Genomic DNA, 55781 nt, shown 5'->3' with positions numbered 1-55781 from the left:
GTGGCTGAGCGGTCTCCGCTGATTGGCCCCGGTATCCGCGCCCGCGCCATTGGCCGCCCGCAGGAGGGCGCCGAGGCGGCCCCGCCTTCGACGCAAGAAGAGATGCTGGAGTTGACCGAAGAGCGCCGCGCCAGGCTGATCGCCTATGTGCAGGGCAACCAGCGAATGGCGGCTGATGCCAAGGAGCGGGTGCTGGCGATCCTTGCCCAGGCCCGCGTGCCCGCCGCCACGGTGGAGCGCCTCGAAAGCCGGATGGGGGGCTGATCCATGGCCAAGGCAGCGCGCGCGACGGGCATCCTTTCATACTTCACGCGACACCGCACGGCGGCCAACCTTGTGCTGGTGCTGATGATCGCCGCCGGGCTCGCCGCCTTTCCGCGGATGCGGGCGCAGTTTTTCCCCGATATCATCACAGATAGCGTGCGCGTTTCCGTCACCTGGGAAGGGGCGGGGGCCGAGGATGTGGACGGCGCCATAGTTGGCCTGCTGGAGCCTGCGCTGATGGCCGTAGACGGGGTGGAGGAGAGTAGCGCCACCTCGCGCGAGGGCGGGGCGACGATTTACCTGGAGTTTGAAGCCAATTACGACATGACCCGCGCTGCCGAAGATGTGCAGACGGCGGTGGATGGCATCACCAACCTGCCCGAAGATGCCGATGAGCCCACGGTGACACGCTCTGCCTGGCGAGACAGGGTGACGGATGTGATCATCACCGGCCCGGTCGGGGTGGAGCTTTTGGCGCGCTATGCCGATGAGTTCGTGGCCCGCCTGTTTGAGGTGGGGGTGACGCGCACCACGATCCGGGGGCTTGCCGCGCCGGAGGTGATTGTTGAAGTGCCCTCGGCCAAGCTCATCAACAACGATGTCACCATGGCCGAGATCTCCGCTGCCATAGGCGAAGAGGCGGAGGCGGATCCGGCGGGCGATGTAAGCGGGGCCAATGCCCGCGTGCGCACCGGCACCGCCAAGCGCAGCCCCGATGAGCTGGCTGGGATCGTGCTGAAGCCAGACCTGACGATTGGAGACATAGCGCAGATCCGGGTGGAGGGCGTGGACCGCGATCGCACCTATTTTGTAGGGCCAAACCCGGCGATTTCGGTGCGGGTGGACCGCTCGGCGCAGGGCGATGCGATTGATATTCAGCGCACCGTTGAGGAGGTGGCGAGCGAGATGATGCTATCGCTCCCCCAGGGCGTGAAGATTGATCTGATCCGCACGAGATCAGAGGCGATCGAGGGGCGGCTGAATGTTCTGCTGGAGAACGGGCTGACCGGCCTCGCGCTGGTGCTGCTGTTGCTGTTCTTGTTCCTGAACGCGCGCACGGCTTTCTGGGTGGCGATGGGGATTCCGGTGGCGATGCTTGCGGCCATTGCGATCATGTGGGTGGCGGGGCTGACGCTGAACATGATCTCGCTTTTTGCGCTGCTGATCACGCTGGGGATCGTGGTGGATGATGCCATTGTGGTGGGCGAACATGCCGATTTTCGGGCGCGCCACTTGGGCGAGGGGCCGTTTCAGGCGAGTGAAAACGCGGCCAGACGGATGGCCGGGCCGGTATTTTCATCGACCATCACCACCATCATCGCGTTTGCGGGCCGGATGGTGATTGGCGGGCGGTTTGGCGAGATGATCGCCGATATCCCGTTCACGGTGATCACCGTGCTGATCGCCTCGCTGATCGAGTGTTTCGTGATCCTGCCCAACCATATGGCGCATGCGCTGGCGGCCACCCAGAAAAAAGAGGCGTGGTATGACTGGCCGTCGCGGCAGGTGAACAAGGGCTTTGGCTTTGTGCGGGATCGGATGTTTCGCCCGCTCATGCGGCTTGTCATCATTGCCCGTTATCCGGTGATCGCCATGGTGGTGGTGCTGCTTGCGATGCAGGTGGGTGAGTTGGTGCGCGGCAACGTGGCCTGGCGGTTTTTCTCGGCGCCCGAGGAGGGCAGCATCTCGGGGAATTTCGCAATGGCACCGGGGGCGGAGCGGGCCGATACCGTGGCGCAGATGCAGGCGTTTCAGGCCGCTGTCGAGATGCTGGGCGAGGAATATGAGGCCGAGTTCGGGCGCAACCCTGTGGCCTATGCGCTGGCCGAGATTGGCGGCAACACCGGGCGCGGGCTTTCGGGGGTGGAAAGCAAGGATGAAGACCTGCTTGGCTCCATCGCCGTTGAGTTGATTGACCCCGATCTGCGGACCTACCCTTCATCGAAATTCGTGACCGACCTGCAAGAGCGGGTCGAGCGGCATCCACTGGTGGAGATCGTCGCCTTCAGGGGGTGGCGCAGTGGGCCGGGCGGCGATGCGTTGGATGTTGAGATTTCCGGCGCGAGCGTGGAAACGCTGAAAGCCGCCGCGCAGGAGTTGAAGGAGCAGGTGGCGCAGTTTGGCGAGGTTTCCGCAGTTGAAGACAGCCTGTCTTATGACAAGGAAGAGCTGATCCTTGATCTCACCCAGCAGGGCCGTGAGCTGGGCTTCACCATTGATGCGCTGGGGCGCACCCTGCGCAACCGGCTGGCCGGGATCGAGGCGGCAACCTACCCGGATGGCCCGCGCTCTGCCGCGATCCGGGTGGAGCTGCCCGAAACCGAGCTGACGGCTGATTTCCTTGACCGCACCATGATGCGCACCCCCGCCGGGGCTTATGTTCCGCTGGCCGATATCGTGAAGGTTGACAGGCGCACCGGCTTCTCGACCATCGCGCGGGAAAACGGCGTGCGGGTGGTGGAGGTGACCGGCGATATTGCCGATGATGACCCGACCCGCGCCGCCGAGATCACCACCCAGGTTTCCGAGGTGATCCTGCCGCGCATCGAGGAGGAGTTTGGCGTGGCAACCCGCATGTCGGGCCTTGCCGAGCAGGAAAACGAGTTTCTCTCCGATGCGCTGCTCGGCTTTGGCGCCTGCCTGATCGGGATTTTCCTTGTGCTGGCGTGGATCTTCTCCAGCTGGACGCGGCCTTTGCTGATCATGGCGGTTATTCCCTTTGGGCTGATCGGCGCGATCTGGGGCCACCAGCTATGGGGCATCCCGCTTTCGATGTTCTCGGTGGTGGGGCTGATCGGCATGTCGGGGATCATCATCAACGATTCGATCGTGCTGGTGACAACGGTAGACGAATACTCGCGCGAGCGCGGCCTGTTTCCCGCCATCGTTGACGGCGCGGCAGACCGGCTGCGCCCGGTGATGCTGACAACGCTGACCACGGTGATCGGCCTTGCGCCGCTGCTTTACGAGCCGTCCAGCCAGGCGCAATTTCTCAAGCCCACCGTGGTGACGCTGGTCTTTGGCCTTGGCTTTGGCATGGTTCTGGTGCTGCTGATCGTGCCGTCGCTACTGGCGATGCAGCAGGACATTTTGCGCCAATTTCAGGCGCTGCGGCGGCTCGGCTCGCAGCCCGCGCGCGCCCGTGGGGCGGCGGTGGTTGTGGGGCTGGCGGCGGTGGCGCTGCTGGTGTGGTTTGCCGCAACCCTTGGCGCGATGATCCTGACAGGCGCGCTTTGGGCCCCGCTCGCCGCCTTGTTGCCCGTAAGCGGCTTGGGCGCGGCGCTGGGGCTGTTCCTTTTGGGGGCGCTCTTGCTGGTGGTTCTGGCCTTTGCGCTGGGCGCGGCCACGCTGGCGAGAGGTGGGCGGCGCACGGCCTGAAGCGCCTTGCGTGCAATATGGATCAAATGGGGATCAAAAGACGCGGCCTTCACCCTTTGATCTTTGGGCCGACGACAGGCGCGCATTCACGGCGCGGCGGGCTGCGTTTGGGGCGAAATGCGGTGGATCCCCCATTGATGCCCCGCTCTCCCTGCAGATCAACGAAGCGCTGGCGGGCCAGCGGATTGCGCAAATACCAGCGCATGGTGCGGCGTATGTTCCCAGTTGGGAAAGATGGTGCTTGAACGGGGGTTTGCGCGGTATACCTGACTTCAAAGAGCAGAGCTTGGCCAGGCAGCGCGATCAATGCAAAGGTCCCTGTGTGGCCGAGAATATAACGCACTGGCGTCCTCTCGGGGCTTTTACGGTGCAGGTGGGAAACCAGAATGACTGATGCTGTCCAGAATGACGCCTTTGCAACCCCGGTTGACATGGTGGCGAAGGATCAAAATGTGGATCCGGGCCGGGGGCTGGACGAGCAAGAGGTTCTGAAACGCCGGGAGCAGCATGGCCTGAACCAATTGCTCGCCTCTGAAAAGCAAAACGCGTTTGCTATTCTTGCCCATCAATTCAAAGGCGTGATTGTCTGGCTTTTGGCTTTTGCCGCCGGGCTGTCGTTCTTTTATCAGGATTTTGCCGAAGGCATCGCGATTGTTGTCGTGCTTGCCATAAACACCGCGATCGGATTTTTCACTGAACTGCGGGCCGCCCGGTCTATGGAAGCCCTCGCGCGCATCTCCGAGTTTACCACGCAGGTGCGGCGGGGCGGTAAGGTGATCCGGGTTGACGCGCATGAACTGGTGCCCGGTGATATCGTCCTGTTGGAGGCGGGCGATGTTGTGACCGCCGATTTGCGGCTTGTTCAGGCGTCGAACCTGCACTGCGATGAATCCGTGCTGACCGGTGAATCCGTGCCTGTCGTCAAGCAGCTTGATCCTGTCGCGCCCAAGTCTGTCATCGGTGACCGCACGAGTATGGCGTATAACGGAACGGCGATTACACAGGGAACGGGCGAGGGCATTGTGACCGCCACGGGCATGGCCACCGAACTGGGCCGGATCAACCACCTTGTGCAAACGGCGGAATCGGTGGCATCGCCGCTTGAAAAACGTCTTGATCGGCTGGGGCACCGGCTGGTCTGGTTGACCTTGGCTTTGGCCGTGCTGGTTATTGGTGCGGGTATCCTGCGCGGTCACGAGATCGAGGCGATGATCCAGACGGGCGTGGCGCTGGCTGTTGCCGCCGTGCCCGAAGGCTTGCCGGTGGTTGCCACGCTATGCCTGGCCAGAGGCATGTGGCGCATGGCTGCGCGAAACGCGATTATCTCGAACCTGTCTTCGGTGGAAACTCTGGGCGCAACAACGGTGCTCCTGACAGACAAGACCGGCACGCTGACGGAAAACCGCATGACAGTGGTTCGCTATCTGACATCGGGCGCGGATATAGACCTCGACCGGAATGATGAGATGGTCCGGTTCAAAACCGGCGCGGGGGGAGTGGAGCCGCAAACCGATCCGCAGCTGGATGCGGTTCTGCGGGTTGGCGCGCTTTGCAACAACGCCGCGCTTGAGCAAGCAGACCAGGGCCCGCTGGGCGATCCAATGGAAGTGGCATTGTTGCAGGTTGCCCAAGATGCCGGGCAGGGCCGTGATACCTTGTTACAGACCCACGAGGAGGTGTGCGAACATGCCTTTGATCAGGACAAGAAGATGATGGCCACCGTCCACCGCGATGGAGATGGTTTTCTTTATGCCGCCAAAGGTGCGCCCGAAGCGGTTTTGGAGGTCTGCACCCGCGTTTTGGGGCCGGACGGTGAGCGCGATCTGGATGCTGCAACCCGCGCGCAGTGGCTAGAGCGCAGCCGGGCCGCAGCCAGTGATGGGCTGCGGCTTTTGGCCTTGGCGTCAAAACAGTCCGACCGCGAGGATATTGCCCCTTATGAGGGGCTCACGCTTGCCGGGATGGTTTGCTTGCGCGATCCGTTGCGCGCGGATGTTGCCGGAGCAATCGCAGCCACGCAGGCGGCGGGTGTGCGGGTTGTGATGATGACCGGCGATCATGCCGATACCGCCGCCGCCATCGCCCGCAAAGCCGGGCTGGGCAAGGCGGGGAACCTGACGGTTATGGAGGGGGCCGATCTGGATGCGCTGGAGTCCGCAGAGACGGACGTTTCCTTGCATGACCGGGTCCTGTCTGCCGATGTTTTTGCCCGTGTCGCCCCGGCGACCAAGCTGAAGCTGGCGGCGCTTTATCAACAAAACGGGCAGATCGTGGCAATGACCGGCGACGGCGTGAACGATGCACCCGCGTTGAAGCAGGCCGATATCGGCATCGCCATGGGGCAGCGCGGCACCGAAGTGGCGCGCGAGGCGGCGGATATGGTGCTGAAGGACGATTCCGTTGGGACGATCATAGCGGCGATGCGGGAGGGGCGGGTTATCTTTGACAATATCCGCAAGTTCGTTGTGTATCTGATGTCTTGCAATGTGAGTGAGGTTCTTATTGTCGGCCTCGCCGTTGGGGCAGGATTGCCGATGCCGTTGCTGCCCTTGCAGATTTTGTTTTTGAACCTCGTGACCGATGTTTTCCCGGCGTTTGCATTGGGCTTGGGGGCAGGTGATGAGCGTGTCATGCGCCAGCCTCCGCGCGACCCTGCCGAACAGATAATCGACCGCAGCCGCTGGATACTGATCGGCGTTCTGGGCGGCGCCATTACCGTGACCACGCTCGCCGCTTTCTGGCTGGCCCTGCACTGGCTGATGCTCCCGACCGAGGCGGCTGTCACCGTGGCGTTTTTGACGTTGGCGCTGGCGCAGTTGTGGAATGTGATCAACGTGCGAATGCCCGGCAGTGGCCTGTTCGTCAACGAGGTGACGCGGAATATCTGGGTCTGGGGCGCAATCGTTCTTTGCATCGGGTTGATTGCGGCGGCGTTCTGGGTGCCAGGGCTGTCGGAGATTCTGGAGTTGCCGGACCCCGGCCGAGCGGGCCTATTGCTGGCATTGGCAAGCAGTGCCGGACCGTTGGTTATCGGGCAGGCCTATCTTTATTTTGGGCCTAGGCGTTCGTCAGGTGGGTGAATGGCCACCGCGATATAAAGGGGCGCGCTAGCTGATGCTGTGCTTCATCAGGCAGTCTTTTGCTTCAGATACCCGACCAATGCGTCAAAGCTGCCCATCTGGGGGTAATCGGCTTCGGGCATCGCAAGCTCAAACCGCTCTCCCAAAGCGGTGACAAGGCGCAGAAAATCCATGGAGTCGATGTCAAATTCTTCGCGAAGGACGCCGCTGCGGTCTATGTCTTCCAACGCGATTTCCGGCGCGATGGCGTGCAGTTCCTCGGCGATGGCGGCTTCGGCTTCTTCATGGGTCATAGTGTTTCCGGTTCCTGTAGGTTGCTGTCAACGGCACGCAGAAAAAGCGCACCGCGATGTCCGTCGCTGACGCGATGATCGGCGGCCAGCGTGAGCGTCGTCGCAAGCTGTGATACGACTGCGCCATCCTTCACCATTGGTGTGGGGCGCGGCGTGCCGATCCCGACGATGGCCACCTGGGGCGGATAGATCACGCCGATCACCTCGTCGACGCCACGCTCGCCCAGGGAGGTCAGCGTGATGGTGGCGTCGGTCAATTCACGCGCCTTGAAGCGCCCGGCACGGACGCGCGCGACCAGATCGGTGAGGTCGGTCATCACCTCGGCGGCGGATTTGGTTTCGATGGCGAAAAGGGCCGGGGCGACAAGCCCGCCTGAACGGATATGAATGGCGACGCCCAGATTGACGGCTTTGGACGGATGAAACTGCTCCTCCGTGTAGTGACCATTGAATTCGGGGTATTTGCTCAACGCCAGTGCAATCGCCCGCGCGAACAGCGCGCCGGGCAGCATCCGCTCACGGGGGGGTCGTGTTGCGTTCAGGTCGGCCAGGAAGGCATCAACCGCCCCAAGATCAACACGATGCCTCAGGTAATAATGCGGGATCTCCCGCTTTGAGCGGGACATTGCCGCTGCGATGGCTGCGCGCATATCCGCAGCCGGGGCCGGTTTGCGCCGATCCTCTGGCGGGGTTTTCACCGCGCCGAGGTTTTCGATATCGTGCCGGGTCAGCACCTTGTCCGGCGGGGGTGAAAGCGCCCCAAGGTCGATCCCGCGTGATGATGCGAGCCGCCGGGCGGCTGGTGTAATCCGGGGGCGGGTGGCCGTGACCTTGCGTTCGGGGCGGTGGCTCGGCGTCAATTGGTCCGCGGGCGGCTGAATTTCGGGCGGCAGATCCGGGGGCTGCTCGGGTTCAGGCTCTGGCGGGACTTCCGGTGGAGGGGAAGGGTCAGGCGGGAGTGGTTCTGGCGGAATCTCAGGCGGCGTTTCGGGTGGAAGCTCAGGTGGGTTGCTTGGCGGCTCGGGTTTGCTGCCTTGCTGGTGCAACCGGGCAAGCGGCGTGCCGACCGGCACTTCAGTTCCCGGTTCGACCAGCCATTGATCAAGGATGCCGTCCTCGAAAACCTCCACCTCGATCACCCCTTTCTGGGTTTCAACTGCCGCAATGACATCCCCGCGTTGAAACGCCTCACCGGGGGCGATTGTTTGCTCGACAAGCGTTCCTGCGGCCATGTCGGACCCGAGGGAGGGCATAAGATACTGGCTCATGCCGATGCCTCCATCAGGTGCAGAACAGCGTCAAGGATCTTGCCGGTCTGCGGGATTGCCGCCTGTTCCAGATGCTTTGGGTAGGGGATCGGCACTTCTTCGCTGCAAACGCGCGCAAGCGGGGCGTCAAGCTCGAAGAACGCCTCCTCAGCCAACCGCATGCCGATTTCGGCGGCAAGGCTGCCGCTGCGCCAGCCTTCATCCACGATCAACGCGCGGCGGGTCTTGCGGACAGAGGCAAGGATCGTCTCCATATCTAGGGGGCGCAGCGAGCGCAGGTCGATGACATCGGTGCTGATATGGTGCTCGTCAAACAGCCTTTGCGCGGCGTGCAGCGTTTTGGGCAGCGAGCCGCCATACGTGATCAGCGTCGCATCATCACCAACGTGGCGCACTGCGGCGCGGTCGATGTTGACGGCGCTCGGTTTTTCCGGGAGTGGGCCTTCGGAATTATAGAGCATGACGTTCTCGAAAATCAGCACCGGGTCGGGGTCGCTTAGGGCGGTTTGCAGCATTCCGTATGCGTCTTCGATGGTGGCCGGGGCCAGCACTTTCAAGCCCGGAATATGTGCAAACCAGCCCTCAAGGCTGTGGGAATGCTGGGCGGCCAATTGCTTGCCCGCACCTGTCGCCATGCGGATCACAAGTGGCACTCCGAACTGGTTGTTCGACATATGCCGCATGGTGGCGGCGGTATTCAGGATCTGGTCCAGCGCCAGCAGCGAAAAATTGACCGTCATGATCTCGACAATCGGGCGCATCCCGGCCATCGCCGCCCCGATCCCCGCGCCGGTAAACCCGGCCTCCGACAGTGGCGTGTCGCGGATGCGATCCGGTCCGAAACGATCAAGAAGGCCCATGCTGACCGCATAGCAGCCGCCATAGTGCCCAACGTCCTCACCCATCAGGAACACGCGATCATCACGATCCATGGCATCTGTCAGCGCCTCTCGCATGGCATCGCGATAGGTGAAGACCCGCAAAGACCCCGGCTCGGCTGGCGTGTCGGGTGGGGTGGGGCGCTCTGGTGAAAGGACGAAATCTGTTAGCGTTTCAATGGGTTCGTCGGTGGCGGCTTCGGCAAAGGCCACGGCTTCCTTGATCTCGGCGTCCACCTCGGCTTCGATTTCGGCGACCTCGCCGGAATGCAGCAGCGCGTTTTCTTCCAGCCATCCCTGAAAGCGCACAATGGGGCCCTTGGCGCGCCATTCCTTCACTTCCTCTTTGCTGCGGTAAAGCTGGGCGTCAAACATCGAATGCGCGCGAAAGCGGTATGTCTTGCACTCCAGAAATTGCGGCTTGCCGGTTGTGCTGATCGACGTCAGCGCGCGTCGCGCGGCGGCTTCAACGGCGACCACATCCATGCCATCGACAGTTTCGGCCTCCATGCCGTAGGTGGCTGCGCGGGTGGTCAGCCCGGTTTCCGCCTCTGTCAGAGCCAGAGCCGAGCCCATGGCGTAGCCGTTGTTTTCACAGACAAAAAGGACAGGAAGGTGCCAGAGGGCGGCCAGGTTCATGGCTTCGTGAAATTCGCCTTCTGCCATGGCACCTTCGCCAAAAAAGCACACCGTCACCGCGCGCGTTCCGGTCATTCTATCGGCCAGCGCCAGCCCGGTTGCCATTGGCAATCCGCCCCCGACGATGGCATTGCCGCCGTAGAAATTATGCGCCCGGCTGAACAGGTGCATCGACCCGCCGCGCCCGCCAGAGCAGCCTTCGCGCTTGCCGAACATTTCGGCCAGGACAGACCCCATGGGAACGCCGCGCACCAGCGCGTGGCCGTGTTCGCGGTAGGTCGCGACGACCCGGTCCTGCTCACCCAAAAGCGGGATGATCCCCGCCGCGATCGCTTCCTGCCCATCGTAAAGATGCAGGAAACCCCGGATTTTCTCACGGGTGTAATACTCGGCGCAGGTATCCTCAAAACGGCGAATGCGGATCATTTTCTTTAGAAGATCGCGCACATGGGCATGGTTCAAACGGGGTTTGAGATCGGTGGTGGTCATCGTTCATCGCTTTCCAGGGTTGAGATGTCACCTTCCGGCAAGCCCAGTTCGCGTGCCTTCAAGAGGCGGCGCATGATCTTGCCACTGCGGGTTTTTGGCAGGTTCTGGCGAAAGACGATTTCCTTTGGAGCAACGGCCGGGCCGAGCCGTTTGCGCGCGTGTCCGGTCAGCTCCAGAAGCAAGCTTTCAGAGGCCTCAAAGCCGGGTTTCAACGCGACGAAAGCCTTGACGATTTCGCCCGCCGTCTCGTCCGGCACGCCGATGACACCGGCCTCGGCGACGGCTTCGTGCTCCAGCAAGGCGCTTTCAACCTCGAAAGGCCCGATGAGGTGACCCGCGCTTTTGATCAGGTCATCGCCGCGACCGACAAACCAGAAATACCCATCTGCATCGCGCATCGCCAGATCGCCGCTAAGATACCAGCCATCGCGAAAGCACTTTTCATAGCGGGCCTGCTCATGAAGGTAGCCGCGCATCATCGAAGGCCAGCCCGGGCGCAATGCCAATTCACCAATCGCCATGGGCGCGGTCAGCTCCCGCAAGGTGCCGCCTTCAACCGCGACAATGCCCGCCTCGATACCCGGCAGGGGTTTGCCCATTGAACCGGGGCGCACATCCATCGCGGCGTAATTTGCAATCATGATGCCGCCGGTTTCTGTTTGCCACCAGTTGTCGTGGAACGGCATTGTGAAGGTGTTGTTTGACCAAATGACTGCCTCGGGGTTCAGCGGCTCCCCCACGCTTGCCATGAAGCGAAGGGCGGTCAGATCATGTGGTTTTGCAGCACTGGCCCCGGCCTTCATCAACATGCGAATGGCGGTTGGCGCGGTGTACCAAACGGTGACGGCTTCGCGCGCCAGGGTTGCATACCAGCGGTCAACATCAAATTCCGCCTCGTCGATGATCATCGTGACCCGGTTGGTCAGGGGCGCGATGATGCCGTAGGATGTGCCGGTGACCCAGCCGGGATCGGCGGTGCACCAATAGGTATCGCCGGGCCTGAGATCGAGCGCCAGCCGCCCGGTTGCATGATGCGCCACGACCGCCTGATGAACGTGGACAACCCCCTTGGGTTTCCCGGTTGTTCCGGAGGTAAAGTGCAAAAGCGCCGTCTCTTCGGGCTGCATCCGCTCGGTAGTGAAGGTGTCATTGGCGGCGTTCATGGCCGCGTTCAAATCAATCGTTGCGTCCTCGTCGCCATCAATCAGGAAGACGGTGCGCAGGTCTGGCAGGTTGCCCCTGATGCCCTTGAGTTTGCGGCGATAGAGCCGTGATGAGGTGATGATCGCATTTGCCTGACCGATCTCCATACGCGACTGGATCGGCTCTGGGCCGAAGGCCGAAAACAGCGGGCAAAACACGCATCCGGCTTTCAGCGTTCCAAGGGCCGCGATGTAAAGATCAGGCAGGCGGCCAAGCAGGGAATAGACCCGATCCCCCTTTTCAAGTCCTTGATTGCGCAGCACGTTTGCAAAGCGATTGGTCAGGTCCTGAAGTTCAGAATAGGTGATGTCACGGCTGTCGCCAGCCTTTGCGATCCAGCGAATGGCCACCTGCGCGCCGTGGCCAGCCGCCACATGCCGGTCCACCGCTTCATGCGCGATGTTGAGGCTGCCATCCCCGAACCCGTCGATGTCGCGCTCGGCGTCAGCCCAAGAGAAAGCGGCGTAGGCCTTTGCATAGTCCGGCATGTTGGCGCGGGCGCGCGTGCCGTCTGGCTTTATGATCGGGTCTGATGTCATGCGGGCGGCCCTCAGTGTGTGCATGGTGTTGAAGGCTAGGCGGTTGGTGCATTCGGGAACTGACAAAGATCAATTGAACGGCATCCTGACCCTAGAGCGCCATCAAAGCTCTGCCCCAAACGGAATGATATCTTTTTGGGCTGTCTGTCGTCAGAGATTTTGGAACCAGTGGCTTCCTGAATGAAGAGAGCGTTTGGCTCATCTGGTTGCTTGCATGGTGCGGCGTGCCGCGCGGGTGCTCCATTGCTTTGTCTTTCAGCCATTTAGCGAGATCATCAGCGTTCTCGGCCTGCACTCTGTCCCCCGCAAGCCGCGTTGTTCCGGCGTCCGTGAAGCCCTTCAACCACTTGGCGTACCTGCCCTGGGATATGCTTCGCGATGGCACAGCTCTGCTGTCCGCGCCGCGCAGCATTTCTGCCTCGCACTGCGCTCCGCCATAAGCTGTGATTCAGGTTTTTGGCGGAGCGCTTTAAAGCGCGATTTCGCGGGTGAGGCCGAGGGCGGCGCAAAAGGCCTCGTCATGGCTGGCGACCAGCAGCGCCCCTGTGAAGCTTTGCAGAGCGGTTTCCAGCAGTTCGACCGTTTCGATATCAAGATGGTTGGTCGGCTCATCCAGAAGCAGCAGCGCCGGCGGCGTGCCGCCCAGCGTGGCCGCAAGCCCGGCGCGTAAGCGTTCACCCCCCGAAAGCTGGCCCACCGGCGCATTGGCCGCCGTGTTGCGAAAGCCATAGCGGGCGAGCAGCGCCTGCGCCTCTTGCGGGGTGAGGTGCGGGGCGAGGCGGTGCAGGTTTTCAAGGATTGAGGCGTTGGGATCAAGATCGCCAATCTGTTGATCCAGCGCGGCAAGCCGCGGCGTGGTGGCGAGCTGCCCTGAAGCGGGGCTGATCTGGTCGCGCAGGGCTGCCATCAGCGTGCTTTTGCCCGCGCCATTTGGCCCGGTCAGCGCAACGCGCTCCCCCGCACTCAGGCTGAACGTGAGCGGCCCGAGCAGGAAGCCCGCGCGGCGCAGCGTGACCGCCTCAAGCGATAGCACAACCGCCCCGCCGCGCCCGGCTTCGGCGTCGATCCGCAGGCTGCGGGTGGGCGACACATGCGCCGCCGCCACGGCGCGCGCCGCCTCTCCCGCCGCCTCAAGCCGTGCGGCGCGGCGCGCATCGCTGCCAGAGGTGCGCCCGGCGCGATCTGCCTTGGCATCCAGCAGCACCTTGGGCTGGCCGCCACTGGCCCGCGCGGCGCGGCCCCGTGCATCGCGCTGGGCCTTTTTCTCGCGTTGGGCCTGAATATCCCGCTGGATGCGGGCCTCGGCGCGGGTGGCACGCTCCAGCTCTGTGGCGGCGCGGCTGCGGCGGGCAGCGCGGGCCTTGGCATGGGCCTGCCAGCCGCCTTCGGTGAGGTGAATGCCGGTTGGCGTAAGCTCAACGATCCGGTCCATTTGCGCCAGCAGCGCCCGGTCATGGCTGGCCACCACCGCCCCGCCGGGCCACTCGGCCAGAAGGCGGGAGACCAGCGCCTTGCCCGCGCGATCAAGGTTGTTGGTCGGCTCATCCATCAACAGGATATCGGGCGCCTCAAGGAGCAGCCGTGCCAGCCCAACGCGGGTGCGCTGGCCGCCGGAGAGCTGTGAAAGCGGCGTGCCCTCCACCGCGCCCAGCCCCACCCGTGCGAGGGCCTCGGCAAGCCGCGCGGGGGCCTCCCAATCGGCAAGGTCAATGTCATCCTCCAGCGGTGCGCCGCGCTCGATCCGCGCCAGCCGGGCCAGCGCCGCGCCCATCCCGGCGGCTTCGCGCACGGTGAGGGAGAGGTCATCCCAAGCCTGTGCCAGCATGCCGGTGCTGGCCTGCCTGTCGATATGCCCCAAGGCTGGCGCGGCCCCCGAAAGCAGGCGCAGCAGGGTGGATTTGCCCGCACCGTTCTGGCCCACGAGGCCGGTGCGCGAGGCCCCGAAGGTGAGGGTGATTTCCGGGGTGAGCGGCGATCCGTCAGGCTTGGTGAGCGGGACCGATTGCAGCGAAAGAGAGGGAGCGGGCATGAGACACCTGTGGGCAAGTCGCGAAAAGGGCGTGTGCGGTTTGCAGGGTGGTGTTCATGGGGGTGTCTCCTGTGACTGCACAGAAGATAGGCGCCTTGGTGGGGGCAATCAAGGTGGGTGGCCGGGACGGGCCAGAAGAGATGAGAGCTTCCGGCGGGGATATTAAAAGCGTCACGCCTTTAATCTGAGCCATCAGATAAAGGCGAGGCGCGCGCAACAGTCCTGCCTCGCACTGTGCTCTGCCAAGAGCTGTGAGTCAGGTTTTTGGCGGAACGCTTTAGCGCAAGAAAATGTGGGCCGCGTTTGGAGGGGGCGGTTTATCCCGGTGCGTGGCAGCCGCGAATATCCACCGCTGTGCGACGGCCCAGCAGGGTAAAGCGCAGGTTTTCGCGGGACAGCGCCATGGGCTTGCCCGACGGGGGAACCATATCGACGGTGGTGACGAGGGTGCCGCCTTCACGGTGCGTTTCGGCCTCCGAGGTCCAGATCCGGGGATCGCCCGGCTCGATCACCGCCACCTCATTGCCCCCAAGCGGCGGGGCGGGGATGCGGGCGGTGATGCGGATGCCATCGGTGATTGGCTCAATCTCGCAGGTGACACGGCCAATGCCCGCCTCTCTGGCGGTTTGCGGGCGGGCGGCCAGCGCGGCGGAGATCACCGCATCGCGCCCACCCTGCCCGGTGAGGGCTTGCGAAAACGAGAGCGCGGCGGGCACGCAGATTTCTTCACAAACCCCCAGCTCAACCTCGGCGTTGAGAATCATCGCCTTACCGGGGCGCTCGGGGCGCACTTCGATTGGCAAAACAAGTTCGCGCTTGTAGCCGATGGTTTGCATTCCCGAGCTTTCAAACACCTCAGGGCGCGGCCAGTGGTAGGTGACAGAGGCGAGGTTCTTTGAGCCGCCCCAATCAAAGCGCGGCGGGATGCCGGCCTCGCCGGGGGCGCGCCAGTAGGTTTTCCACCCCGGTTTGAGGGTAAGACGCAGGGCGACCATGCGGGTGCCCTCGGCGGTGGTCCATCCGGGCAGCACCTCGGCGCGCACCACATCAGCGCCCGGCACGGCACCGTAGGTTCCGGCGGTGGCGGGCAGGGTGAGGGTGGTGAGCAGGGCAAGGGCGGCAAGGAGGCTTTTCATGAGCGCGGAGAATACGGGCAGAGGCGCGCAGGGGAAATCACGAATGAGCGAGAGCGCGCGAGGCGTGGCTTATGTGACGCAGCCCCTTGCGCGGCGCCCTGTGGACCCCCATCATCAGGGGATGGACCTGACCGGAAAGCTCCTTGTTGCCATGCCCGGCATGGGTGATCCGCGCTTTGAGCGCAGCGTGATCTATATTTGTGCCTATTCGGACGAGGCGGCGATGGGGCTGGTGATCAACCGCACCGCGCCTGACCTGACGTTCCGTGATCTGCTGAGCCAGCTTGATATCGGCGAGGGGATCGAGGTGGCGCCCGCCAGTGCCCGTGCGCCGATCTACTTTGGCGGCCCGGTGGAGCATGGCCGGGGCTTTGTGCTGCATTCAGCGGATTACACCGCCGAAGGTTCGACGCTGATGTTGAGCCCCGCCTTTGGCATGACCGCGACCACCGACATCCTTGAGGACATTGCCCGTGGCGAAGGCCCGCGCGATGTGATCCTTGCGCTGGGCTACGCGGGCTGGGGTCCGGGGCAGCTTGAGGGGGAGATCGGTGAGAACGGCTGGCTCACCTGCGATGCCACCCCCGAGATCGTGTTTGGCACCGAGAATGGTGGCAAATGGGAGGCGGCGCTGCGCTCGTTTGGGGTGGACCCAAGGCTGCTGAGCAGTGACGCCGGGCGGGCTTGAGGCCGCAGGCCGCAAGAGATTTGTGCCTCCGGCGGGGATATTTTCTGCAAGAAAATGAACAGGGATGGCGCGCTGCGGTGGGGTGCGCCGAGCGTAGCGAGGCCACCGGGCTGCCCGAGCGCAGCGAGGCTACGAGAAGGCGCAAGCCTCAGCGTGGCGCGGCCGCGCGGGTGAGGCGGTCGTTTATGGCCTGGCCAAGGCCGTGGTTCGGGATCGGGGCAACGGCGATAGCCGCGCCGGGGGCGGCGTCCAGAGTGTGCAGCATTGTGAAGAGGTTGGCGGCGGCTTCGCGCAGGTCCGCCGACGGGGACAGGTTGAGCGTGGCCCCCTCGCAGCCGAGGCCAAAGCCGAGCCAGAGCGCATCGGGGGGCAAGGTGCGCGGGTTCAGCCGCAGCGGTTTGCCCGGCGCGTAGTGTGAGGACAGCTGGCCCGGCGCGCTAGGGTTCACCTCGTTCACCGCACTTTGGGGGCGGGCGAGCGGCTGGCCGAGCGCCTGTTCCAGCGCTTCGGCGGGCAGGCCACCCGGACGCAGCAGAACCGGGGTTTCGCCCGTGCAATCCACGATGGTGCTTTCGACCCCCACAGCGCATGGCCCGGCATCAAGCACTGCGGCGATGCGGCCTTCCAGCCCGGCCAGCACATGGGCGCTGGTTGTGGGGGATATCTTGCCCGAAGGGTTGGCGGAGGGCGCGGCGAGGGCGCCGCCGAAAGACGCCAGCAGCCGGCGGGCGACCGGGTGGGCCGGGATGCGCAGCGCCAGGCTGGGCAGGCCCGCGCTCACCAGCGGTGACAGGCGCGCGCTTTCCCTGCGTGGCACCACCAGCGTCAGCGGGCCGGGCCAAAAGGCCTGCGCCAGCCGCGCCGCCGCGTCGCCAAACACCCCGTAGCGTTGCGCTGCCTCCATGCTGTCCACATGGCAGATGAGCGGGTTGAAGCTGGGCCGCCCCTTGGCGTCGAAGATCGCCGCAACCGCTTCGCCATTGCTGGCATCGCCCGCCAGCCCATAGACCGTTTCGGTTGGGATCGCGACGAGGGCGCCCGCCCGCAACAAGGCAGCGGCGCGGGTGATCCCTTCTTCGCTTGGCGGCAGGCGCTTGGTCATGCATCCTCGTGACGTTGCGTTTTATCCGCCGGCTCTTGGGCCAGCGGCTGGCATCTCTTATGCTGGCGTCGCCCTTCCCTCGCAAGGGCGGTATTTTGAGGAGAAGAATTCATGCCCTATCGCGCCCCGGTCGATGATTTTCGCTTTTTGCTGAGCCATGTGGTTGGCTACGATCAGGTTTCCGCTACCGACCGCTTTGCCGAAGCCGGGAGTGAAACGGTCGATGCGATTCTCTCCGAAGCGGGGCGGTTGAGTGACGAGGTGCTTGGCCCGCTTCAGCGCGAGGGCGATCTGAAGGGCGCGGTGCTGGAAAACGGCGTTGTGCGCACCACGCCGGGGTTTGCCGAGGGTTATAAGGCGATTGCCGATGGCGGCTGGATCGGCATCAGCGCCGATCCGGAGTATGGCGGTATGGGCTTGCCGATCACCCTGATGGAAGCCGTCAACGAAATGATGAACGGCGCCTGCCTGTCTTTGTCGCTGAACCCGCTGCTGACCCAGGGCCAGATCGAGGCGCTGGAGCACCACGCTAGCGATGAGATGAAAGCGCTTTACCTGCCCAAGCTCATCAGCGGTGAGTGGCAGGGCACGATGAACCTGACCGAGCCGCAGGCGGGCAGCGATGTGGGGGCGCTGCGCACCAGGGCCGAGCCGAATGGTGATGGCAGCTTTGCGGTTTCCGGCCAGAAGATTTTCATTTCATGGGGCGATGCGGATTTTGCCTCCAATGTCTGCCACCTCGTGCTGGCCCGCCTGCCTGATGGCGCATCGGGGGTGAAGGGGATCAGCCTGTTCATGGTGCCGCGCAACCTCCCCGATGCCGAGGGCAACCCCGGTGAGCGCAACAGCCTGCGGGTGGTCAGCCTTGAGCACAAGATGGGCATCCACGGATCGCCCACCGCCGTGATGGAATATGACGGAGCCACCGGCTGGCTGGTGGGGGAGCCCCACGGCGGCATGGCAGCCATGTTTACCATGATGAACAACGCGCGCCTTGGTGTGGGCATTCAGGGCATTGGCGTGGCCGAGGCCGCAACCCAGGCCGCGATGGCCTATGCCGCCGATCGCAAACAGGGCCGTGCGCCCGGCTCAGGGGCCATTATCGAGCACGCAGATGTGCGCCGCATGTTGATGACCATGAAGGCCGAAACCCATGCTGCCCGCGCCATTGCGCTGGCCAATGCGGTGGCGCTTGATCTGGCCGCGGCGGGCGGAGAGACCCATTGGGCCAGCCGCGCCGCCCTGCTCACCCCCATCTCCAAGGCCTATGGCACCGATGTGGGCTGCGCGGTGGCCGATATGGGCATTCAGGTGCACGGCGGCATGGGCTTTATCGAAGAAACCGGCGCAGCGCAGTTTTTGCGCGATGTGCGGGTGACGGCGATTTACGAGGGCACCAACGGCATTCAGGCGCTTGATCTGGTGGGCCGCAAAATGGCCGACAGCGGTGAAGCCGCGCTGACCTTGCTGACCGAGATTGAAGACGCCGCCGAGGCCAACAGGGGCCGCTTTCCACGGATGACGGAAGCGGTGTGGAATGCCGCTGAGGTGCAGCGCGAGCTGACAGAGGCCTTGCTCAAGATGGACATGGCCGAGCGCGGCGCAGTTGCGGTGCCTTACCTGCGGGCCTTTGCCCGCGTCGTTGGCGCGCATTTCCACCTCATGACCGCTGCGGCAGAAGGCGGAAAAGGCCCGCGCACCGGCCTTGCGCGGTTTTACATAACACGCCTTTTGCCCGAGCAATCCGGGCTTGCCCAGCAGGTCAAACAAGGCGCCGATGGGCTTTTTGCCCTGTCCAACGAGGAGCTTATGGGCTAATTCGCGAGGATGGACGCTCAACCAATACGCTCCCCGTGGGAGGCCGCTCCCGGCCCCGGCGAGGCAACCGAAGTCGCCCCCGGCATCCTGTGGCTACGCCTGCCGCTGCCGATGAAGCTGGATCACGTCAACGTCTTTGCGCTCGACGAGGGGGACAGCTGGACGGTGATCGACACCGGCATCGGCACACCCAAGGCCCGCGCGATTTGGGAGCAATTGCTCTCGGATGGCCCGCTCGCTGGCAAGCCGGTGGGCCGCGTGGTGCTGACCCACCATCACCCCGATCACATGGGGCTGGCGGGCTGGCTGATGGCCGGGCAGGGGGCAAGCCTCACCGCCACCCGCACCGCTTGGCTGCTGGCGCGGATGCTCCAGCTTGATGTGCAGGCGACCCCGCGCGATGAGGTGCGCCTGTTCTGGCGGCGTGCCGGGATGGACCCGGCGTTTTACCGCGAGTATCTCACCCAGCGCCCCTTCAACTTTGCCGATCTGACAAGCCCGCTGCCGCTGGGGTTTGAGCGGATTTGCGAGGGGGATCGCCTGCATATGGGCGGGCGCGACTGGGTGGTTCGCATCGGCCACGGCCATGCGCCTCACCACGCAACTTTCTGGTGCGAGGGGGAGCCGCTGGTGTTGGGTGGCGACCAGCTTTTGCCTTCTATTTCGCCCAACCTCGGCGTTTCCGCGACCGAGCCAGACGCCGACCCGGTTGGTGAGTGGCTGGAAAGCTGCGATCGCCTCAGCCAGTTCGCCCGCGACGATCAACTGGTGCTGCCCGGCCATAAGCTGCCCTTCACCGGCCTGCCTGCGCGTATTGTGCAGATGATCGACAATCACACCAGCGCGCTGGAGCGGTTGCACACACACCTCGCCACGCCTCGGCGCGGTGGGGAGTGTTTCATGCCGCTGTTCAAACGCGAGATCACCGGTGATGCCTATGTGTTGGCGCTGGCCGAAACCGTTGGCCACCTCAATCACCTCTTGCTCACAGGCCGTGCCACCCGCGAGCCAGGCCCGGATGATGCCTATATCTGGAGGCAGGCATGAGCGATGGAACAGAGGTGCGCACCACCGCCGAGGCGCTTGAAAACAACGCCCTCGAAAGGCTGAGCCAGCGCCGCCGCGCCGTTCATACTGATCCTGAAGCCCCCGCCTCGGCCGAGCAAAAACCGCTGCCCGAAGCGATGTGCGGCGATGAGGAAAAATCACCCGCCGAATGGGCCTATGAGCGGCTGATCCTCTATATCCAGAACTTTGAAGAGCAGCTTGACCCCGATGAAGAGGTTGCCATGGGAATGATGACCGATGGCGGGGCCGGGCTGCTCAAGATCGAGGGGATCGGCTTTTTCGCGCCTGACCTGATCAGCTTTTATGGCCGTGGCGTGAACGGCCATCGCACCCAGCTTGTGCAGCATGTGACGCAGCTCAACGTGACCTTCCACGCCCTGCCAAAGGATGAGGATGTGCCCGAGGCCGCGCGCATTGGCTTTCGCCTTGCCAAGGGGCTTGAGAGCGAGGGCTAGGGCGGATTTCCCCATGGCAGAATCGCGTGGGGCTATGCTATCTCTTGTGGTATGCAAGCTGCCCGCCCCAACATAAGCTCTGATCTGCCGCAAATTCGCCAGTTAGACGAGACGGTTATCAACCGGATCGCCGCCGGTGAGGTTGTTGAGCGGCCCGCCTCGGCGGTGAAAGAGCTGGTGGAAAATTCGATTGATGCGGGCGCCACCCGGATCGAGGTGACCGTCTCCAACGGCGGCAAGAGCCTGATCCGCGTCACCGATGATGGCTGCGGCATCCCGCCAGAGGCGCTGCCGCTGGCCCTGTCGCGCCACGCGACCTCCAAGATTGATGGCTCGGATCTGCTGGACATCCGCTCCTTTGGCTTTCGTGGTGAGGCGCTGCCTTCGCTTGGCGCGGTCGGGCGGCTCGTTATCACCTCCCGCTGCGCGGGCGGGGATGCCTCGCAGATCAGCTGCACCGGCGGCACGCTGGGTGCAGTAAAGCCTGCTGCGCTCACCTCGGGAACGGTGGTTGAGCTGCGGGATCTGTTTTACGCCACGCCGGCGCGGCTGAAGTTTTTGCGCTCGGACCGCGCCGAAAACCAGGCGATCAGCGATGTGGTGAAGCGCCTTGCGATGGCCGAGCCGTTCATCAGCTTCACCCTGCGCGATGAAAGCAGGGGCGAGCCGCGTGTGACCTTCCGCGCCGATGGCCAGACGGGCGATATGTTTGATGCGCTGTCGGGGCGGCTTTCCAACGTGCTGGGCCGTGAATTTGCCGAGAACGCGCTGGCGATTGATGCCGAGCGCGAGGGTGTTCACCTCACCGGCTACGCTGCTTTGCCCACCTATTCGCGCGGCTCTTCGGTGGCGCAGTTTCTGTTCGTCAATGGCCGCCCGGTGCGCGACAAGCTGCTGATCGGCGCACTGCGCGGCGCTTACGCCGATTTTCTCAGCCGGGATCGCCACCCGGCGGCGGTGCTGTTTCTGGATGTTGATCCGCAGCGCGTGGACGTCAACGTGCACCCTGCCAAGGCCGAGGTGCGCTTTCGCGAGCCGGGGGTGGCGCGCGGGCTGATCGTGAGCGCGTTGCGCCACGCGCTGGCCGAGGCCGGGCACCGCGCCTCAACCACGGTGGCGGCGGGCGTGCTGGGCGCGCTGCGCCCCGAACCCACCGGCGCGCCCCGCGTTTACCAGATGGACCGCCTGCACCCCGGTGCGCTGGCGCAAAGCTATGCGCTGCAAAGCCCCGTGGTTGAGCCGATGGGCTTTGCCGAGGCCCCGACCGGGCGGATTGAGGGCACGCCAGAGGGCGTTGACGAGAGCCTGACCCACCACCCGCTTGGCGCGGCGCGCGGGCAGGTGCATGAAAATTACATCATCGCGCAAACCGAAACTGGCATGGTGATCGTGGATCAACACGCCGCGCATGAACGGCTGGTTTACGAAAAGCTCAAGCGCCAGATGGCCGAAAATGGCGTGCCCGCGCAGGCCCTGCTGATCCCCGAGATCGTGGAACTCAGCCCCGATGATGCCGCCCGCCTGCTCGGCCACGCCGAGACCTTTGCCCGCATGGGCCTTGCGCTGGAACCGTTTGGCGCCGGCGCGGTGGCGGTGCGCGAAACACCTGCAATCCTTGGTGAGATCAACGCCGAGGCGCTGCTGCGCGATGTGCTGGACGAGCTTGATGATCTGGGCGAGAGCCAGCTGATCCAAGAGCGGATCGAAGCGATCCTGAGCCGGGTGGCCTGCCACGGTTCCATCCGCTCGGGCCGCCGGATGCGCGGTGAAGAGATGAACGCGCTCTTGCGCGAGATGGAGGCCACGCCGCATTCGGGCCAGTGCAACCACGGGCGGCCCACCTATGTGGAGCTGAAACTGAGTGACATTGAGCGGCTGTTCGGGCGCACATGATCGAGATTGATGGCACCTCCTATGCCCTCACCGATGTGCGGGTGATCGGCGCGGCGCTGGCGATGCTGCTGGTTGTCGTGCTGCTCTGGCTGCTCATCGCCACGGTGCGCCGGGCCGGGCGGGCGGCAGAGGCGGCTGGGCAGATTGGCACGGTTTCAAAGGCAGTTGAGGCGCTGGCGCAGGGGCAAAACCGGCTCGATGGGCGCATTTCGGCGGTGTCCGAGCATCAGGCGAACAGCCAGACGCAGGTGATCCAATCGCTAGAAACCCGTCTCGCCGAGGTGCAGCAGCAAATGGCGGATCGGTTGCACCAAACCGCGCTGCACTCGGCCCGCACGCTCAACGACATGCAGGAAAAGGTGAGCGAAACGCTCACAGGCTCCTCCAAGCAAACCGCTACCTCGCTGACCCAACTCACCGAGCGGCTGGCGCAGATCGACAAGGCGCAGGCCAATATCGAAAAGCTGTCGGGCGATGTGCTGGGCTTGCAGGACATTCTGAGCAACAAGCAAACGCGCGGGGCGTTTGGCGAGATCCAGCTCAACGATATCGTCGGCAAGGCCCTCCCGCGTGACAGCTACACCCTGCAAGCCACGCTGGAAAACGGCAAACGCGCCGATTGCCTTGTGCATCTGCCCAACCCACCCGGCCCCATCGTGATTGACGCCAAGTTCCCGCTTGAGGCCTATGAGGCGCTGCGCAACGCCACCACCGATGCTGAAAAAGCCGCCGCCGCACGGGCGATGCGCACCTCGGTCAAGGCGCATATCACGGCGATTTCGGGCAAGTATATCATCGAGGGCGAAACCGCGGATGGGGCGCTGATGTTCCTGCCCTCCGAAGCGGTTTATGCCGAGTTGCACGCCAATTTCCCCGAGCTGGTGCGCGAGGGCTTTGCCGCCAAGGTCTGGATCGTGTCTCCCACCACCTGCATGGCCACGCTCAACACCATGCGCGCGGTGCTGAAGGATGCGCGGATGCGCGAGCAGGCCGGGGCGATCCGCAAGGAACTGGCCTTGCTGCACAGCGATGTGGACCGGCTCGGCAAGCGCGTTGGCAACCTTGATCGCCACTTCGGGCAGGCCGCCAAGGACATTGAAGACATCAAGATTTCCGCCGACAAGGCGGGTAAACGGGCGCACCGGCTGGATAATTTTGACTTTGAAGAGCTGGCCCCCGACAAGGATGACCCATCTTCGGTGGTGCCGCTCACAGCCCCCAAGGGCTGAAAATCGCCCAAATCGCAGGCAATGGCGGGAAAGTGAAAGCCCGCGGCGATGCGGGGCGTGAACTTCCCGGTGCCGATCAGTGTATAGTAAGGCGTCATCGGCGCGGAATCATGCTGCCGGGCGACGCTGTTAATGGGATTTTGCAGAATTACGCCGAGGAGGGCTTTGAATGATCGAGTGGCAGGGGAAACGGTATTGGATCATCGGGGCAGGATCGGCGCTGGGCCGGGCACTGGCGGACCAGCTTTCACGCGTTGGGGCCGAACTGGTGCTCACCTCCTCCGATCTGGCCGCGATGGAGCAACTGGCCGAGCTGCTGCCCGGCAAGGCCGAGGCGGTTGAGGCCGATGTTTCTGATCCGGGCGCAATGCGGGCCGGTGCCGCCAAGGCGGGCACGGTTGATGGGGTGATCTACCTGCCCGATGGCGAAGGCGGCTTTGGCGCTTCCAACTGGGACACCGCTGAAATCGAGCGCGTGATCGACCGCAACCTCAAGGGCGCGCTCAATACCGTGGGCGCGGTGCTGCCCGGCATGGTCAAGGCCGATAGCGGCCACCTGCTGCTGGTTGCGGGGCTTTCGGCCTATCGCGGGCTGCCCGGTGAAATCGGTTATGGCACCTCCATGGCCGCGATCATGCACCTTGCCGAGGAGCTTTACGCCGATCTGCGCAACACCGGCGTGAACGTGCAGCTTGCCTGCCCCGGCCATGTCATCGCCGCCGATCCGCTGGAGCATGGTGATACCCCCGCCGCCCTGCCGCCCTCGGTGATGACAGCCGATGCCGCCGCGCGGGAGCTGTTTGAGCACATGAATGACGAAGTGTTCCAAAAGAGCTTCCCCACCATGCGCGGCTGGGTGGTGCGGCTTTCACAACTGATGCCAAACTGGCTTTATTACCGCCTGTTCCGCTCTCAGCTCTAGGCGCGGTCGGTTCGGGCTGGAAAGCCCGCGCGCAAGCTGGCACTCTGGCAAAAAGGAGGAAGCCCACCATGCTCGACATTTCCAACGGCAAGATTGTGCGCGTTATTGCGCTGGCCCGTGAATACGGTTCTGACGGGGTGGCGGTGCGCAACTATATCTCCGGCCTCAACGCCGATGAGCAGGCCAGCCTTGTCGCGGTGATGTGGGTGGGGCGTGACAGCTATGAAGCTGAGGACATCGAAGACGCCAAGCGCACGGCTCTGGCCGAGGCCACGGCCCCCACGGAAGACTACCTTGGCGGTGAGCCTCAACTTGCCGACCTGCTCGAAGGCGGCATGGAAGCCCTTGGCCTGAACGTGGCCGATGAGGAAGACCACCTGCGCGGCTGACCTGCGGTTTCAGGCGGGGCAAATCAGCCCCGCTGCAAATGCCACCGCTGCGCTCACCCCATTCGCCACAAAACCCGCAATCCCCCGCGCCGCTGCCACAACCTTGGGCGAGCGTTGCTTTGAGCCAAATCGCATATGCCCGCGCGGTTGGTTTGCGGCGGCGTGGGGAGAGCGGCATTTTGCCCGCTCCCCTTGCAAGCGCCGGGATGATGCGCCATCTAATCCAGCAAAACGCCCACTAACGGAGCCCTACCATGCTTGAACTCGGCCAAGGCAACACCCCACCCGCAGGCGATCTCGTTTCGGATGTGAGCGAGGCGGATTTCATGGCAAAGGTCATCGAGGCCAGCCAGACGACGCCGGTGATCGTTGATTTCTGGGCCCCTTGGTGCGGCCCTTGCAAACAGCTTGGACCGGCGCTTGAGGCCGCTGTCATCGCCCAAAAGGGCAAGGTGCAGATGGCCAAGGTCAACGTGGATGAAAACCAGGGCATCGCCGGGCAGTTGCGGGTGCAATCCATCCCCACGGTTTATGCGTTTTTTCAGGGGCAGCCGGTGGATGGCTTTCAAGGCGCGCTGCCCGAGAGCCAGATCAAGGAATTTGTCGAGAAGGTTGCCGCGCTGGCAGGCGACGGCGAGGAAGATGGCGGGCTGGCCGATGCTATCGCCGCCGCAGAGGAAATGCTTGAAGAAGGCGCCGCAGCCGATGCCGCCGAAACCTTTGCCGCGATCCTTGAGGAAGACCCGGCCAATGCCGCCGCCTTCGGCGGGCTGATCCGCGCCTGGCTCGCCGCTGGCCAGACAGAGCAGGCCGAAGCGATGCTTGGCACCGTGCCCGAAGAGATCACCGACGCGCCCGAGATCGAAGCCGCCCGCGCCCAGCTTCAGCTGGCCAAACAGGCCGCTGATGCTGGCCCGGTCACCGAGTTGCGCGCCAAGGTCGAGGCGAACGCCGATGACCATGCAGCCCGCCTTGAACTGGCCCAGGCCCTGCACGCCAGCGGCGATACCGAAGCCGCGATCAACGAGCTTTTGGAGCTGTTTCGCCGGGACCGCGAGTGGAATGACGGCGCCGCCAAGACCCAGCTCTTCACGATTTTCGATGCGCTCAAGCCCGATGATCCGCTGGTGCTGACCGGGCGGCGCAAACTCTCGTCGATGATATTTGCCTGAGGCGGATCGCGGCTTAAATTGAAGGCATGATCACATCAACCGATCTCCCCGAGACACTGCCGGTTTTCCCGCTGCCCGGCGCGCTTTTACTGCCCCGCGCACGGCTGCCGCTGCATATCTTTGAGCCGCGGTATCTGGCGATGCTGGATGACACGCTGAAAACCTCGCATCGCCTGATCGGCATGGTGCAGCCCTGCGAAACCCCCAAGGGGCAGGGCTGTTCTCCCGGCACGCTGCACAAGATCGGCTGCGCGGGCCGTGTGACCGGCTTTTCCGAAACCGAGGATGGCCGCTACATGCTCACCCTCACCGGCATTTCGCGCTTTCGGGTGCTGGAGGAGGTTGATGGTTTTGCGCCCTATCGCCGCGTCACCCCCTGCTGGAAGGGGTTTGACCGCGATCTTGGCAAGCCCGAGCATGACGCGGGCTTTGATCGGGGGCAGTTCATGCCCAAGCTCTGCCGCTATTTCGAGGCGCGCGGCCTCTCCACCGATTGGGACACGCTGGAAGACGCGGATGACGAGTTGCTGATCAACTCCCTCGCCATGCTCTGCCCGTTCGAGGTGGAAGACAAACAAGCGCTGCTGGAGGCGCCATCACTGGAAACCCGGCGCGAAACACTGGTAACATTGATCGAGTTCGACCTGCGCAGCGGGGGCGACGATCTGGAGGAGCGGATGCAATGAGTGACGAGGAAAAGCAGCCTCAATCCGGCGTTGAGCGCCATGTGCTGGAGGCGCTGGTTTGCCCGCAAACCCAAGGCGTGTTGCGCTATGATGCGGCGGCGGCCGAGCTGATCTCTGACAAGGCCGGGCTGGCCTTCCCGATCCGTGGCGGCATCCCGATCATGCTGATCGACGAGGCCCGCACACTCGACCCCTAAGAGATGCAGATCCGCCCGCTTGAGGCAAAGGCCGATCTGGCGCTGGTTTTGCAGTTTTATCGCGACGCGCCGGACTATTGGCAGCTTGCCGAGGGCGTAGCGCCGGACGATGCCAAGGCGCGCGCATTTTTCACCGATGGTCCGCCGGGGTGTGATCCGGCGCAGTCCTATCCGCTGGGAGCCTTCATCGAGGGGCGGTTGGCAGGGCGGGCCGAGCTTTCCTTCGGGTTTCCCGCTCCGGGCGATGCCTACCTTGGCTTCATGATGTTCGCTCCCTCGGCGCGTGGCGCTGGCCGGGGGCGGGCGTTGCTGGCGCATATCGAATGGCTGGCGCGGGCCGCAGGGGCCAAGGCGCTTTACCTCGCGGTGCTTGGCGTTAACCCGCGTGGCCGGGCGTTTTGGGAGCGTGAGGGCTTTGCCGCAACCGGCGTTTGCGCCGGGGGTTGGATCAAGCAACCCGCGTGATGAGGTGCATCGGCTGGTGAAGGCGCTTTAGGCCGCTGGCTATAGCGGACGCCCTTGTAAGAGCCGTGGCAAATCGCCCGTCAGCCCGGCGGCTTCGCGGATGAAGCGCTGGCGCAGGTCTGGCAGGGAGGCGACGATATCCACGCCGACATCGCGCACCGAGCGCAGCAGGGGATTATCGTTTGAGAACAGCCGGTTGAACCCGTCGGTTGCGGCGGTGAGCGCGGTGCGGTCAAAGCTGCGCCACGCACGGTGGCGCTCCAGCACCAGCGGGTTGCCAATGTCTTCGCCCCGGCGGCGCGCTTGGGTGATGACCTCTGCCAGTGTGGCCACATCGCGGAGCCCCTGGTTGAGGCCCTGCCCGGCAATCGGGTGAATCCCCTGCGCGGCATCGCCCACCAGCGCCAAGCGGGGCGCGATGATGGCATCGGTCACCGTGAGGTTGAGCGGGTAGGCAAAGCGCTGGCCCGCAAGGCGGATCGGCCCAAGAAAATCGCCAAACACCGGGCGCAGCGCCTCCAGAAACGCCTCATCGCTGGCCGCGGCCAGCTCTTCGGCGCGGGCGTGGCTTTCAGACCAGACGATAGAGCTGCGATTGCCCTTGAGCGGCAAGATCGCGAGCGGGCCGCTGGGCATGAAGAACTGATGCGCCGTGTCGCCGTGGGGCAGCTCATGCGCAACCGCGCAGGTGAGCGCGGTTTGCCCGTAATCACTGGTGGTGCGGCTGATCCCCGCGCGCTGGGCAGTGGGGGAGCCACGGCCATCGGCGCCCACCAACAGGCTGGCGGCAAGCTGCTCGCCCGAGGCCAGCGTGACAGTAACAGCGCCCGGCCCGGCTTCTTGCGCCACAATCTCCTGGCCCGCCATCACGGTGATCCGGGGGGTGCTTTCCATCGCTTTCAGCAGCACCGGGCGCAGGTGGCGATCCTCCACCATATAACCCATCAACCCCTCGTCGATCTCGGCCCCATCAAGGTGGAGAAAGCCGCCAAGCGGCCCCTCACCGGCGCGGCCATCGCCGGTTTTTACATGGTTGATCGGCTGGGCGTCATCCACCACGCCCTCCCACAGCCCAAGGGCCGCAAGCAGCCGTTGCGAGGCCAGCGCCAGCGCGTAGCAGCGCCCGTCAAAATCGCTGGAAAGCTGCGTTGGGGTGGGGAGCTTGTCCACCACCGCCACGCGGGCACCGCCCTGGGCGAGGGCGAGGGCGAGCGTGCTGCCGTTGAGGGAGCCGCCCGCGATGATCACATCAAACCGGGTCATGGCACGCAATATGCTGCCCGGTGCGGGATTGTCCATGGTGCGAAGCGTCGCTACCTTGCCGCGCGGGGCGCAGAACGGCTTGGAGCTTTCAGATGGAATATGCAGGACAATCGGCAGCAGCCCTTGGCCGGGCGATCGCAGCAGGTGAGATTGATCCGGTTGCCTTGACGCAGGCCTTTCTGGATGCGGCCGAGGCCCATGCCGAGAGCGGGCGCATCTATGCGCGGCTCACGCCCAAGCGGGCGCTGGCCGAGGCAAAGGCGGCGCAAGCGCGGACGCGGGCCGGCACGCGGCGCGGGCCGCTCGATGGGGTGCCGATCAGCTGGAAAGACCTGTTTGACAGCGCCGGCGTTGCCACCGAGTCCGGCTCGGCCTTCCTCAAGGGGCGGGTGCCCGGCGAGGATGCCGAAGTGCTGGCGCGGGCCAGTGCCGAGGGGCTGGTGTGCCTTGGCAAGACCCATATGACCGAGCTTGCCTTTTCGGGGCTTGGGCTCAACCCCGTCACCCAAAGCCCGCCTTGCGTGAATGATCCTGAGGCGGTTTCCGGCGGCTCATCCTCGGGCGCGGCAACCTCGGTTGCCTTTGGGCTGGCGGCGGCGGCTGTTGGCTCTGACACTGGCGGCTCGGTGCGGGTTCCGGCCTGCTGGAATGATCTCGTGGGGCTGAAAACCACCCATGGGCGGGTGTCATCGCGCGGGGTGGTGCCGCTTTGCGCGCGGTTTGACACTGTTGGCCCGCTCACCCGCACGGTGGAAGATGCCGCCCTGATGCTTTCGGTGCTCGATGGATCGGGCGCGGCCGATCTGCGCGGCGCAACGCTCGCAGGGCGGCGCTTCATGCTGCTTGAAACCGTGGCGATGGAGGATCTGCGCGGCGCGCCGGAGGCAGGCTTCTTCAGCGCGGTTGAGCGGCTACAGGCGGCGGGCGCGGTGGTGGAGCGACGGGAGGTGCCAATCGTGGCCGAGGCGATGGCGCTCGCGGGGCCGCTTTACGGCGCCGAGGCCTGGGCCACATGGGCCGATGAAATCACCGCGCAGGGCGATCTGATGTATCCGCCGGTGCACAGCCGCTTTAGCGGCGGCAAGGATGTGCGCGCGCAGGATTTTATCAAGGCGTGGCAACGGCTTGATGTGATTCGCCTGGAGTGGGCGGCGCTGGTGGCCGGGTATGATGCCGTGCTGCTGCCCACCTGCGCAAACATGCCGCCAAAGCAGGCCGATGTGCTGGCCGATGAGGGTTATTTCTCCTCTGAAAACCTGTTGGCCCTGCGCAACGCCCGCATCGGCAACCTGCTTGGCCTGCCGGTGCTGACCCTGCCCACCGGCCTGCCCTCTACCGGCCTCTCGCTGATGGGGCCTGCAATGGGGGAGGAGCGGCTGCTTCGGCTTGGGGCGGCGGCCGAGCGGGCGCTGGCTTGACCCAAGGGCATTGCGGCCAGATCGGCCTGTAATCCGCCCACGCGCGGCCCGTCCATCGACTCAAATGCCACAATTCACCCCCTCCCGGTGAGAAAACACCCACTCGCGGCTGGACGAACCCCGCCTGCGCGGCCTAATCTGGGGCAAAGCGGGGCATAGACCCGGCACCCGAGGCAGAACAAGTAAATAAAACCAATGACCTATCCGGAGCGGTTTTCGAACCTCCCTGACTATGCGTTTCCGCGTCTGCGCACGCTTCTGGCCGGCACCCCGCCGGGCGGCAAGGTCTGTGATATGACCATCGGCCAGCCGGGCCATGGGCTTCCGGGCTTTGTTGCGCCGATCATCACCGAGCACATGCAGGGCTTTGCCACCTATCCGCCCAACCCCGGCACGCCTGAATTGCTGAAGGCGATCACCGGCTGGCTCAAGCGCCGCTATGGCGTGTCGCTTGACCCTGAAACGCAGGTGATGGCGCTCAACGGCACCCGTGAGGGGCTGTTCAATGCCTGCCTTGCGCTATGCCCCGAACAGGCCCGCAATGGCGATACGCCAACGGTGCTGATCCCCAATCCGTTCTATCAGGTTTATGCGGTGGCCGCCGCGGCTGCCGGGGCCGAGCCGGTGATGGTGCCCGCGACCGAAGACACCGGCTTTCTGCCGGATTTCGCCAGCCTGCCCGAGGATGTGCTGAACCGCGCGGCGATTGCCTATATCTGCTCGCCCTCCAACCCGCAGGGCGCGGTAGCCGACACGCCTTACTGGCAAGAGTTGATCGCCATTGCGCAAAGCTTCGGCTTCACGATCTTCGCCGATGAGTGCTACTCGGAAATCTACCGCGATACGCCGCCGCCCGGTGCGCTTGAAATGGCCGCCACCTTGGGCGCCGACCCTGAGAGCGTGGTATCGTTCCACTCGCTGTCCAAACGGTCAAACCTGCCCGGATTGCGCTCTGGCTTCGTGGCGTCGGGGCCGGAAAACATCAAACACATCAAGCAATTGCGCGCCTATGCCGGGGCACCGCTGCCGCTGCCGCTTCAGCGCGTGGCAGAGCTGGCCTGGTGTGATGAGGCGCATGTTGAGGAAAGCCGCGCGCTTTATCGGCAAAAGTATGCGCTGGCCGATGAGATCTTCTCCGGCTGGCCGGGCTACCGTGGGCCACAGGGCGGGTTTTTCCTGTGGTTGCGGGTGGCTGACAGCGAGCAAGCCGCCCTGAAAGCCTGGCGTGAGACCGGGGTGAAGGTGCTGCCGGGGGCCTATCTGGGCCGCGCGGTAAACGGGGAAAACCCCGGCGCGGGCTACATCCGCGTGGCGATGGTAACAAAAGACATGGACGAGTTGCAGGACGGGCTCACGCGGCTGCGTGACTGCCTCGCCACTTGAGGGACAGGGACGAGGGACAAAAAATGGCATATCAGGCAAAACAGCGCGATCCGCTTTTCGACAGCAATATGCAGGCAGCCATCGAGCGGCGCGGGCGCGAGCTTGCCGGGCTCGGGATGCTGGGCGCGGCCCTTCTTATCGCTTTGATTCTCGGCTCTTACGTCCCCGATGATCCGTCGTGGCTTTCGGCCACCGACGACCCGGCGCAAAACCTGCTGGGCCGTTTCGGGGCTTCGGTTGCCGGGCCGCTGTTCATCATCGTTGGCTATGCGTCCTGGACCATCCCTGTGATCCTTGCCGCCTGGGGCCTGCGCTTTACCCGCCACCTTGGCAGCGAGCGGGCGCTGGGGCGGCTGATCTTTGCGCCCATCGCCATTGCTGCGGCGGCGATCTATGGCGCCATGCTGTCTCCCGGCACCGGCTGGACCCACTCCTTTGGGCTGGGCGGGCTGTTTGGTGATACCGTTCTGGGCGCTTTGCTCACGATCCTGCCGTTTGGCGCAGGCGCGGGCGTGCGCGTGCTGGCAATCCCGATGGGCCTTGGCGCGCTGGCGCTGGTGCTCTTTGCCGTGGGGTGCACCCGGCCCGAGATGCAGCGCTTTGGCCGTTTCCTGATGGTTGGCATGATCGTGGCCTATGCCGGTGTGGCCAAGCTGCTTGGCAAGGGGGCGGAAGGCTCGCTTGGCCTTGCGCAATCCCTGCGCGAACGCCGCGCCGCCCGCCGCGATGCCGCGCTGCTGGCCGAGGCCTCTGCGCCCGCGCCGCAGCATTCCACCCGCCCTGATTTTACCCCGCGCCCGCTGGTGGTGCGCGAGGATGATCCGGTGATCGAGCCGCTTGCCGCACCTGCCGCCCATGTGCCTGAAAAGAAGGGCCTTCTGGCCCAGGTCACCGGCTTCGTGAAGCGCGCCGAGCCAGAGCTTGTGACCCATGATCCCGTGCTTGAGGCCAATGCCGGCGAGGCCGAGGCCCCCACCGATGAGCGCATCAAGGCGCGGATTTCCGATGCGATCCGCCAGCGTGCCCGCGGTGGCCAGGCCGTGCGCCCGGCGCTCACCAACGGGCTGCCCGCCGAGCCGCCGCTACGGGCCCGTGCGCCCCAGCCTCTGGTGGTGAACACCCGTGGCGCCGTGCCCCCCGCGCCGATGGCGATGATGGATGACGCGGTTGAGGGCGAGGCTGCTGCCACACCGCCCATGGCAACTTTGCCGCCGGTGCCGCCCCTCATGGCCGAGCCTCTGGCCTATGCGCCTGCGCCGGAGGAGGCCGCGTCGCCGCCCCAGCCTGCCGCCGCCAGCTATGCCGCCCCGCCGGTGCCAGAGCCGCGCGCCGTGGTGCAGCATCCGCCGCGCAAAACAGTGCAACCCTCCCGCCGCGCTCAGGCCGAGGCGCAGCCTGCGCTGGCCTTCGAGGAGCAGTCCTCCAGCACCGGGTTTGAGCTGCCTCCCCTGTCGTTGCTTGGCACCGCAAAAAAGATCGACCGCGCCTCGCTTTCGGATGAAGCGCTGGAAGAAAATGCCCGGATGCTCGAGTCGGTGCTGGATGATTACGGTGTGCGCGGCGAGATCGTTTCGGTACGTCCCGGCCCCGTTGTTACCATGTATGAGCTGGAGCCTGCGCCGGGCCTCAAGGCCAGCCGCGTGATCGGGCTGGCCGATGATATCGCGCGCTCCATGTCGGCCCTTGCGGCGCGGGTTTCCACCGTGCCGGGCCGCTCGGTGATTGGCATCGAACTGCCCAATGACCAGCGTGAAATGGTGAACTTCCGCGAAATCCTGTCGGGCCGTGATTATGGCGATGGCAATCACCGCCTGCCGCTGGCGCTGGGCAAGGACATTGGCGGTGAGCCGGTTGTGGCCAACCTCGCCAAAATGCCCCACCTGCTGATCGCCGGGACCACTGGCTCAGGCAAATCGGTGGCGATCAACACCATGATCCTGAGCCTGCTCTACAAGCTCTCCCCCGATGAGCTGCGGCTGGTGATGATTGACCCCAAGATGCTCGAACTGAGCGTCTATGATGGCATTCCCCACCTGCTCAGCCCGGTGGTGACCGACCCGAAAAAGGCGGTTGTCGCGCTCAAGTGGGTCGTCGGCGAGATGGAAGACCGCTATCGCAAGATGTCGAAGATGGGCGTGCGCAACATCGAGGGCTATAACGCCCGCGTCCGCGAAACCCTGTCCAAGGGCGAGCTGTTTTCGCGCACCATCCAGACCGGCTTTGACGATGATACCGGCGAACCCGTGTTCGAGACCGAGGAGTTCAAGCCCGAAACCCTGCCCTTCATCGTGGTGATCGTCGATGAGATGGCTGATCTGATGATGGTCGCGGGCAAGGAGATCGAGGCTTGTATCCAACGCCTTGCGCAAATGGCGCGGGCCTCGGGCATTCACCTCATCATGGCCACGCAGCGCCCCTCGGTGGATGTGATCACCGGCACCATCAAGGCCAACTTCCAGGTAACGAGCAAGATCGACAGCCGCACCATCCTTGGCGAAATGGGCGCCGAGCAGCTTTTGGGCATGGGAGACATGCTTTACATGGCCGGCGGCGGGCGCATCCAGCGGGTTCACGGGCCGTTCGTTTCGGACGAAGAGGTTGAGGAGGTTGTGAACCACCTCAAGAGCTTCGGCGTGCCGGAATATGTGAGCGGCGTGGTTGATGGCCCGGAGGATGACAAGGAAAACGACATTGATCTGGTGCTTGGCCTTGGTGGCAACACCGACGGTGAAGATGCGCTTTACGATCAGGCGGTGCAGATCGTGATCCAGGATCGCAAATGCTCCACCAGCTACATCCAACGCAAGCTCGCCATCGGCTACAACAAGGCCGCCCGCCTTGTGGAGCAGATGGAAGACAACGGGCTTGTCACGGCGGCCAACCACGTTGGCAAGCGCGAGATTTTGGCCCCTGAGCCGCAGTAAACCGAGGGATGGGTTATAGCGCCCACCCTACAGATTGCCCGTAGGGTGGGTGCCAACCCACCTAACCCTCAACCTCCCCGGCGAAGCTCCCGGATGAGTAGCGCCAGCGCGGCGGCGCAAATCGCCAGCTCCACGGCGAAGGTCCAGTGCAGCACAAAGTTCCAGACCCACCAGTCATAGCCTTGGTTGGGCACGCGGGTGATCTCGAAACGGGTATCGCTGAAGGGCCAGAGCCAGCGGATCTCGGCGGCAAAGGAATCCAGCGTCATGTGCAGCCATAGCCCGGCAAAGGCGAAGCCTGCGTAAAGCCCGGCGCGTGCATATCCCAGCCACCGCCCGCCAACCCACCAGACAGCGCATATCGCCGCCCAAAAGAGGGGCGCGTGAAACAGGTAATCATGGTGCGGGTGCTGGCGGCGGTCGACAAGATAGAACCACACCATATCAACATCCGGCAACACCGAGGCCGCAAGCCCCACGCCAAAGGCCGCCAAAGGCGCGCGCCTGACCTTTTGCAAACCGCGCGCCAAAAGGTATCCCGCCGGTAAATGAGCAATAAACACAGGCTGTTATCCCTTCACACTCGGATGTTATCGTATATCAGCGAGAATGGGCCTAAGTTATCGCCAACCGGGTGAAAACCCAGAAGAAACAACATAGGTAGGACGCATGAAATCGATCCGCACCCTTCTCGTGGCGCCGCTTTTGATGCTGGCGCTGGCCCTTCCCGCTGCGGCGGAAAAGGTCTCGCTCAACGCGCTGTCGGCGTATCTCAACAACTTCAAAACGGCGACCGGCGAGTTCACCCAGATCAACAGTGATGGCACCATCTCTACCGGCACGATCTTCATCCATCGCCCCGGGCGCATCCGGTTTGAGTATAACCCGCCCGACCAAAGCCTTGTGATGGCTGGCGGCGGGCAGGTGGCGATCTTTGATGGCAAGTCCAACACCGGCCCCGAGCAATACCCGCTCAAGCGCACGCCGCTGTCGATCATCCTTGCCAAGACGGTGGATTTCAACCGCTCCGGGATGATCACCGGCCACAAGTCTGACGGTAAAACCACAACCATCCGCGCACAGGACCCTGAGCACCCGGAGTATGGCCATATCGAGCTGGTGTTTACCTCTTCGCCGGTCGAGTTGCGCCAATGGGTCATCACCGATGACAGCGGCACCCAAACCACCGTGGTGCTGGGAGAGTTGAAAAAGGGCGGCTCCTTGGGCGCGTCGCTTTTCAGCATCCCGCAAGAGGCGGCCAAGCGCGGAAACTAAAGCGTCACGAGCAAGGTAATAAAGGCCGGCCCCAACCAAAGGGCCGGCCTCTTTTGGTTTAACCCTGGCGGGCAAAGACCGGGCGCAGCATGGGCCGCAGCCCGGCATCAACCAACAGCACCGCAGCAAGGGTGATCCCGGCCATCGGGAAGGCGAGGCCAAGCACAAGGGCAATCGCCACAGCGCCGGGCCAATGGGGCAGGGCGGGCGGCGGTGGCGGGGCCGCCAATCCGCGCAGGCCGGCAGGCCGCCGCTTCCACCACATCACCACGCCCGAGACGCAAACGAACAGCACCGCAAGGCAGAACAGGGTGTTTGCCAGCACGCTCCACAGGCCCAAAGTGCCCATGTGCAGCGCAATCCCCACCGCCATTGCCTTGCCCATCAGCGAGTAATCGGCGTAGCGAACATCGGCCAGCACCTCGCCTGAGTAGCGATCAAGGTGGAGGATCCGGTCACTTGTGGGGTTTACACTATCGGTGCTCATGGAATCGCGGCTCAGCGTCCAAACCCCGGTGTCCCCCTTTGGCAGGTTCAGCTGGTAGCGCCCGTCAAACCCGGTGCTGCGCGCAAAGGCATTGACCCGGTCGATATCCGGCAGCGGCCCGGCGCCAGTGCCAGCCTCGGCCTCGCCGCCCGCGGCTGCTGCGGCGTTCGCGCCATGGTTCGCGTGTGGATCAGAGGCAGGCATCAGCGTTTGCTCCAGCGCCCATGGCACCTCTTTGGTGCCGCCGTTCAGCGCCTCGGCGTGGGTCACATCGCTGATCGGCACGCCGCTGTACTTGCCTTCCGGAAAGCTTGACCACGCCTGCACCATCTTCTCGCCCCAAACCCCGGACCAGGACAGCCCGGAGATGAGGAAAAACAGCAGCACCACCGAAATCCAGGTCGCCACCGAGCCATGCAGGGACTTCCATCCGCTGCGGCCACCCCGGCCCCAGCTTGGCACAAGGGCGCGCAGCCCCTGGCCATTGCGCGGCCACCACAGGTAAAGCCCCGTGACCAGCAGCACGATGCCCAGCGAGGCGGCGATCTCGATCATCCGATCCCCCGTTACCCCAAGCAGCAGCGTGCCGTGGAGGTTATCCATCGTGTCATACCAGCCGCTGCGGCGCGGAAAGCTCTCCAGCAGTTCGGCGGTATAGGGGTTGATGACGGCCATCATCGGGCCTTCCGCCGTATCCACCCGGAAGATCGCGGCCAGATCGTCGCGCCGGGGGGCGATGTATTGCGCCAGCGTGCCATCGGGGAAGGCGCTCAGCGCGGCCTCTGCCTGCGCCGAAACCGCCGCCAGCGGGGCCTCTTGCGCCACCACCGCGGTGTGCTCGCCATCGCGCCCGTCAACAAAGGCGAGCCACAGCATCGCCATCCCGCTGAGAGCCAGCATGATGAAAAACGGGATCACATAGAGCCCGGCGTAAAAGTGCCATCGCCACACGGCGCGATAGCGGGCAGGGGCTTCCTGCCGTTTGAGGGTGTCTTGCATAGTGCACTCCTGTTGCCCGGCGGCGCAGGGGCCTGTCCGGTGCATGAATTTCGATTGATCGGTTTGTCGTGGGGTTTGATCAGCCGAAGGCAGGAGGGGGGCCGCGTGGCGCACCCTCATGGTGCGCTTGCAGCGGGTGCAGCGCCAAAGGCTCTGCGGGCAGCAAATGGGGGAGCGGGCGCAGGATGCGGGCCTCGCCCGAGCGGGCAGACACATCCGGCAGCGCCGCATGGCTCATGGTGCAGGGCTGCTCGGCCTCTGCGGTGGCATCCGGCACCTCCATGGGGGTGCCGTCCGGGGCAATCCGAAGGGTGATCAACCCGTCGCCGGTGCAGATCACAATAGTCTCGCCGCCCGCCAGCCCCAAACCGGCCAGCACGGCGGTGGCCTTGGGAAAGACCAGCCCCAGAAGCAGGGTGCAAATCAGCAAAAGGCGAGACAACGTGGCAAACATCACGCCGATGTCATACCCTCAGCGGTGATCGCTGCAAAGACCCGTTGTCACCCGCCGCACCTTGCGGGCGGCGGGACAGCGGCGCTAGTTCTTCCTGCAGGATGCCAGCTGCACGCGATAGATTTCCGAGCGCAGGCCCACCTCACCGGCTACCCGAACCAGCCATGGCTTGCTGTTGTAGCTGGCGTTGCGAAAGCCGGTATGGCCCTCGTGATAGGCCAGATACTGGCTGCGCGCGTCGGTCAGCGATACGCCGTTCCGCTCGCGGGTCTTGTTCATGTACCAGCCCATGAAGTCCGTCGCGTCCTTGATATCGTCGCGCTTGGCCCGCCGGTTGCCGGTTTCCTTTTTGTATTCTTCCCAAGTGGCATCCAGCGCCTGGCTGTAGCCATAGGCCGAGCTTTGCCGCCCCATCGGGATCACGCCCACCGCCCATTTGAAGGGGGTTCGGGCGTCCGGGTCAAACTTGCTCTCCTGGTGGATCGTGGCCATCTGCACATGCACCGGCACGCCCCAGTTTTTCTCTGTCTTCTTGAAGGCGCGGTAATAGGTGGGCCGCTCCTGCAACAAAAGACAGGCATCTTCCAGATTTCTCGGGGATTTTTTATCACTGCCGCCGCCACAGGCCGCAAGAAGGCCCAGAACCAGCACGATGCCGATTTTCCTGCTCATTGCTCGCTCGCTCTTTTTATCGCTTGATGCGTTTTTCTTGCCGGCAATCATAAGGCAATTCACCGGCAGGGCAAACGGGCAAAGCACGGGCCGCGATCACATTTCCCAGAGTTTGGTTTCAAACAAGGAAGGCCAGCGCGAGGGGCAGGAACAGCACCGAAAGCAGGGTAGAGGCCACAACCAGCCCCGCAACCGCCTGCGAATCTGCGCCAAAGCGCTCGGCCAACAGGTAGTTTGTCACCGCGATGGGGGTGATCATTTGCAGCACCAGCACCGCAAAAGGAATGCCCGTCAGGCCAAAGCCATAGCCCACGCCCACCGCAACCGCCGCACAAAGCGCCGCCTTGGCGATTGAGAGCCATATCGCGCGCCCAAAGTCTCCGGATGTCAGCCGCGCCACCGCCACGCCAAGGGTGATCAGCATCAGCGGAATGGCGACTTGCCCCAGCATGGTGAGCGTGTTGGTCAGCCAAACCGGGGTTTGCCAGCCCTGCCACAGGAAAAGCGCACCAAGAGCGGTGCCAATCACCACAGGCTCCTTGAGAGATTTCAGCGGATTGCCCCCGCCCGACACCAGCCAGATCCCAAAGGTAAAGCTCCAGATCGCCATGATCGCAAAGATCACCACGGCATAGCCCAGCCCCTCATCGCCAAACGCAAACAGCGCCAGCGGCATCCCAAGGTTGCCGGTATTGCCAAAGATGAGCGGCGCAAGGTAGGTGCGCTTGTCGAGCCCCAGTGCCACGGCCTTGGCGTAGACCAGCAAAGTGACAGCCCCGTAGGATACGATAGCGGCGAGTGAAACGGTGGTCAGCGACGCCGGATCAATCTCGGTTTTCATCAACGAGGTGAAGATCAGGCAGGGAATTCCCAGTGTCATCGTGAGCTTGGTGATAAAGCGCAACGGGTATTCATGGCCCAGTTTCACCCAGCCAACCCCAATTACGGCCAATATGAAAACCGGCGCGACAATTTGCGCCACTGTCAGTACAAGGTTCACACACTGTTTCCCTATTTTTGCGGGTGGATTCATGGACATCAGCCCCTACCTGCAATAATCATCGGGCCGTGGGGAGCGCAATGGAATGATGAACACACTGGCAAAATACCACCTCGGACAAGTGGTTAAACACCGTAAGCACCCGTTTCGCGGGGTGATTTTCGATGTCGATGCCATGTTTTCAAACTCTGACGAGTGGTATGAGGCGATTCCCGAAGAGAGCCGCCCCGAAAAGGACCAACCCTTCTACCATCTGCTCGCCGAGAACGATCAAAGCTATTATGTGGCTTATGTTTCCGAGCAGAACCTGATCGCCGATTACTCCGGCGAGCCGGTCGAGCACCCCGACCTCCCCGATCTGTTCGGCCCGTTCGAAGACGGCGTCTATCCGCTGCACTTCCAGCTGAATTGAGCTTGGCGGCCTGCCCGCCCGGCGTTAGGCTTGCTAGATCACACAAAGGTGGATGAGCGATGCCCAAAGTCACCCGTCTCGGCGATATCGGTAGCGGCCATGGCTGCCACTTCCCGCCAACCCCGGCTGTCAGCGCCTCTCCCGATGTGAATGCCAATGGCATCCCAGTTGTGCGACAGGGCGATGCCTACGCCCCCCACGCCTGCCCATGCTGCCCGGTCGGCCCGCATGGCCGCTCGCTCTCGGGCGGCTCCGGAACGGTCTATGTAAACGGCAAGCCCATGGGCCGGGTCGGCGATGCCATCGGCTGCGGCGGCAGCGCCAATGCCGGCTCGGGCGACGTATACGCTGGCGGCTGAAACACCGCTTTTCCATTCGGTGCGCATATCGCTATAGTAGATTCGGGGCAGCATTTGTCGCCCCGACGTTGCGGCGCCATTTCGCGCCCTTTTACTGGATTGATCACAAGGAGTTTCTGCAATGGCAGGTAAAGTCGGCACTGGCGGTGTCACCTTCAAGACCCCCTGGGACAACTACCCCGGCGGCACGCCGTGCGCGGGCCCGTTTCTGACCAATGCGCCATTCGTTTTTCCGAGGCGCTGATGGCCAATGGCGTGTCGATGTCGTCGTTTCGCGGCACCCGCTGCTGGGGCGATGACGACGACTACAACGGCAAGCACGCGATCCGCGCCGAAGAGATGGGCAACTGGCTTGCCGGGCAACCGATCCCCGGCATGGGGATGCGCGAAAAGATCGATCCGGCCACCTACCAGGACGATCTGGACGGGCGCACCGGCTTCATCTTCTTCAAGGACTACTGGCAGCGCGACGGCGAAACCTTCCAGAACCGTTCGGGCGACCATATCGACCTGTGGAACAAAACCCGCACCACCGGCAACTGGTTCAGCTGGTCGCGTAACCTGCAAGAGGCGCTCTCGGGCAGCGTGAGCGACCGGAACAAGGCCAAGGACATCTGGTTCTGGCAGGTGGATTGACCATGCGCTTCGTGATCGGGCTCATCCTGGGAATCGTCGTGGGCGGCGCGGCGGCGTGGTTTGCGCTGCCGGGCGGGGAGGGCCGCCTGGGCAGCTTCCCCGAGGAGGCGCTGCGCCCGGCGCTGCTCTCCGCCGCCGAGCCCATGATTAATGACCGGTGCTACCCCGAAGAGTGGGCCCCACCCGGCGGCTGGAAGGTGGCGGATTTCTTTCCCGACCTCACCGCTTTCCAGTCCACCCCATCGGCTGACAAATCGCTCGGGGGCAGTTGCGGGTTTCGGGGCGATAACCTCTGCACCCTCACCTACAGCCTCGCCAACGTAGAGGAGGACAAGGGCCAGAGCTGGAACCTGGGCTATAGCGTTGATCCCGCTACCGGCGCCCCGGTGCCCGGCAGCTTCGAGTATTTCGGCCTCTGAAGGCCCCGGCTCAGGGCAGCTCCGCCACAATCGCGCGGGCGGCATCTGCCGGGCTTTCGACCTGCCACACCGGGCGGCCTACCACGATATGATCGGCCCCCTGGCTTATGGCGAATTCCGGCGTGGCAATGCGCTTCTGGTCATCCGCCGCCGAGCCTGCGGGGCGCACACCGGGGGTGACGATCAGCTTGCCCTCAGCTTCCGCCAGGGCGCGGATCGCGGCGGCTTCCTGCGGTGAGGCGATCACCCCGTCTGCACCTGCGTCAAAGGCTCGCCCGGCGCGCTCCACCACCAGATCGGCCACATCCCCCGCCTTCATCAGCCCGGCGTCCAGATCGGCGCGATCGAGCGAGGTGAGGATGGTGACGGCGAGAATTTTCATCCCGCTGCCGCCACAACCCTCCTGCGCCGCCCGCACCACATGCGGATCGCCATGCACGGTGAGGAAATCCAGATCAAACTGCGCCAGCCCACGCACCGCGGACTCAACCGTCGCGCCAATGTCAAACAGCTTCATATCAAGGAAAATACGCTTGCCATGCTCGCTTTTCAGCTCATTGGCCAGCGCCAACCCGCCCCCGGTCAACATCCCTAAACCGATCTTGTAAAAGCTCACCGCATCCCCAAGCTGCTCCGCCAGTTCAAGCCCGGCCAGCGCATTGGGCACATCCATCGCCACAATAAGACGATCATCGGGCAGGCGGTTATGGGCGGTTGTGTCAATCATAAGAGGCGCTCCTGAGGCTTGGGGTTGCCCTGTCTATGCGCGGTTCAGCGCAGCTTACAAGGCCCGCCAAAAGAGATTTGAGCCTCCGGCGGGGATATTTACGGGAGCATTGAGAGGCAGACTACCGCGTCTCTCAATGCTCTCCAAATATCCCCGCCGGAGGCAAAATAAACAAAAGAATGCGCCGCAGGTGCGCTATTGGCTCACAGATCGAAGGTGGCGAACACCGGGGCATGGTCGGAGGGTTGCTCCCAGCCGCGCACATCGCGCAGAATGCGGCTGTTGTGAGCGGCGTTTGAAATATCGGGCGTGGCCCAGATGTGGTCCAACCGACGGCCCTTGTCGGCGGCGTCCCAATCGCGCGCGCGGTAGCTCCACCAGCTGTAAAGCAGCCCTTCGGGGATATCCTGGCGGGTGATATCCACCCATTTGCCCGCTTCCTGGGTTGCGGCCAGATGCTCCACTTCGACAGGGGTGTGTGACACGATCTTCAGCAGCTTCTTGTGATCCCACACATCGTCCTCGCGGGGCGCGATGTTGAGGTCGCCGACGAGGATCGCCTTTTCGGGGGTATCAGCGCGGAAGGCATCGCGCATTTCGGTGAGGTAATCCAGCTTCTGGCCAAACTTTTCGTTCACCTCCCGGTCGGGCTTGTCGCCCCCGGCGGGCACGTAAAAATTGTGGATGGTTACGCCGTTTTCGAGCTTGCCGGCGATATGGCGGGCGTGGCCGAGGGAGGCATAATCGGCGGCCCCCACCTCTTCGATCGGCATCTTCGAAAAGATCGCCACGCCGTTATAGCCCTTCTGCCCGCGTGCCACCATGTGGTGGTAGCCAAGTGCCTGAAACACCTCGGCCGGGAACTTCTCGACCGGGCTTTTGCACTCTTGCAGGCAGAGCACATCCGGGGCCTCTTCGCGCATCAGCCGGGCCACTAGCCCGGCGCGCAGCCGAACCGAATTAATGTTCCATGTTGCCAGTGTGAATGCCATGCCGCTCTCCCTCGTGGTTGCCCGTGGGCATAATCCGCGCCGCGCCGGGATGCCAGCCCTTGCACGCGCTTGGCCCGCTCGCGATAGTGGGGCATGAAAAAGTTTGTTGCCGCCGCCGCCCTTTTGTTCCTTACCCTCCCGGCCCGCGCCGCGCCTTTGCCGCAGGGGGATTACCTGCTTTCCACCCACCTGTGGACCAGCGCGATCCTGCCCTATTACATCCGCCTGCACGTTGAGGGCGACCGCGCCGAGTTGCATTATTTCACCACGCGCGCCCTCAATTGGAAGGAGTGCAAAAAAACCGGCGATTGCATTTACGATGCGGTGCTGTTGGACGCCAAGGCCGATGTGAGCAACGGCAGGCTCGCCCTGAGTAACATCACCTATGGCGATGCCACCCTGCTCGAAGACAAGGCCGAGGAACGCTACGGCTTGGCGGCGCAAACGATCTATGTAGCCCCCGTGCTCACCTTCCTTGAAGGGGCCGCGATCCGCGAGTCCGAAGCGGGTTTTACCGCCACGGGCGCAGGCCCGGCTTTGGAATTTCTGGCCGTCCCCGAGGGCGCTTGGGAGCAGTTGTCCTCTTGGACCTCCCACGCCGAATTCTCAATTGCCGAGATGGCGGGCTGTGAGGTAAAGGCGCTGGCTGCGCTCATCGCCAACCCGAACCCATCCTCTGGCGAAGCGCGGTATCAGCATGTTCTGAAAGGCATGGTTGTGCAGGGGCATCTCTTCAAGGAGATGCTTCGCTTAGCGGGTGGCACCCCTAGCATGGCAGACCGTGAAGCGGCACTGGAGGCGAATCTGTTGTCCATGTTCACGATCGGTGCTTACGGCCGTTACAAGGATGCGCCGTTGCCCTCAGAGCAGCAGATCATCGAAGATAACTGGCCAGGCTTCGGCAAGAAGGTTTTTGGCACACGCAAGGCTTATGAGGCCGCGATCGCGTCCTACAATGGCCATTTTTATCCGCTGGTCCAGTATCTTAGGTTCATGTCTGAACGCGAGCCCACCGTGGCCGATGCCTGCGCCGACCCGTCCTTTGGGTTCATCGCAGCGGGCAACTAAAGCATTCCGCCAAAAACCTGACTCACAGCTTTTGGCAGAGCGCAGTGCGAGGCAGGACTGTTGCGCGCGCCTCGCCTTTATCTGATGTCTCAGGTTAAAGGCGTGACGCTTAAGGCCCTACTCGACAATGGTAATCGGCGTGCCATTTGGCACCCGCGCCCAGATCTCGCGCATTTCCTCGTTGGTGACGGCGATGCAGCCATCGGTCCAGTCGTTCAGCAGGTGGCGGCTGCCAAGCCAGCCCCAGCCATTGGCAATGCCATGGATCATGATGTTCCCCCCCGGAGAAACGCCACGGGCTGCGGCCTGCGCCCTGTCCCCTGCATCAGGGTAAGAGATGTGCAGGCTGAGGTAGGCGATGGATTGATCGTTGCGCCAATCAATCGCGTAGGTGCCCACGGGGGTGCGCTCATCCCCCTCCTGCTGCTTGTGGCCCTCCGGCGCATCCCCCAGCGCCACCCTGTAGCTGGCAATCACCCCGCCGCTTTGGCGCAATTCAAGCCGCCGCTCTGATTTGTCGACGAAAATCGCATCGGCCTGCTCTGTGTGCGGGGCCATCGCAGGCGGCGTATCCGGCACCTTGCCGGGGAAGAACGCCGGGCGGGGCAGGGGGCGTGTGCCGCTATCGGTGGGCGCAAGCCATAGCCACGCCCCCGCGCCAACCACCACCAGCACCGAAAGCCCGGCGAGTATCTTCCAGCGCATCTGCCGCCCCTTTGCTATGCCAAAGGCCCGAAACGCGCGCGCTCCGGGCCTTTGCCGCTCATCTCACATCGCCCTCAGGCGCTCAACGGCACACCGTTCGATCACGCCACAAGGCGATAGCCGCCGCTCTCCGTCACCAGCAGCCGCGCGTTTGAAGGGTCCGGCTCGATCTTCTGGCGCAGGCGGTAAATGTGGGTCTCCAGCGTGTGCGTCGTCACACCCGCATTATAGCCCCAAACCTCGTGCAGCAGGATATCGCGCGGCACAACGCCCTCGCTCGCCCGGTAGAGAAACTTGAGAATGTTGGTCTCTTTCTCGGTCAGACGAATCTTCTTTTCGGCGTCATCCACCAGCATCTTCATCGACGGCTTGAAGGTATAGGGCCCAAGCTGGAACACCGCGTCTTCGCTTTGCTCATGTTGGCGAAGCTGGGCGCGGATGCGGGCCAGCAGCACCGGAAACTTGAACGGCTTGGTCACATAATCATTCGCGCCCGAATCAAGGCCAAGGATGGTGTCGGCATCGCTGGTCTGGCCGGTGAGCATCAGGATCGGGCATTTCACCCCCTGCTTGCGCATTAGTTTGCACAGCTCGCGCCCGTCCGTGTCCGGCAGGGCCACGTCAAGAATCACCAGATCGTAGATCGCGCTCTTGGCTTTTTCCATCGCGCCCGCGCCGTCTCCGGCTTCGAACACGTCAAAATCTTCGGTCATCACGAGCTGCTCGCTCAGCGCCTCGCGCAGGTCATCGTCATCATCGACGAGAAGAATCTTTTTCAGGTTGGCCATGTTTAGCCTCCTTTGGTTGCTGCTCTCGGATGTGTGAGCGGCACACGGCTTCGGCAAGATATGCGTCAACAAATTCACGCAAGCGTGTGCCCTAGGGCGGAAATGTTTCATTTTCCTACAAAAACGCTCTACACCTTCCCGGAGTTTTGCCTGAGAGATACCCGGATGAGCCTTGTACCCACCCCCCTTGAACTTCGCGCGCGCGCCCGCGCTGATCTGCGCCTTGGGCTGCCGGTGGTGCTTGACGGGCCGGAAGGCGCGGCGCTGGTTATTTCGGCCGAGCTTGTGAGTGCCGCGCGGCTGGCCGCCATGCCGGGGGCCTATCTGGCGATCACCGCGCGCCGCGCCGAAACCCTGAAGGCCCGCTGCTATGATGGCGACATTGCCCGCATTGCCCTCACCGGCGGGGCCGATTGGGTAGGGGCCATGGCCGATCCCGCGCGGGATTTGAACGCGCCAATGAAAGGCCCGTTTTCTTCCCTGCGTGGGCCAGAGGGCGCGCCGGGGCTGGCGCGCGCGGGCATCTGGCTCGCCAAGGAAGCCCGCCTGCTGCCCGCCGTGGTGGTTGCGCCGCTCACAGGCGAAGCGCCCGCTGGCCTCACCCGCATCAAAGCGCCCACCGCCCCAGAGTTGACCGCCCCGCCCAGCTATGGTGAGGCGATTTCGGCCCGCTTGCCCATGCACCTTGCGGGCGCGGGCCGCTTGCATGTGTTTCGCCCCGATGACGGCGGCGAGGAGCACTATGTTGCCGAAGTTGGCCGCCCGGACCGGGACGCGGCGGTGCTGACGCGCCTGCATTCTGCCTGCTTCACCGGCGATGTGCTCGGCTCGCTCAAATGCGATTGTGGCCCACAGCTTCACGCCGCGCTGGCGGCGATGAAGGCGGCGGGTGGCGGCATTTTGCTGTACCTCAACCAAGAGGGACGGGGGATTGGGCTTGCCAATAAAATGCGCGCCTATTCCCTGCAAGATCAAGGGTTTGATACCGTCGAAGCCAACCACCGCCTTGGCTTTGAGGATGACGAACGCGATTTTCGCATTGGCGCGGCGCTGCTGGCCAAAATGGGCATCGGCAAGGTCCGCCTGATGACAAATAATCCCGCCAAACTCGCCATGCTCGCCGAGCACGGCATCGAGGTGGTTGAGCGCGTTCCGCTCCATGTGGGCGAAACCGACCAGAACCGCGCCTACCTCGCCACCAAGGCGGCAAAGTCCGGCCATTTGCGGTGATGCGCCTCACCCCGCGTGGGCTGCTCTATGGCGGGCGGCGCTTTGCGGTTTCAATCGGCAAGGGCGGGATCACCGGCACCAAGCGGGAGGGCGATGGGGCCACGCCTGCCGCTCAACTCACCATTCTGGATTGTTTCTACCGGGCTGACCGTGTGCCGCCCCCCGCGCCATGGGCCATCCCCATCGGCCCGCGTGATCTCTGGTCAGACGCGCCCGAGGACGCGGCTTACAACAGCCTCGTAAAAGCGCCCTACCGCCCCAGCGCCGAGCGGATGCGCCGCGCCGATCACCTTTATGATATTGTCCTGACAACGGATTGGAACTGGCCCGCGACGCCCGGCAAAGGCTCGGCCATTTTCCTGCACCGCTGGCGCAAACCCGGCCACCCAACCGAGGGCTGCCTTGCCTTCGCACCTGCCGATATTGCCTGGATTGCTGCGCGCGCCGCGCCCGGCGCGGGGCTGCTCATCCCGCGCCAACACCCTGCTTTCAAAGAATAAAAGCCTAGCCCGCCACCCGCGCGCCAAAAATGGCGGAACCCACGCGCACATGGGTCGCCCCCAGCGCAATCGCCTGCTCGAAATCCGCGCTCATGCCCATGCTAAGGCCCTCCAGCCCGTTGCGCGCCGCCATCTTGGCGAGCAGCGCAAAATGCAGGCTTGGCTCCTCATCCACCGGAGGGATGCACATGAGGCCCTTCACCGGCAGAGACAGCATCCGGCACTCCGCCACAAAGCCATCCACATCAGCGGGCAGGCAACCGGCCTTTTGATCTTCTTCGCCGGTGTTCACCTGCACAAAAAGGTCAGGGCAGCGGCCCAGCTCATCGGCCAGCCGGGCAATGGTGGCGGCGATCTTGCGGCGATCAACCGTGTGGATCGCGTCAAACAACTCCATCGCCACGCGGGCCTTGTTGCTTTGCAGCGGACCGATCAGATGCAGCTCAACCCCTTCAAAGCGCTCGCGGAAATCGGGCCACTTGCCCTGCGCTTCCTGCACCCGGTTTTCGCCAAACACCCGGTGCCCCTGCTCCAGAACAGCCTCAACCCGCGCGTTGGGCTGCACCTTGCTCACCGCGATCAGGCTCACCGTATCCGCATCGCGCCCGGCCTCCTTGCAGGCCGCCGCGATGCGCGTCTTGATCTCTTCAAGCCCCATCCGGCAACAGCCCTTCCTTATCCAGCGCTTCGATCAGCGGGGTGATATCATCGCCGTATTTCTCCCATGCCCGCTTTGAGGTTTTATACACCGGCTGGCGCGCCTGGCTGAGCGACAGCGTGCGCACCGCGCGCTTTTGCTGCCAGTATTCAAGGCAACCGTCCTCCCACTCCAGCCCGGCAGCGGCGACCAGCTCACGGGCCTTCACCTCAGGGTCTTCGACCAGCTCTTCATAAGGCATCATCGTAAAGGCATCGGGGGCCTCGGCGCGCCAGAAGTCCAGCACCCGGTGGTAGCTCTTGAGGTAATCCACCAGATCCTCGATCCGGTTGGTGTAGGTGTGGGTGCCCTCGGGGAACACGTTCTTGAACATCGACAGCAGGTTATCGCGCGGGTCACGGTCCATCACCACGATTCGGGCGTTAGGAATAGCGCGGCGGATAACGCCGATATAATGCCACGAACTCACCGATTTATCGGTGATAACCTCACCAAACGAGAAGCGACGGCGCAACCGGCGCTGGTAGGAGTCGCGCACCGCAATCAGGTCTTCGGCGGTAAAAGCGCTGATCGGGGCAAAGCCCTCCTTGGTGTGCCTTCGACCCACATCAGCAATCGCGGCGCCAATCTCGGTGGCCTCGCCAAGCGGCGTTACCGCGCTGTGCGCGCCAACAATCTGCTCGGCCAGCGTGGTGCCAGAGCGCGGCAGGCCCGTGATGAAGATCGGCCTGAAGCTGTCATCCGCCTCCACCGGCTGCTCACCCCAGTCAACGCCTTCCATCGCCCCAAGCAACCCGTCCACCTCGGCCTCGCGAAAGGCGGGATCATAGGGGGCGATTTTGTTCATCTCATGGTTTCCGCTGCGCAGGTAGCTCCAGGCGCGCGGGAAATCCCCCACATCCTCAAGCGCCTTGCCAAGGGCAAAGTCGAGGTTGGCCTGGTGGCGGGGTTCCAGCTTTTTGCTGGCGTCCAGCGCCTCCATCTCGGCAAGCAGCGGATCATTCGGCTTGATCTTGCGGCCGGTCACCATCATCCGATAGAGAACGCCGTTCTTTGGCTGCTGCTTGAGGCAACGGCGCATCTCTGCCTCGGCCTTTTCAAACTCACCAAACCTCTGGAGCTGGATCGCCAGTTCGCTGCGGGCGGCAAAGTCATCCGGCACGATCTTGAGCAGCGTGCGCAGGCTTTTGATCGCGGCCTCCACCTCCTCGGCGTGTGCCAGTGCAAAGGCGTAATCGCGCAGCACGGTTGGCTCTTTGGGCTTCAACTTTTGCGCCTTGGCCAGCGCGATCACGGCGGCGCGGCGGTCTCCGACTTTCACGGCGATGCGGCCCATCTGCCAATGCGCCTCGGCGGTCTGGGGCCGGGCCTTGACGATGGCAAGGTAAATCGCATGCGCCTCGCGCAGCTTGCCTGCCTTTTGCAGCTTCATCGCGCGTTGGTAGGCGGCGGGGATCAGTTTTACGTTTATCTCGGTCATGCAGGCGGGCTCCGGGCCATTCGGGATTGCGCCAGTGCTACCACGCCCGCGCCCACAAGTGAATCCGCCTCAGTGCAAAAGGCAGGCGCGCAGGCGGTTTGCACGGGCCTCTATTGCGGGCCTCACAATTTTGGGCCCCCAAAACGAAAAGAGCGGACCAAAAGGCCCGCTCTTCCCAGATAAGGTTGATAACCTTAGAAGGCCATCGTCAGGCCGAGCGACCAGTGGTCGGTGTCGGTGGTGCCGTTGTCGGATACAGCGTAGCCGAGGTTAACAGCAGCGCCGCCGCCGAGGTCGTAAGCAGCCGTCAGGCCAAAGCCGGTGATGGGATCAGCAAACGCATCGGAGTCGTACTGACCGTAGTTCAGGTGCACCGCGAAGGCGTCCATTGCGTAGCCGAAGCCAACGCCAACGTGGGTCACGTCTTCGTCGCCGGACACAGCAGCGAACTGCGTGTAGGCGAGGCCAGCCGAAAGGCCGTTGTCGAACGCGGTGGTTACCGAGAAGCCGACAGCGGACTCGAGGTCTTCACCGGTGCAGATGTTGCCAACGCAGGAGCGACCGGTGTTTTCGTCGATCGCCTGGTAACCAAGGCCAAGGGCAAGGTCGAGGCCAGCAAGGTTAGCGTTGTACTTGAAACCAACTGCGTAACCGGCGTCCAGAGAGCCAGTGTCGTCCAGCTCAACCGAGAGAGCCACGCCGAAATCACCGAAGGTGTTGTCGTAGCGCAGGATCTGGCCGTCGTACGAACCGTCGAGGTACGAACCGAGGTAACCCCAGTGCAGGGTCTCGTTATCAGCGATCGAACCGGGGTTGGCAACGTTGCCACCTTCGGTCAGGGCCCAGTCCATAGCGCCGTCGGTGTCACCCATGGTGACGGTGCCGAAGTTGCCGGAGATGAAGACCGTGAAGTCAGCCCACTGAGTGGAAGTTGCAACGTCAACGGGGTCGTTGCCGGCCAAGCTCATGTCAACGGCATCGTCCAGGTCGATGGTTGCGCCGAAAGTCAGGCCGCCATCGGTTTCGCCGGACAGGCTGAAGCGAACGTCAACCGACTGGATGAACTGCGTCTCGATGCCGTCACCGCCAAGAAGACCCATCTCGGCAGAACCCGAGAGCGAAACTTCAGCCGAGGCAGCGCCAGCAAAGGCGACCAGCGCGGTCGAAGTGAGAAGAACCTTTTTCATCGTGTTTCCCTCGTCATAAAAGGTTTGCTCAATCGGAGAATCCGTATTGAACGTGTAAGGGTGTTTCGCTCTTTCAGCATGTGATTGCAACAATGCCCAAATCACATGCAGGGGCATCGCTGCCGGATGGTGCAAACCTGCCACAGTAACCAGCGCCGCCCCTGTTAAGCTTGGGGGCAAAAAGCCTTGTGAGGGCTGCTAGGCTCCGGTAGACAAGCAAAAAAGGGCGAGAGGGGCAGTTTCCAATGACCTTCCAGAAATGGCTTCGGGCAGGGATTCTTGCAGCAACGGCAGCGTTGTTGGCAGGATGTGGCGCAACACAGCGTATGGGCGATAGCATGAGCGGCTCCTCGGGAGGTGTGCGTAATGCCCCCCGCCAGGAACCCGAGCGTGATGCCGCTGGCCGCGAGATCTATGATGGTAAGGTGCGCCAGTCCACGGTCTGGGATCTGTTCAACAATAACGACGATCCCAACACCACCGTCGCGGTGAACAAGTATATCTGGAAAGCCTCGCTTGAAGTGCTCAACTTCATGCCGATCCAGTCGGTTGATCCGTTCACGGGTGTGATCGTCATGGGTTACGGCACGCCGCCGGGCGGTGGCCGCGCTTACCGCGCCACTGTTTATGTGCAGGATCCGGCGCTGGATGCCCGTTCGCTCAAGGTTGCGCTGCAATCGCGCGGCGGTTCGGTCAGTGCAGATACGGTGCGCGCTGTCGAGGATGCCATCCTCACCCGCGCCCGTCAGTTGCGCATTCAAGACAGCAAGCTCTAGGCATCGGCGCGGTGGGGGGCTTGCCCGCCACCCAAACGGCCCGCCAACCCGCTGGACCCTGCGCCCCCCGCGTTCTAAACACGCGGGAACAGCAGACACTCCCGCAGGATTGCACTCACATGACCCGATTCACCCCCGCCGAGATCGAACCCAAGTGGCAAAAAGCCTGGGACGAGGCCGGCACCTTCACCGCCACCCGCGATGAAAGCCGCCCCAAGTATTATGTGCTGGAGATGTTTCCCTATCCATCGGGGCGCATCCACATCGGCCATGTGCGCAACTATGCGATGGGCGATCTGGTGGCGCGCTACAAGCGGGCGCAGGGGTTCAACGTGCTGCACCCGATGGGCTTTGATGCCTTCGGGATGCCCGCCGAGAATGCCGCCATGGCCTCGGGCGGCCACCCAAAGGACTGGACCGAGGCCAACATCAAGGAGATGGTCCGCCAGATGAAGCCGCTGGGCTTTTCCCTCGATTGGTCGCGCCAGCTCGCCACGTGTGAGCCTGAGTATTACGGCCAGCAACAGGCGCTGTTCCTCGATATGCTGGAGGCGGGCTTCATTGATCGCAAGGCCGCCACCGTCAACTGGGACCCGGTTGATATGACCGTGCTGGCCAACGAGCAGGTGATTGATGGCAAGGGCTGGCGCTCGGGGGCCGAGGTTGAGCGGCGTGAACTCACCCAGTGGTTCTTCAAGATTTCCGACATGGCCGATGAGCTGCTTGAGGCGCTCGACGGGCTGAAAGACTGGCCCGAAAAGGTGCGCCTGATGCAGGCCAACTGGATCGGCAAATCGCGCGGCCTGCAATTTGGATTCGAGCGCACCGACAGCGCCGACATAATAGATGTATATACAACCCGCCCCGATACCCTGCTCGGCGCAAGCTTTGTGGGCATCTCGCCCGACCACCCGATTGCCAAGGCGCTTGAGGCCGAAAACCCCGAAGCCGCTGAGTTTATCGCTGAATGTCGCCGCGGCGGCACCACCGAAGAGGCCATTGAAACCGGCGAGAAACTGGGGATGGACACCGGGTTGCGCGTCAAGCACCCGCTTGATCCCTCCTGCGAGCTGCCGGTCTGGATCGCCAACTTCATCCTGATGGACTATGGCACCGGCGCAATCTTCGGCTGCCCCGCCCATGACCAGCGTGACCTTGATTTCTGCCGCAAATACGATCTCCCGGTTGTTGAAACCTTCACGCCGCTCGGCACCGAGCGCGCGCCGCTGGAGGTGCTCGACCTTGAGCTTGATGAAAACGGCATCGGCACCCACGAAGGCAAAAAGTATTTCCGCGTGCAGGACGAGGCCTACACCCCGCCCAAGGGCGAAAAAGTGCACTTTGCCAACCACTTCACCGGCCTCACCGAGGCCACCGGCGATGAGGCGATTGATGCCACCATCGCTCTGGCCGAGCGCGATGGCTGGGGCCGTGGCGTCACCAAGTTCCGGCTGCGGGATTGGGGCCTGTCGCGCCAGCGCTACTGGGGCTGCCCGATTCCCGTGGTGCATTGCCCCACCTGCGGCGTGGTGCCCGAGGCCAAGGAAAACCTGCCGATCGAGCTGCCTTACGATGAGGACGGCAAGGCGATTGATTTCTCGATCCCCGGCAACCCGCTGGACCGCCACCCAACATGGCGCAACACCACCTGCCCCAAATGCGGCGGCGCGGCCGAGCGCGAAACCGATACCATGGATACCTTCGTCGATTCCTCGTGGTATTTCGCCCGCTTCACCGCCCCCCATGCCACGACACCCACCGTGGCCGAGGATGCCGAGTATTGGATGAACGTCGATCAATATATCGGCGGCGTCGAGCACGCGATCCTGCACCTGCTCTACTCACGCTTCTTTGCCCGCGCCATGGTGCGCACCGGCCACCTGCCCGAGAAGGCCAGCGAACCGTTCAACGCGCTGTTCACCCAAGGCATGGTGACACACGCGATCTACAAAACCACCAGCGCCGAGGGCCGCCCGGTGTATCACTACCCCGAGCAGGTAGAGCTGCGTGATGATGCGGCCTTCCTGGCAGATGGCACCAAGGTAGAGGTCACCCCCTCTGCCAAGATGTCGAAATCAAAGAACAATGTCGTTGATCCGCTCAACATCATCGCAAGCTATGGTGCCGATACCGCCCGCTGGTTTGTCATGTCCGATAGCCCTCCCGAGCGCGATGTCGAGTGGACAGCCTCTGGCGCCGAAGCCAGCTTCAAGCACCTTGGCCGGGTCTGGCGTCTCGCCACCGAAATCGCCGCCGAAGGCGAAGGCACCCCCGATGAGGCGCTGCAAAAAGCGCTGCACCGCACCATCGCCGATGTGACCGAGGCGATCGAGGGCTTCCAGTTCAACGCCGCCATCGCCAAGCTCTACGCCTTCACCAACACGCTGGCCAAATCCAATGGCAGCCGCCGCGAGGCCATGCTGGGCCTGGCCAAGCTGATGTCTCCGATGACCCCCCACCTGGCCGAGGAAATCTGGGCCACGCTCTCGGGCGAGGGCCTCATCGCCAATGCCCCCTGGCCCGTCGCCGACCCGGCCCTGCTGGTCGAAGACACGGTAACCCTGCCGATCCAGATCAACGGCAAACGCCGCGCAGAAATCAGCGTGCCTGCGGACATGCCGAAAGAAGAGGTTGAAAAGCTGGCGCTGGCCGAAAAGGCTGTGCAACGTGTGCTTGATGGCAAGCCGCCGAAAAAGGTGATCGTGGTGCCGGGACGGATCGTGAATGTGGTGGCGTAACGCCCTCTCGCTGCTGGGCGCGGCGCTGCTGCTGGCCTCCTGCGGCTTTGCCCCGCTCTATGGGCCGGGCGGGCCGGGTGACACCCTGCACAACCGCCTTGAGCTGGCCGCGCCGACCACCACCAATGAGTTCACCTTTGTGAACCGGGTCGAAACCCGACTTGGCCGCGCCGCCTCGGCGCCGATGCGGGTGGACTATGAGATCACCACCAGCCGCACCGGCGGGGCGATCACCGCCGATCAGGAAACTCAGCGCCACGCCCTCTCCGGCACCGTCACCTATAAGGTCGTCGATACCGCCAGCGGCGCGGTGCTTTCCACCGGCACCACCCAGAATTTCACCTCCTATTCCGCCACTGGCACCACCGTTGCCACCGGCACCGCAGAGCGCGATGCCCACAAACGGCTGATGGTGATCCTCGCCGACCAGATGGTCACCCACCTGATGGCGACTGCCGAAACCTTCCTGCCATGAAGCTCTCTCCCCGTGACGCCAACGCGTTTTTTGCCAAGCCCACGCCGGGGCCGGGCATCCTGATTTCGGGGGCCGATCCGATGCGCGTCGCGCTCAAACGGCAGGATCTGGTGAAGGCGCTGATCGGCCCGCAAGGCGAGGAAGAGATGCGCCTCACCCGGCTCAACGGCTCCGATCTGCGCTCCAATCCCTCGCACCTGCTCGATGCCGTCCGCGCGCCCTCCTTCTTCCCCGGCCCCCGCGCCGTGCATATCGAGGGCGCCACCGATGGGCTGACCGCGCTGTTCCAAACCACCCTGACCGATTGGCAGGAGGGCGACGGCATGATCGTGGCCACCGCCGGGGCGCTCAAGGCCAGCTCCAAGCTGCGCAAACTCTTCGAAAAAGACCCCCGCGCCCGCTTCACCACCATCTACGATGATCCGCCCTCGGCTGGTGAAATCAAGGAGCGCCTCACCGCCGCTGGCCTCTCTCAGGTGGACAGCGCCGCGATGGAGGCGATGGTCTCGCTCGCCGCCCATATTGATCCCGGCGATCTGCGCCAGTTCATCGAAAAGCTGTCAATCTACAAAATCGGCGATCCCGCGCCGCTCTCGGCTGATGATATCGCCGCGCTCGCCCCGGCAGACCTTGAGGCAGGGGTCGATGATCTGCTCAACGCCGCCGCCGAGTCGCGCCAGGATCAAATCGGCCCGCTGATGCGGCGGCTTGAGGGGCAGGGGATCAACCCCACCACGCTTTGCATCATGGCCGGGATGCACTTTCGCGCGCTGCACGCCGCCGCCTCCGATCCCGGTGGCGCGGCGCAGGGCATCGCCCGCGCCCGCCCGCCCATCTTCGGTCCCCGGCGGGATCGGATGATCCGGCAGGCGCAAAACTGGGGGGTGAACCGGCTGGAACGGGCGCTCGACCTGCTCCTAGATACCGATCTCGCCCTGCGCTCCGCCGGGCAGACTGCGCCGCAAATGGCCCGTGTCGAGCGCGCCATGATCCGCCTTTCGATGATGCCCCGCTAGGGGCGGCGTCGGTCGCGGCGTTAACCTGTTTCCATCGTGTCAAATGACATGTGCATAGGATGTGCATGGGTTGTGTATCGGTTGTGGCCCTTCGCTTTTTGGGATTAACGGCGGCCTTTTCGGGCCGCAACACCGCCAAATCGGCGCAAAAACGGCCCAAAACACCCCTCAGAGTTGACAGTTCGCACTTTCACGGCCAACACTTTGGGTGTCGGATCGGCATGGCCCCCACATGATGCGGGGCATCCCAGGCAAGCCGATCCGACGATACGACCGGAGGGCCCATGAGAGACCCCGAGCAGCCAGAGCCAAACAGCCCCCGCGCCATGCGGCCCTATCATATGCAGATCGCCTTCATGGTCGGCTCCTTCGTGGTGCTGGCGGTGGGGCTTGCGGTGTTTCAGCCCGGTGCCGTGCGGCCTGAAGACGGGGCGCTTTTGCGCCCCTCGAAACAGGCCGA

Annotated in this window: 49 protein-coding genes and 1 pseudogene; 30 read left to right on the top strand and 20 right to left on the bottom strand. The window is 63.7% G+C overall.

Annotation, left to right across the window (positions count from 1 at the left end):
* The 3 genes and pseudogenes from P1U55_RS00385 to P1U55_RS00375 form a co-directional block, all read left to right on the top strand.
* Nucleotides 1–264 (top strand): annotated as a pseudogene (locus P1U55_RS00385) (efflux transporter periplasmic adaptor subunit); the annotation flags it as partial.
* A gap of 3 nt (nucleotides 265–267) precedes the next feature.
* The gene (locus P1U55_RS00380; protein WP_301045479.1) at nucleotides 268–3642 is read left to right on the top strand and encodes an efflux RND transporter permease subunit; all 3375 of its coding nucleotides are present in this window, start codon (nucleotides 268–270) and stop codon (nucleotides 3640–3642) included.
* Between the two features lie 386 nt (nucleotides 3643–4028).
* On the top strand, nucleotides 4029–6722 hold the full coding sequence (locus P1U55_RS00375) for a cation-transporting P-type ATPase (RefSeq protein ID WP_301045478.1): 2694 nt from the start codon (nucleotides 4029–4031) through the stop codon (nucleotides 6720–6722).
* A 47-nt stretch (nucleotides 6723–6769) separates the two neighbouring features.
* On the opposite strand, the gene P1U55_RS00370 is transcribed toward P1U55_RS00375, so the two are convergent.
* The 6 genes from P1U55_RS00370 to P1U55_RS00345 all read right to left on the bottom strand — a co-directional run bounded on the left by P1U55_RS00370 (nucleotide 6770) and on the right by P1U55_RS00345 (nucleotide 15196).
* Nucleotides 6770–7015 carry an acyl carrier protein gene (locus P1U55_RS00370; RefSeq protein WP_301045477.1) on the bottom strand — a complete coding sequence of 82 codons (246 nt, stop codon included), beginning with the start codon at nucleotides 7013–7015 and terminating at the stop codon, nucleotides 6770–6772.
* Nucleotides 7012–8283 carry a dihydrolipoamide acetyltransferase family protein gene (locus tag P1U55_RS00365; protein WP_301045476.1) on the bottom strand — a complete coding sequence of 424 codons (1272 nt, stop codon included), beginning with the start codon at nucleotides 8281–8283 and terminating at the stop codon, nucleotides 7012–7014. The genes P1U55_RS00370 and P1U55_RS00365 overlap by 4 nt, the downstream gene beginning before the upstream one ends.
* Entirely contained in the window at nucleotides 8280–10289 is a 2010-nt protein-coding gene (gene pdhA, locus P1U55_RS00360) for a pyruvate dehydrogenase (acetyl-transferring) E1 component subunit alpha (RefSeq protein WP_301045475.1), read from the bottom strand. The genes P1U55_RS00365 and pdhA overlap by 4 nt, the downstream gene beginning before the upstream one ends.
* On the bottom strand, nucleotides 10286–12055 hold the full coding sequence (gene acsA, locus P1U55_RS00355; protein WP_301045474.1) for an acetate--CoA ligase: 1770 nt from the start codon (nucleotides 12053–12055) through the stop codon (nucleotides 10286–10288). Before acsA ends, pdhA begins: the two co-directional genes overlap by 4 nt.
* A gap of 445 nt (nucleotides 12056–12500) precedes the next feature.
* Nucleotides 12501–14060 (bottom strand): ATP-binding cassette domain-containing protein, encoded by a 1560-nt coding sequence (locus P1U55_RS00350; RefSeq protein WP_301045473.1) that lies wholly within the window; start codon nucleotides 14058–14060, stop codon nucleotides 12501–12503.
* A gap of 317 nt (nucleotides 14061–14377) precedes the next feature.
* The gene (locus P1U55_RS00345; protein ID WP_301045472.1) at nucleotides 14378–15196 is read right to left on the bottom strand and encodes a protein-disulfide reductase DsbD domain-containing protein; all 819 of its coding nucleotides are present in this window, start codon (nucleotides 15194–15196) and stop codon (nucleotides 14378–14380) included.
* 121 nt (nucleotides 15197–15317) lie between these two features.
* Here P1U55_RS00345 and P1U55_RS00340 point away from each other — a divergent pair, with 121 nt between their 5' ends.
* Nucleotides 15318–15884 (top strand): YqgE/AlgH family protein, encoded by a 567-nt coding sequence (locus P1U55_RS00340; protein WP_301045471.1) that lies wholly within the window; start codon nucleotides 15318–15320, stop codon nucleotides 15882–15884.
* Nucleotides 15885–16032: 148 nt separating this feature from the next.
* On the opposite strand, the gene P1U55_RS00335 is transcribed toward P1U55_RS00340, so the two are convergent.
* Nucleotides 16033–16986: an L-threonylcarbamoyladenylate synthase gene (locus tag P1U55_RS00335; protein WP_301045470.1), complete on the bottom strand. Its 954-nt coding sequence runs from the start codon at nucleotides 16984–16986 to the stop codon at nucleotides 16033–16035.
* A gap of 111 nt (nucleotides 16987–17097) precedes the next feature.
* On the opposite strand from P1U55_RS00335, the gene P1U55_RS00330 reads away from it, so the two are divergent.
* The 11 genes from P1U55_RS00330 to P1U55_RS00280 all read left to right on the top strand — a co-directional run bounded on the left by P1U55_RS00330 (nucleotide 17098) and on the right by P1U55_RS00280 (nucleotide 27280).
* A complete protein-coding gene (locus P1U55_RS00330) occupies nucleotides 17098–18804 on the top strand; it encodes an acyl-CoA dehydrogenase (RefSeq protein ID WP_301045468.1) in 1707 nt (568 codons plus the stop codon).
* A 9-nt stretch (nucleotides 18805–18813) separates the two neighbouring features.
* Nucleotides 18814–19851 (top strand): MBL fold metallo-hydrolase, encoded by a 1038-nt coding sequence (locus tag P1U55_RS00325; RefSeq protein WP_301045466.1) that lies wholly within the window; start codon nucleotides 18814–18816, stop codon nucleotides 19849–19851.
* Nucleotides 19848–20327, top strand: a complete 480-nt coding sequence (locus P1U55_RS00320; protein WP_301045464.1) for a DUF6173 family protein — start codon at nucleotides 19848–19850, stop codon at nucleotides 20325–20327. The genes P1U55_RS00325 and P1U55_RS00320 overlap by 4 nt, the downstream gene beginning before the upstream one ends.
* Before the next feature lie 51 nt (nucleotides 20328–20378).
* Complete coding sequence (gene mutL, locus P1U55_RS00315) at nucleotides 20379–22220, top strand: DNA mismatch repair endonuclease MutL (RefSeq protein ID WP_301045460.1); 1842 nt, start codon at nucleotides 20379–20381, stop codon at nucleotides 22218–22220.
* Nucleotides 22217–23449, top strand: coding sequence for a DNA recombination protein RmuC (gene rmuC, locus P1U55_RS00310; protein WP_301045455.1), 1233 nt, complete (start codon nucleotides 22217–22219; stop codon nucleotides 23447–23449). Before mutL ends, rmuC begins: the two co-directional genes overlap by 4 nt.
* A 169-nt stretch (nucleotides 23450–23618) precedes the next feature.
* Nucleotides 23619–24371, top strand: coding sequence for an SDR family NAD(P)-dependent oxidoreductase (locus P1U55_RS00305; protein WP_301045453.1), 753 nt, complete (start codon nucleotides 23619–23621; stop codon nucleotides 24369–24371).
* A 68-nt stretch (nucleotides 24372–24439) separates the two neighbouring features.
* Nucleotides 24440–24760: a DUF3775 domain-containing protein gene (locus tag P1U55_RS00300; RefSeq protein WP_301045452.1), complete on the top strand. Its 321-nt coding sequence runs from the start codon at nucleotides 24440–24442 to the stop codon at nucleotides 24758–24760.
* Nucleotides 24761–25014: 254 nt separating this feature from the next.
* A complete protein-coding gene (trxA, locus tag P1U55_RS00295) occupies nucleotides 25015–25932 on the top strand; it encodes a thioredoxin (protein WP_301045450.1) in 918 nt (305 codons plus the stop codon).
* Between the two features lie 26 nt (nucleotides 25933–25958).
* Nucleotides 25959–26618 carry an LON peptidase substrate-binding domain-containing protein gene (locus P1U55_RS00290; protein ID WP_301045448.1) on the top strand — a complete coding sequence of 220 codons (660 nt, stop codon included), beginning with the start codon at nucleotides 25959–25961 and terminating at the stop codon, nucleotides 26616–26618.
* Nucleotides 26615–26815, top strand: coding sequence for a Trm112 family protein (locus tag P1U55_RS00285; RefSeq protein ID WP_301045446.1), 201 nt, complete (start codon nucleotides 26615–26617; stop codon nucleotides 26813–26815). The genes P1U55_RS00290 and P1U55_RS00285 overlap by 4 nt, the downstream gene beginning before the upstream one ends.
* A 3-nt stretch (nucleotides 26816–26818) precedes the next feature.
* Nucleotides 26819–27280, top strand: coding sequence for a GNAT family N-acetyltransferase (locus tag P1U55_RS00280; protein WP_301045445.1), 462 nt, complete (start codon nucleotides 26819–26821; stop codon nucleotides 27278–27280).
* Nucleotides 27281–27319: 39 nt separating this feature from the next.
* Here the strand turns inward: P1U55_RS00280 and P1U55_RS00275 are convergent, their stop codons facing one another.
* Nucleotides 27320–28543 (bottom strand): UbiH/UbiF/VisC/COQ6 family ubiquinone biosynthesis hydroxylase, encoded by a 1224-nt coding sequence (locus P1U55_RS00275; protein ID WP_301045444.1) that lies wholly within the window; start codon nucleotides 28541–28543, stop codon nucleotides 27320–27322.
* 92 nt (nucleotides 28544–28635) lie between these two features.
* On the opposite strand from P1U55_RS00275, the gene P1U55_RS00270 reads away from it, so the two are divergent.
* The 3 genes from P1U55_RS00270 to P1U55_RS00260 all read left to right on the top strand — a co-directional run bounded on the left by P1U55_RS00270 (nucleotide 28636) and on the right by P1U55_RS00260 (nucleotide 34268).
* Complete coding sequence (locus P1U55_RS00270; RefSeq protein ID WP_301045443.1) at nucleotides 28636–29961, top strand: amidase; 1326 nt, start codon at nucleotides 28636–28638, stop codon at nucleotides 29959–29961.
* A 195-nt stretch (nucleotides 29962–30156) separates the two neighbouring features.
* Nucleotides 30157–31344, top strand: a complete 1188-nt coding sequence (locus tag P1U55_RS00265) for an aminotransferase class I/II-fold pyridoxal phosphate-dependent enzyme (protein WP_301045442.1) — start codon at nucleotides 30157–30159, stop codon at nucleotides 31342–31344.
* 23 nt (nucleotides 31345–31367) lie between these two features.
* Complete coding sequence (locus tag P1U55_RS00260) at nucleotides 31368–34268, top strand: DNA translocase FtsK (RefSeq protein WP_301045441.1); 2901 nt, start codon at nucleotides 31368–31370, stop codon at nucleotides 34266–34268.
* A gap of 68 nt (nucleotides 34269–34336) precedes the next feature.
* Here P1U55_RS00260 and P1U55_RS00255 read toward each other — a convergent pair whose 3' ends face one another.
* Nucleotides 34337–34831, bottom strand: coding sequence for a metal-dependent hydrolase (locus tag P1U55_RS00255; protein WP_301045440.1), 495 nt, complete (start codon nucleotides 34829–34831; stop codon nucleotides 34337–34339).
* A 106-nt stretch (nucleotides 34832–34937) separates the two neighbouring features.
* Here P1U55_RS00255 and P1U55_RS00250 point away from each other — a divergent pair, with 106 nt between their 5' ends.
* Nucleotides 34938–35543, top strand: a complete 606-nt coding sequence (locus tag P1U55_RS00250) for an outer membrane lipoprotein carrier protein LolA (RefSeq protein ID WP_301045439.1) — start codon at nucleotides 34938–34940, stop codon at nucleotides 35541–35543.
* 58 nt (nucleotides 35544–35601) lie between these two features.
* Here P1U55_RS00250 and P1U55_RS00245 read toward each other — a convergent pair whose 3' ends face one another.
* The 4 genes from P1U55_RS00245 to P1U55_RS00230 form a co-directional block, all read right to left on the bottom strand.
* Nucleotides 35602–37029 carry a PepSY domain-containing protein gene (locus P1U55_RS00245; protein ID WP_301045437.1) on the bottom strand — a complete coding sequence of 476 codons (1428 nt, stop codon included), beginning with the start codon at nucleotides 37027–37029 and terminating at the stop codon, nucleotides 35602–35604.
* Between the two features lie 79 nt (nucleotides 37030–37108).
* A complete protein-coding gene (locus P1U55_RS00240; RefSeq protein WP_301045436.1) occupies nucleotides 37109–37483 on the bottom strand; it encodes a hypothetical protein in 375 nt (124 codons plus the stop codon).
* Nucleotides 37484–37567: 84 nt separating this feature from the next.
* Nucleotides 37568–38155 (bottom strand): transglycosylase SLT domain-containing protein, encoded by a 588-nt coding sequence (locus P1U55_RS00235; RefSeq protein WP_301045435.1) that lies wholly within the window; start codon nucleotides 38153–38155, stop codon nucleotides 37568–37570.
* A gap of 118 nt (nucleotides 38156–38273) precedes the next feature.
* Nucleotides 38274–39155, bottom strand: a complete 882-nt coding sequence (locus tag P1U55_RS00230) for an AEC family transporter (RefSeq protein WP_301045434.1) — start codon at nucleotides 39153–39155, stop codon at nucleotides 38274–38276.
* An 85-nt stretch (nucleotides 39156–39240) separates the two neighbouring features.
* Here P1U55_RS00230 and hspQ point away from each other — a divergent pair, with 85 nt between their 5' ends.
* The 4 genes from hspQ (at nucleotide 39241) to P1U55_RS00210 (ending at nucleotide 40981) form a co-directional block, all read left to right on the top strand.
* Nucleotides 39241–39567: a heat shock protein HspQ gene (gene hspQ / locus P1U55_RS00225; protein ID WP_301045433.1), complete on the top strand. Its 327-nt coding sequence runs from the start codon at nucleotides 39241–39243 to the stop codon at nucleotides 39565–39567.
* A gap of 59 nt (nucleotides 39568–39626) precedes the next feature.
* The gene (locus P1U55_RS00220; protein WP_301045432.1) at nucleotides 39627–39926 is read left to right on the top strand and encodes a PAAR domain-containing protein; all 300 of its coding nucleotides are present in this window, start codon (nucleotides 39627–39629) and stop codon (nucleotides 39924–39926) included.
* 192 nt (nucleotides 39927–40118) lie between these two features.
* Entirely contained in the window at nucleotides 40119–40562 is a 444-nt protein-coding gene (locus tag P1U55_RS00215; protein ID WP_301045431.1) for a type VI secretion system amidase effector protein Tae4, read from the top strand.
* Between the two features lie 2 nt (nucleotides 40563–40564).
* The gene (locus tag P1U55_RS00210) at nucleotides 40565–40981 is read left to right on the top strand and encodes a hypothetical protein (RefSeq protein ID WP_301045430.1); all 417 of its coding nucleotides are present in this window, start codon (nucleotides 40565–40567) and stop codon (nucleotides 40979–40981) included.
* Nucleotides 40982–40991: 10 nt separating this feature from the next.
* Here P1U55_RS00210 and pyrF read toward each other — a convergent pair whose 3' ends face one another.
* Together pyrF and P1U55_RS00200 are read right to left on the bottom strand one after the other, a co-directional pair.
* Nucleotides 40992–41681 (bottom strand): orotidine-5'-phosphate decarboxylase, encoded by a 690-nt coding sequence (gene pyrF / locus P1U55_RS00205; protein WP_301045544.1) that lies wholly within the window; start codon nucleotides 41679–41681, stop codon nucleotides 40992–40994.
* A gap of 230 nt (nucleotides 41682–41911) precedes the next feature.
* Entirely contained in the window at nucleotides 41912–42700 is a 789-nt protein-coding gene (locus P1U55_RS00200; RefSeq protein WP_301045429.1) for an exodeoxyribonuclease III, read from the bottom strand.
* Nucleotides 42701–42793: 93 nt separating this feature from the next.
* On the opposite strand from P1U55_RS00200, the gene P1U55_RS00195 reads away from it, so the two are divergent.
* Entirely contained in the window at nucleotides 42794–43768 is a 975-nt protein-coding gene (locus P1U55_RS00195; protein WP_301045428.1) for a hypothetical protein, read from the top strand.
* A 117-nt stretch (nucleotides 43769–43885) separates the two neighbouring features.
* Here the strand turns inward: P1U55_RS00195 and P1U55_RS00190 are convergent, their stop codons facing one another.
* On the bottom strand, nucleotides 43886–44473 hold the full coding sequence (locus P1U55_RS00190; RefSeq protein ID WP_301045427.1) for a L,D-transpeptidase family protein: 588 nt from the start codon (nucleotides 44471–44473) through the stop codon (nucleotides 43886–43888).
* A gap of 101 nt (nucleotides 44474–44574) precedes the next feature.
* Nucleotides 44575–45261 (bottom strand): response regulator transcription factor, encoded by a 687-nt coding sequence (locus P1U55_RS00185; RefSeq protein ID WP_301045426.1) that lies wholly within the window; start codon nucleotides 45259–45261, stop codon nucleotides 44575–44577.
* A gap of 165 nt (nucleotides 45262–45426) precedes the next feature.
* On the opposite strand from P1U55_RS00185, the gene ribA reads away from it, so the two are divergent.
* A complete protein-coding gene (ribA, locus tag P1U55_RS00180; RefSeq protein ID WP_301045543.1) occupies nucleotides 45427–46491 on the top strand; it encodes a GTP cyclohydrolase II in 1065 nt (354 codons plus the stop codon).
* Entirely contained in the window at nucleotides 46491–46991 is a 501-nt protein-coding gene (locus P1U55_RS00175; RefSeq protein ID WP_301045425.1) for a L,D-transpeptidase family protein, read from the top strand. Before ribA ends, P1U55_RS00175 begins: the two co-directional genes overlap by 1 nt.
* A gap of 4 nt (nucleotides 46992–46995) precedes the next feature.
* On the opposite strand, the gene P1U55_RS00170 is transcribed toward P1U55_RS00175, so the two are convergent.
* The 3 genes from P1U55_RS00170 to P1U55_RS00160 all read right to left on the bottom strand — a co-directional run bounded on the left by P1U55_RS00170 (nucleotide 46996) and on the right by P1U55_RS00160 (nucleotide 50460).
* Nucleotides 46996–47649, bottom strand: coding sequence for a YggS family pyridoxal phosphate-dependent enzyme (locus P1U55_RS00170; protein ID WP_301045424.1), 654 nt, complete (start codon nucleotides 47647–47649; stop codon nucleotides 46996–46998).
* On the bottom strand, nucleotides 47639–49129 hold the full coding sequence (locus tag P1U55_RS00165) for a tetratricopeptide repeat-containing sulfotransferase family protein (RefSeq protein WP_301045423.1): 1491 nt from the start codon (nucleotides 49127–49129) through the stop codon (nucleotides 47639–47641). Before P1U55_RS00165 ends, P1U55_RS00170 begins: the two co-directional genes overlap by 11 nt.
* Nucleotides 49130–49323: 194 nt before the next feature.
* The gene (locus P1U55_RS00160) at nucleotides 49324–50460 is read right to left on the bottom strand and encodes a porin (protein WP_301045422.1); all 1137 of its coding nucleotides are present in this window, start codon (nucleotides 50458–50460) and stop codon (nucleotides 49324–49326) included.
* A 182-nt stretch (nucleotides 50461–50642) separates the two neighbouring features.
* Between P1U55_RS00160 and P1U55_RS00155 the strand changes: the two genes are divergently transcribed.
* The 4 genes from P1U55_RS00155 to holA all read left to right on the top strand — a co-directional run bounded on the left by P1U55_RS00155 (nucleotide 50643) and on the right by holA (nucleotide 55321).
* Nucleotides 50643–51092 carry a DUF3576 domain-containing protein gene (locus tag P1U55_RS00155; protein ID WP_301045421.1) on the top strand — a complete coding sequence of 150 codons (450 nt, stop codon included), beginning with the start codon at nucleotides 50643–50645 and terminating at the stop codon, nucleotides 51090–51092.
* A 119-nt stretch (nucleotides 51093–51211) separates the two neighbouring features.
* Nucleotides 51212–53830, top strand: coding sequence for a leucine--tRNA ligase (gene leuS, locus P1U55_RS00150; protein WP_301045420.1), 2619 nt, complete (start codon nucleotides 51212–51214; stop codon nucleotides 53828–53830).
* Nucleotides 53817–54305: an LPS assembly lipoprotein LptE gene (gene lptE, locus P1U55_RS00145; protein WP_301045419.1), complete on the top strand. Its 489-nt coding sequence runs from the start codon at nucleotides 53817–53819 to the stop codon at nucleotides 54303–54305. Before leuS ends, lptE begins: the two co-directional genes overlap by 14 nt.
* On the top strand, nucleotides 54302–55321 hold the full coding sequence (gene holA / locus P1U55_RS00140; RefSeq protein WP_301045418.1) for a DNA polymerase III subunit delta: 1020 nt from the start codon (nucleotides 54302–54304) through the stop codon (nucleotides 55319–55321). The genes lptE and holA overlap by 4 nt, the downstream gene beginning before the upstream one ends.
* Nucleotides 55322–55781 lie beyond the last annotated feature (460 nt).

Origin of the sequence: Vannielia sp., assembly GCF_029212645.1 — a bacterium.
Lineage (GTDB): Bacteria > Pseudomonadota > Alphaproteobacteria > Rhodobacterales > Rhodobacteraceae > Vannielia.
This window is presented reverse-complemented; position numbering and strand designations above follow the sequence as displayed.

Excerpts from the sequence above, each read along its gene's own strand:
- leuS (WP_301045420.1), top strand. The coding sequence starts at position 51,212 with ATGACCCGATTCACCCCCGCCGAGATCGAACCCAAGTGGCAAAAAGCC.
- P1U55_RS00365 (WP_301045476.1), bottom strand. The coding sequence starts at position 8,283 with ATGAGCCAGTATCTTATGCCCTCCCTCGGGTCCGACATGGCCGCAGGA.
- lptE (WP_301045419.1), top strand. The coding sequence starts at position 53,817 with ATGTGGTGGCGTAACGCCCTCTCGCTGCTGGGCGCGGCGCTGCTGCTG.
- P1U55_RS00220 (WP_301045432.1), top strand. The coding sequence starts at position 39,627 with ATGCCCAAAGTCACCCGTCTCGGCGATATCGGTAGCGGCCATGGCTGC.
- P1U55_RS00190 (WP_301045427.1), bottom strand. The coding sequence starts at position 44,473 with ATGCGCTGGAAGATACTCGCCGGGCTTTCGGTGCTGGTGGTGGTTGGC.
- P1U55_RS00155 (WP_301045421.1), top strand. The coding sequence starts at position 50,643 with ATGGGCGATAGCATGAGCGGCTCCTCGGGAGGTGTGCGTAATGCCCCC.
- P1U55_RS00240 (WP_301045436.1), bottom strand. The coding sequence starts at position 37,483 with ATGTTTGCCACGTTGTCTCGCCTTTTGCTGATTTGCACCCTGCTTCTG.
- P1U55_RS00185 (WP_301045426.1), bottom strand. The coding sequence starts at position 45,261 with ATGGCCAACCTGAAAAAGATTCTTCTCGTCGATGATGACGATGACCTG.
- P1U55_RS00250 (WP_301045439.1), top strand. The coding sequence starts at position 34,938 with ATGAAATCGATCCGCACCCTTCTCGTGGCGCCGCTTTTGATGCTGGCG.
- P1U55_RS00280 (WP_301045445.1), top strand. The coding sequence starts at position 26,819 with ATGCAGATCCGCCCGCTTGAGGCAAAGGCCGATCTGGCGCTGGTTTTG.
- P1U55_RS00165 (WP_301045423.1), bottom strand. The coding sequence starts at position 49,129 with ATGACCGAGATAAACGTAAAACTGATCCCCGCCGCCTACCAACGCGCG.
- P1U55_RS00330 (WP_301045468.1), top strand. The coding sequence starts at position 17,098 with ATGCCCTATCGCGCCCCGGTCGATGATTTTCGCTTTTTGCTGAGCCAT.
- acsA (WP_301045474.1), bottom strand. The coding sequence starts at position 12,055 with ATGCACACACTGAGGGCCGCCCGCATGACATCAGACCCGATCATAAAG.
- P1U55_RS00380 (WP_301045479.1), top strand. The coding sequence starts at position 268 with ATGGCCAAGGCAGCGCGCGCGACGGGCATCCTTTCATACTTCACGCGA.
- P1U55_RS00200 (WP_301045429.1), bottom strand. The coding sequence starts at position 42,700 with ATGGCATTCACACTGGCAACATGGAACATTAATTCGGTTCGGCTGCGC.
- P1U55_RS00210 (WP_301045430.1), top strand. The coding sequence starts at position 40,565 with ATGCGCTTCGTGATCGGGCTCATCCTGGGAATCGTCGTGGGCGGCGCG.
- trxA (WP_301045450.1), top strand. The coding sequence starts at position 25,015 with ATGCTTGAACTCGGCCAAGGCAACACCCCACCCGCAGGCGATCTCGTT.
- P1U55_RS00370 (WP_301045477.1), bottom strand. The coding sequence starts at position 7,015 with ATGACCCATGAAGAAGCCGAAGCCGCCATCGCCGAGGAACTGCACGCC.
- P1U55_RS00340 (WP_301045471.1), top strand. The coding sequence starts at position 15,318 with ATGGACCTGACCGGAAAGCTCCTTGTTGCCATGCCCGGCATGGGTGAT.
- P1U55_RS00270 (WP_301045443.1), top strand. The coding sequence starts at position 28,636 with ATGGAATATGCAGGACAATCGGCAGCAGCCCTTGGCCGGGCGATCGCA.
- P1U55_RS00320 (WP_301045464.1), top strand. The coding sequence starts at position 19,848 with ATGAGCGATGGAACAGAGGTGCGCACCACCGCCGAGGCGCTTGAAAAC.
- P1U55_RS00175 (WP_301045425.1), top strand. The coding sequence starts at position 46,491 with ATGCGCCTCACCCCGCGTGGGCTGCTCTATGGCGGGCGGCGCTTTGCG.
- P1U55_RS00290 (WP_301045448.1), top strand. The coding sequence starts at position 25,959 with ATGATCACATCAACCGATCTCCCCGAGACACTGCCGGTTTTCCCGCTG.
- P1U55_RS00265 (WP_301045442.1), top strand. The coding sequence starts at position 30,157 with ATGACCTATCCGGAGCGGTTTTCGAACCTCCCTGACTATGCGTTTCCG.
- P1U55_RS00305 (WP_301045453.1), top strand. The coding sequence starts at position 23,619 with ATGATCGAGTGGCAGGGGAAACGGTATTGGATCATCGGGGCAGGATCG.
- pdhA (WP_301045475.1), bottom strand. The coding sequence starts at position 10,289 with ATGACCACCACCGATCTCAAACCCCGTTTGAACCATGCCCATGTGCGC.
- P1U55_RS00275 (WP_301045444.1), bottom strand. The coding sequence starts at position 28,543 with ATGACCCGGTTTGATGTGATCATCGCGGGCGGCTCCCTCAACGGCAGC.
- P1U55_RS00260 (WP_301045441.1), top strand. The coding sequence starts at position 31,368 with ATGGCATATCAGGCAAAACAGCGCGATCCGCTTTTCGACAGCAATATG.
- P1U55_RS00300 (WP_301045452.1), top strand. The coding sequence starts at position 24,440 with ATGCTCGACATTTCCAACGGCAAGATTGTGCGCGTTATTGCGCTGGCC.
- P1U55_RS00345 (WP_301045472.1), bottom strand. The coding sequence starts at position 15,196 with ATGAAAAGCCTCCTTGCCGCCCTTGCCCTGCTCACCACCCTCACCCTG.
- holA (WP_301045418.1), top strand. The coding sequence starts at position 54,302 with ATGAAGCTCTCTCCCCGTGACGCCAACGCGTTTTTTGCCAAGCCCACG.
- P1U55_RS00325 (WP_301045466.1), top strand. The coding sequence starts at position 18,814 with ATGGACGCTCAACCAATACGCTCCCCGTGGGAGGCCGCTCCCGGCCCC.
- P1U55_RS00235 (WP_301045435.1), bottom strand. The coding sequence starts at position 38,155 with ATGAGCAGGAAAATCGGCATCGTGCTGGTTCTGGGCCTTCTTGCGGCC.
- P1U55_RS00335 (WP_301045470.1), bottom strand. The coding sequence starts at position 16,986 with ATGACCAAGCGCCTGCCGCCAAGCGAAGAAGGGATCACCCGCGCCGCT.
- rmuC (WP_301045455.1), top strand. The coding sequence starts at position 22,217 with ATGATCGAGATTGATGGCACCTCCTATGCCCTCACCGATGTGCGGGTG.
- P1U55_RS00245 (WP_301045437.1), bottom strand. The coding sequence starts at position 37,029 with ATGCAAGACACCCTCAAACGGCAGGAAGCCCCTGCCCGCTATCGCGCC.
- P1U55_RS00170 (WP_301045424.1), bottom strand. The coding sequence starts at position 47,649 with ATGGGGCTTGAAGAGATCAAGACGCGCATCGCGGCGGCCTGCAAGGAG.
- ribA (WP_301045543.1), top strand. The coding sequence starts at position 45,427 with ATGAGCCTTGTACCCACCCCCCTTGAACTTCGCGCGCGCGCCCGCGCT.
- P1U55_RS00285 (WP_301045446.1), top strand. The coding sequence starts at position 26,615 with ATGAGTGACGAGGAAAAGCAGCCTCAATCCGGCGTTGAGCGCCATGTG.
- P1U55_RS00195 (WP_301045428.1), top strand. The coding sequence starts at position 42,794 with ATGAAAAAGTTTGTTGCCGCCGCCGCCCTTTTGTTCCTTACCCTCCCG.
- P1U55_RS00350 (WP_301045473.1), bottom strand. The coding sequence starts at position 14,060 with ATGCCCGCTCCCTCTCTTTCGCTGCAATCGGTCCCGCTCACCAAGCCT.
- mutL (WP_301045460.1), top strand. The coding sequence starts at position 20,379 with ATGCAAGCTGCCCGCCCCAACATAAGCTCTGATCTGCCGCAAATTCGC.
- hspQ (WP_301045433.1), top strand. The coding sequence starts at position 39,241 with ATGATGAACACACTGGCAAAATACCACCTCGGACAAGTGGTTAAACAC.
- P1U55_RS00375 (WP_301045478.1), top strand. The coding sequence starts at position 4,029 with ATGACTGATGCTGTCCAGAATGACGCCTTTGCAACCCCGGTTGACATG.